At 69.1% G+C, this 57,671-nt stretch carries 46 protein-coding genes and 1 tRNA gene (2 of these 47 running past the window's edge); 26 read left to right on the plus strand and 21 right to left on the minus strand.

Annotation, left to right across the window (positions count from 1 at the left end; all coding sequences use genetic code 11):
- The 6 genes from rhlB to rpoH all read left to right on the plus strand — a co-directional run.
- A protein-coding gene (gene rhlB, locus P6166_RS06995) for an ATP-dependent RNA helicase RhlB (protein ID WP_277763758.1) crosses the window boundary here: on the plus strand, positions 1 to 258 show its 3' portion. The gene continues 1,467 nt to the left of window position 1, outside the view; the window shows 258 of its 1,725 coding nt (coding positions 1,468-1,725); its start codon lies off the left edge, out of view; the stop codon is at positions 256 to 258.
- A gap of 77 nt (positions 259 to 335) precedes the next feature.
- Positions 336 to 1,022, plus strand: coding sequence for a cell division ATP-binding protein FtsE (gene ftsE / locus P6166_RS07000; RefSeq protein ID WP_277763759.1), 687 nt, complete (start codon positions 336 to 338; stop codon positions 1,020 to 1,022).
- Positions 1,019 to 1,963, plus strand: a complete 945-nt coding sequence (ftsX, locus tag P6166_RS07005; RefSeq protein WP_277763760.1) for a permease-like cell division protein FtsX — start codon at positions 1,019 to 1,021, stop codon at positions 1,961 to 1,963. Before ftsE ends, ftsX begins: the two co-directional genes overlap by 4 nt.
- 7 nt (positions 1,964 to 1,970) lie before the next feature.
- A complete protein-coding gene (locus P6166_RS07010; protein WP_277763761.1) occupies positions 1,971 to 2,813 on the plus strand; it encodes a response regulator in 843 nt (280 codons plus the stop codon).
- Positions 2,810 to 3,532 (plus strand): uracil-DNA glycosylase, encoded by a 723-nt coding sequence (gene ung, locus P6166_RS07015; RefSeq protein WP_277763762.1) that lies wholly within the window; start codon positions 2,810 to 2,812, stop codon positions 3,530 to 3,532. Before P6166_RS07010 ends, ung begins: the two co-directional genes overlap by 4 nt.
- Before the next feature lie 259 nt (positions 3,533 to 3,791).
- Positions 3,792 to 4,667: an RNA polymerase sigma factor RpoH gene (gene rpoH / locus P6166_RS07020; protein WP_277763763.1), complete on the plus strand. Its 876-nt coding sequence runs from the start codon at positions 3,792 to 3,794 to the stop codon at positions 4,665 to 4,667.
- Between the two features lie 55 nt (positions 4,668 to 4,722).
- Here the strand turns inward: rpoH and P6166_RS07025 are convergent, their stop codons facing one another.
- Positions 4,723 to 6,024, minus strand: a complete 1,302-nt coding sequence (locus tag P6166_RS07025) for an NAD(P)/FAD-dependent oxidoreductase (RefSeq protein WP_277763764.1) — start codon at positions 6,022 to 6,024, stop codon at positions 4,723 to 4,725.
- Between the two features lie 155 nt (positions 6,025 to 6,179).
- On the opposite strand from P6166_RS07025, the gene P6166_RS07030 reads away from it, so the two are divergent.
- Positions 6,180 to 6,689, plus strand: a complete 510-nt coding sequence (locus P6166_RS07030; protein ID WP_277763765.1) for a hypothetical protein — start codon at positions 6,180 to 6,182, stop codon at positions 6,687 to 6,689.
- Positions 6,686 to 7,456 carry an NYN domain-containing protein gene (locus P6166_RS07035; protein ID WP_345781859.1) on the plus strand — a complete coding sequence of 257 codons (771 nt, stop codon included), beginning with the start codon at positions 6,686 to 6,688 and terminating at the stop codon, positions 7,454 to 7,456. The genes P6166_RS07030 and P6166_RS07035 overlap by 4 nt, the downstream gene beginning before the upstream one ends.
- Here the strand turns inward: P6166_RS07035 and P6166_RS07040 are convergent, their stop codons facing one another.
- Positions 7,457 to 9,658: a primosomal protein N' gene (locus tag P6166_RS07040; protein WP_277763766.1), complete on the minus strand. Its 2,202-nt coding sequence runs from the start codon at positions 9,656 to 9,658 to the stop codon at positions 7,457 to 7,459. It abuts the gene before it with no gap.
- 426 nt (positions 9,659 to 10,084) lie between these two features.
- Between P6166_RS07040 and P6166_RS07045 the strand changes: the two genes are divergently transcribed.
- Positions 10,085 to 11,101 (plus strand): hypothetical protein, encoded by a 1,017-nt coding sequence (locus tag P6166_RS07045; protein WP_277763767.1) that lies wholly within the window; start codon positions 10,085 to 10,087, stop codon positions 11,099 to 11,101.
- A complete protein-coding gene (locus P6166_RS07050) occupies positions 11,091 to 11,663 on the plus strand; it encodes a DUF3106 domain-containing protein (RefSeq protein WP_277763768.1) in 573 nt (190 codons plus the stop codon). The genes P6166_RS07045 and P6166_RS07050 overlap by 11 nt, the downstream gene beginning before the upstream one ends.
- A gap of 10 nt (positions 11,664 to 11,673) precedes the next feature.
- Here the strand turns inward: P6166_RS07050 and P6166_RS07055 are convergent, their stop codons facing one another.
- Positions 11,674 to 12,807 (minus strand): DUF3667 domain-containing protein, encoded by a 1,134-nt coding sequence (locus P6166_RS07055; RefSeq protein WP_277763769.1) that lies wholly within the window; start codon positions 12,805 to 12,807, stop codon positions 11,674 to 11,676.
- Positions 12,808 to 12,923: 116 nt separating this feature from the next.
- Between P6166_RS07055 and P6166_RS07060 the strand changes: the two genes are divergently transcribed.
- Complete coding sequence (locus tag P6166_RS07060) at positions 12,924 to 14,285, plus strand: MATE family efflux transporter (RefSeq protein WP_277763770.1); 1,362 nt, start codon at positions 12,924 to 12,926, stop codon at positions 14,283 to 14,285.
- Between the two features lie 81 nt (positions 14,286 to 14,366).
- A complete protein-coding gene (gene sppA, locus P6166_RS07065) occupies positions 14,367 to 16,268 on the plus strand; it encodes a signal peptide peptidase SppA (protein WP_277763771.1) in 1,902 nt (633 codons plus the stop codon).
- Between the two features lie 85 nt (positions 16,269 to 16,353).
- On the opposite strand, the gene P6166_RS07070 is transcribed toward sppA, so the two are convergent.
- Positions 16,354 to 16,572 carry a hypothetical protein gene (locus P6166_RS07070; RefSeq protein ID WP_277763772.1) on the minus strand — a complete coding sequence of 73 codons (219 nt, stop codon included), beginning with the start codon at positions 16,570 to 16,572 and terminating at the stop codon, positions 16,354 to 16,356.
- Between the two features lie 83 nt (positions 16,573 to 16,655).
- Between P6166_RS07070 and P6166_RS07075 the strand changes: the two genes are divergently transcribed.
- Positions 16,656 to 17,432, plus strand: coding sequence for an SDR family oxidoreductase (locus P6166_RS07075; protein ID WP_277763773.1), 777 nt, complete (start codon positions 16,656 to 16,658; stop codon positions 17,430 to 17,432).
- Here P6166_RS07075 and P6166_RS07080 read toward each other — a convergent pair.
- The 10 genes from P6166_RS07080 to P6166_RS07125 all read right to left on the minus strand — a co-directional run bounded on the left by P6166_RS07080 (position 17,420) and on the right by P6166_RS07125 (position 27,496).
- The gene (locus P6166_RS07080) at positions 17,420 to 18,055 is read right to left on the minus strand and encodes a DUF4124 domain-containing protein (protein WP_277763774.1); all 636 of its coding nucleotides are present in this window, start codon (positions 18,053 to 18,055) and stop codon (positions 17,420 to 17,422) included. The two genes, P6166_RS07075 and P6166_RS07080, sit on opposite strands and share 13 nt — an antisense overlap.
- Positions 18,052 to 18,732 carry a DUF4124 domain-containing protein gene (locus P6166_RS07085; RefSeq protein WP_277763775.1) on the minus strand — a complete coding sequence of 227 codons (681 nt, stop codon included), beginning with the start codon at positions 18,730 to 18,732 and terminating at the stop codon, positions 18,052 to 18,054. The genes P6166_RS07080 and P6166_RS07085 overlap by 4 nt, the downstream gene beginning before the upstream one ends.
- A 5-nt stretch (positions 18,733 to 18,737) precedes the next feature.
- The gene (locus P6166_RS07090; RefSeq protein WP_277763776.1) at positions 18,738 to 19,337 is read right to left on the minus strand and encodes a DUF1579 domain-containing protein; all 600 of its coding nucleotides are present in this window, start codon (positions 19,335 to 19,337) and stop codon (positions 18,738 to 18,740) included.
- Positions 19,338 to 19,770: 433 nt separating this feature from the next.
- Positions 19,771 to 20,331, minus strand: a complete 561-nt coding sequence (locus tag P6166_RS07095; RefSeq protein WP_277763777.1) for a Sua5/YciO/YrdC/YwlC family protein — start codon at positions 20,329 to 20,331, stop codon at positions 19,771 to 19,773.
- A 40-nt stretch (positions 20,332 to 20,371) separates the two neighbouring features.
- Positions 20,372 to 22,855, minus strand: a complete 2,484-nt coding sequence (locus P6166_RS07100; RefSeq protein WP_277763778.1) for a DNA topoisomerase I — start codon at positions 22,853 to 22,855, stop codon at positions 20,372 to 20,374.
- 175 nt (positions 22,856 to 23,030) lie between these two features.
- Entirely contained in the window at positions 23,031 to 23,846 is an 816-nt protein-coding gene (locus P6166_RS07105; protein WP_277763903.1) for an RDD family protein, read from the minus strand.
- Positions 23,847 to 23,880: 34 nt separating this feature from the next.
- The gene (locus P6166_RS07110) at positions 23,881 to 24,594 is read right to left on the minus strand and encodes a pilin (RefSeq protein ID WP_277763779.1); all 714 of its coding nucleotides are present in this window, start codon (positions 24,592 to 24,594) and stop codon (positions 23,881 to 23,883) included.
- A 37-nt stretch (positions 24,595 to 24,631) separates the two neighbouring features.
- Positions 24,632 to 25,105: a DUF494 family protein gene (locus tag P6166_RS07115; RefSeq protein WP_277763780.1), complete on the minus strand. Its 474-nt coding sequence runs from the start codon at positions 25,103 to 25,105 to the stop codon at positions 24,632 to 24,634.
- Positions 25,106 to 25,148: 43 nt separating this feature from the next.
- Positions 25,149 to 26,300 (minus strand): DNA-processing protein DprA, encoded by a 1,152-nt coding sequence (gene dprA / locus P6166_RS07120; RefSeq protein ID WP_277763781.1) that lies wholly within the window; start codon positions 26,298 to 26,300, stop codon positions 25,149 to 25,151.
- A gap of 71 nt (positions 26,301 to 26,371) precedes the next feature.
- Entirely contained in the window at positions 26,372 to 27,496 is a 1,125-nt protein-coding gene (locus tag P6166_RS07125) for a LysM peptidoglycan-binding domain-containing protein (RefSeq protein WP_277763782.1), read from the minus strand.
- Between the two features lie 131 nt (positions 27,497 to 27,627).
- Between P6166_RS07125 and def the strand changes: the two genes are divergently transcribed.
- The 5 genes from def (at position 27,628) to P6166_RS07150 (ending at position 33,659) form a co-directional block, all read left to right on the plus strand.
- Positions 27,628 to 28,140: a peptide deformylase gene (gene def, locus P6166_RS07130; protein ID WP_130317256.1), complete on the plus strand. Its 513-nt coding sequence runs from the start codon at positions 27,628 to 27,630 to the stop codon at positions 28,138 to 28,140.
- 81 nt (positions 28,141 to 28,221) lie between these two features.
- Complete coding sequence (gene fmt / locus P6166_RS07135; RefSeq protein ID WP_277763783.1) at positions 28,222 to 29,148, plus strand: methionyl-tRNA formyltransferase; 927 nt, start codon at positions 28,222 to 28,224, stop codon at positions 29,146 to 29,148.
- Positions 29,145 to 30,455, plus strand: a complete 1,311-nt coding sequence (rsmB, locus tag P6166_RS07140; RefSeq protein ID WP_277763784.1) for a 16S rRNA (cytosine(967)-C(5))-methyltransferase RsmB — start codon at positions 29,145 to 29,147, stop codon at positions 30,453 to 30,455. Before fmt ends, rsmB begins: the two co-directional genes overlap by 4 nt.
- A 24-nt stretch (positions 30,456 to 30,479) precedes the next feature.
- The gene (locus P6166_RS07145; protein ID WP_277763785.1) at positions 30,480 to 32,198 is read left to right on the plus strand and encodes a glycosyltransferase family 39 protein; all 1,719 of its coding nucleotides are present in this window, start codon (positions 30,480 to 30,482) and stop codon (positions 32,196 to 32,198) included.
- 186 nt (positions 32,199 to 32,384) lie between these two features.
- Positions 32,385 to 33,659 (plus strand): O-antigen ligase, encoded by a 1,275-nt coding sequence (locus P6166_RS07150; protein WP_277763786.1) that lies wholly within the window; start codon positions 32,385 to 32,387, stop codon positions 33,657 to 33,659.
- Here P6166_RS07150 and P6166_RS07155 read toward each other — a convergent pair.
- Entirely contained in the window at positions 33,638 to 34,468 is an 831-nt protein-coding gene (locus tag P6166_RS07155; RefSeq protein ID WP_277763787.1) for a glycosyltransferase family 2 protein, read from the minus strand. The genes P6166_RS07150 and P6166_RS07155 overlap by 22 nt on opposite strands.
- A 4-nt stretch (positions 34,469 to 34,472) precedes the next feature.
- On the opposite strand from P6166_RS07155, the gene P6166_RS07160 reads away from it, so the two are divergent.
- A complete protein-coding gene (locus tag P6166_RS07160) occupies positions 34,473 to 35,528 on the plus strand; it encodes a CDP-glycerol glycerophosphotransferase family protein (RefSeq protein WP_277763788.1) in 1,056 nt (351 codons plus the stop codon).
- A gap of 1 nt (position 35,529) precedes the next feature.
- Here P6166_RS07160 and P6166_RS07165 read toward each other — a convergent pair whose 3' ends face one another.
- The 4 genes from P6166_RS07165 to P6166_RS07180 form a co-directional block, all read right to left on the minus strand.
- Entirely contained in the window at positions 35,530 to 37,050 is a 1,521-nt protein-coding gene (locus P6166_RS07165; RefSeq protein ID WP_277763789.1) for a PH domain-containing protein, read from the minus strand.
- Positions 37,047 to 37,472, minus strand: coding sequence for a PH domain-containing protein (locus tag P6166_RS07170; RefSeq protein WP_277763904.1), 426 nt, complete (start codon positions 37,470 to 37,472; stop codon positions 37,047 to 37,049). Before P6166_RS07170 ends, P6166_RS07165 begins: the two co-directional genes overlap by 4 nt.
- 172 nt (positions 37,473 to 37,644) lie before the next feature.
- Entirely contained in the window at positions 37,645 to 38,775 is a 1,131-nt protein-coding gene (gene ribA, locus P6166_RS07175; RefSeq protein WP_277763790.1) for a GTP cyclohydrolase II RibA, read from the minus strand.
- 88 nt (positions 38,776 to 38,863) lie between these two features.
- Positions 38,864 to 39,781 (minus strand): lauroyl acyltransferase, encoded by a 918-nt coding sequence (locus tag P6166_RS07180; RefSeq protein WP_345781860.1) that lies wholly within the window; start codon positions 39,779 to 39,781, stop codon positions 38,864 to 38,866.
- 134 nt (positions 39,782 to 39,915) lie between these two features.
- Here P6166_RS07180 and dtd point away from each other — a divergent pair, with 134 nt between their 5' ends.
- The 6 genes from dtd (at position 39,916) to hxsC (ending at position 46,171) form a co-directional block, all read left to right on the plus strand.
- Positions 39,916 to 40,356 carry a D-aminoacyl-tRNA deacylase gene (gene dtd / locus P6166_RS07185; protein ID WP_277763791.1) on the plus strand — a complete coding sequence of 147 codons (441 nt, stop codon included), beginning with the start codon at positions 39,916 to 39,918 and terminating at the stop codon, positions 40,354 to 40,356.
- Between the two features lie 127 nt (positions 40,357 to 40,483).
- Positions 40,484 to 42,355: an RNA polymerase sigma factor RpoD gene (gene rpoD, locus P6166_RS07190; RefSeq protein ID WP_277763792.1), complete on the plus strand. Its 1,872-nt coding sequence runs from the start codon at positions 40,484 to 40,486 to the stop codon at positions 42,353 to 42,355.
- Between the two features lie 140 nt (positions 42,356 to 42,495).
- A tRNA-Ile gene (locus P6166_RS07195) sits at positions 42,496 to 42,568 on the plus strand.
- Positions 42,569 to 43,200: 632 nt separating this feature from the next.
- Positions 43,201 to 43,503, plus strand: coding sequence for a hypothetical protein (locus P6166_RS07200; RefSeq protein ID WP_130317295.1), 303 nt, complete (start codon positions 43,201 to 43,203; stop codon positions 43,501 to 43,503).
- Positions 43,500 to 44,993 carry a His-Xaa-Ser system radical SAM maturase HxsB gene (gene hxsB / locus P6166_RS07205; RefSeq protein WP_277763793.1) on the plus strand — a complete coding sequence of 498 codons (1,494 nt, stop codon included), beginning with the start codon at positions 43,500 to 43,502 and terminating at the stop codon, positions 44,991 to 44,993. The genes P6166_RS07200 and hxsB overlap by 4 nt, the downstream gene beginning before the upstream one ends.
- The gene (gene hxsC / locus P6166_RS07210; RefSeq protein ID WP_277763794.1) at positions 44,990 to 46,171 is read left to right on the plus strand and encodes a His-Xaa-Ser system radical SAM maturase HxsC; all 1,182 of its coding nucleotides are present in this window, start codon (positions 44,990 to 44,992) and stop codon (positions 46,169 to 46,171) included. Before hxsB ends, hxsC begins: the two co-directional genes overlap by 4 nt.
- A gap of 924 nt (positions 46,172 to 47,095) precedes the next feature.
- Here the strand turns inward: hxsC and P6166_RS07215 are convergent.
- Complete coding sequence (locus P6166_RS07215) at positions 47,096 to 47,836, minus strand: alpha/beta hydrolase (RefSeq protein ID WP_345781861.1); 741 nt, start codon at positions 47,834 to 47,836, stop codon at positions 47,096 to 47,098.
- A 329-nt stretch (positions 47,837 to 48,165) separates the two neighbouring features.
- A complete protein-coding gene (locus P6166_RS07220) occupies positions 48,166 to 49,866 on the minus strand; it encodes a serine hydrolase domain-containing protein (RefSeq protein WP_277763796.1) in 1,701 nt (566 codons plus the stop codon).
- Positions 49,867 to 50,560: 694 nt separating this feature from the next.
- On the opposite strand from P6166_RS07220, the gene P6166_RS07225 reads away from it, so the two are divergent.
- Positions 50,561 to 57,671: the 5' portion of an SdrD B-like domain-containing protein gene (locus P6166_RS07225; RefSeq protein WP_277763797.1), read on the plus strand. The gene runs 2,447 nt beyond the window's last position; 7,111 of the gene's 9,558 nt are visible here — the first part of the coding sequence; it begins with the start codon at positions 50,561 to 50,563; its stop codon lies off the right edge, out of view.

Consider the following 57,671-nt stretch of genomic DNA (forward strand, 5'->3'; position numbering starts at 1 on the left):
GAGGCGCCGCGTCCGCCCAAGCCAGCGGTGGAAGGTGCCGAGGGCCAGGGCGAGCGCGCACCGCGCAAGCGTCGTCGTCGTCGCCACGGCAAGCCGGTCGATCCGGCCGCCACCGAGGCCGCGCGCGCCACGCAGCCGCCGTCGGCACCGCGCAAGCCGATCCAGGTCATGGCCACCAAGTCCGCGCCGGCGGCCAACAACGGCTCGTTCCTGAGCCGCCTGGGCCGCAAGCTGCGTTCGCTGGTATCCGGCGGCTGAGGCCGCCGGCGGACGGACGCCACGGTTGGGGCGATTGCCGGCGATGCAATCGGTGATCGCTCCGGCATAATTGCTGAATGACCGTCCTGCGCTTCGACAACGTCAGCAAGCAATACGCCGGGGGCCACCAGGCCCTGATCGACGTCAGCTTCGAGGTCGGTACCGGTGAGATGCTGTTCGTCACCGGCCACTCGGGTGCTGGCAAGAGCACGCTGCTCAAGTTGATCCACCTGAGCGAGCGGCCCAGCCGCGGCGCGGTGATCTTCGGCGAGCGCAACCTGTTGAAGGTCCGCGGCGGGCGCGTCGCGTTGCATCGCCGCGAGGTCGGGGCCGTGCACCAGGACCACCGCCTGCTGCATGACCGCAGCATCGCCGAGAACGTCGCCCTGCCGCTGATCCTGCGCGGTACCCGCCGCGCGGAGATCGGCAAGCGCGTGCGCTCGGCGCTGGAACGCATCGGCCTGGCCGACCGCGAGAAGGCGCTGCCGGCGCAGCTCTCGGCCGGCGAGCAGCAACGCGTGGGCATCGCCCGCGCCATCGTGTCCGAGCCGCGCCTGCTGGTCGCCGACGAGCCGACCGGCAACCTCGACCCCACCCTGGCCGCGGAGATCATGCAGCTGTTCGCCGAACTGCCCGCGCGCGGTACCAGCGTGCTGGTGGTCAGCCACGACCTGGCCCTGCTCAAGCAGATGCGCAAGCGCGTGCTGGTACTCGACCACGGCCGGCTGGTGGACGACATCTCGCCGCAGGACCTGGCCGAATGAACCACGCCGCCCAGAACGCCGCGCCGTCGCGCCTGTCGGTGTGGTTCGACCACCACCTGCACAGCATCGCCTTCAGCCTGGGCCGCGCGCTGCGCAAGCCGTGGGCCACGCTGCTCACCATCATGGTGATGGCATTGGCCCTGGCGCTGCCGCTGGGCCTGTCGATCGCGCTGGACAACGTGCGCCACCTCGCCGGCAGCGTGCAGCAGACGCGCGACATCAATGTGTTCCTCAAGCACGACGTGGATGCCGCCGCCGCGCAGGCGCTGGCCGAACAGTGGCGCGGCCGCGCCGACGTGGGCGCGGTGAGCCTGCGCACGCCGGAGCAGGGGCTGGCCGAATTGCGCGAGAACGCGCACCTGGACGAAGCGATCGATGCGCTGGGCGACAACCCGCTGCCGACGCTGCTGATCGTCACGCCCGCCGCGGGCAGCGACGACACCGCGCTGGCCACCTCGCTGCAGGCCACCCCGCAGGCCGACCTGGTGCAGCACGATGCGGTGTGGCGCCAGCGCCTGGACAACTGGCTGCATTTCGGTGCGCGGTTGGTGCAGGTGCTGTCGGTCTTGCTGGGCCTCGGCGCGGTGCTGGTGGTCGGCAACACGGTGCGGCTGGATATCCAGGGGCGGCGCGAGGAGATCGGCGTGCTGCAATTGCTGGGGGCCAGCGATGGCTTCATCCGCCGCCCGTTCCTGTACCTGGGCGCTTGGTACGGCCTGGGGGCGGGCATCGTCGCGCTGGGCCTGCTGGCCGTGGCGGGCGTGGCATTGCGCGCGCCGCTGGCCGCGCTGGCCGACAGCTACGGCAGCCAGTTCGCGCTGCATGGCCTGGACCTGCTGCACGGCGGGATGGTGCTGCTGGGCACCGTGCTGCTCGGCTGGCTCGGTGCCTGGCTGGTGACCGGGCACTTCCTGCGTCAGACTCGCCCGACCGAGACCTGAGGGCCGCATGCGCAATCCCGATCTCAAGCATCTGATCAGCGACGCGCCGCGCGTGATGGTGGTCGATGGTTCCAAGCTGGTGCGCAAGCTGATCGCCGACGTGTTGCAGCGCGAGCTGCCTGCGGTTGAGGTGGTGGGCTGCGCCAGCATCGCCGAAGCGCGCGACGCGCTGGCCGCCGGCGCGGTGAACCTGGTCACCACCTCGCTGTCCTTGCCCGATGGCGACGGCCTGGCGCTGGCGCGCAGCGTGCGCGAGGCGGCCGGGCAAGCCTACGTGCCGGTGATCGTGGTGTCCGGCGATGCGCAGCAGCATCTGGTTGAGCGGCGCTTCACCGAGTACGTCACCGACTATTTCGACAAGTCGCTCGGCCACGAAGCGCTGGCGACCTTCATCCGCGGGTATGTGCAGCCCGAGCCCGTGCCCGGCGCGACCGTGTTGTACATCGAGGACAGCCGCGTGGTCGCCGAGGCGACCAAGCGCATGCTGGAACGCCAGCAGCTGAAGGTGCTGCACGTGATCACCGCCGAGGAGGCGTTCTCGCTGCTCACCGCCGAATCGCTGGGCCGCACCGAGCGCCGCATCGATCTCGTGCTGACCGATGTCACGCTGAAGGGCGAGCTCAACGGGCGCGACGTGGTCGAGCGCATCCGCGTGGATTTCGATTACGGCAAGCGTCGTCTGCCGGTGCTGGTGATGACGGGCGACAGCAATCCGTACAACCAGTCCGAACTGCTGCGCGCCGGCGCCAACGACCTGGTGCAAAAGCCCATCGAAGAGCGCCTGCTGGTCACCAAGGTGCTGTTCCAGCTGCGCCTGGCCCGCCTGGACGACCAGGTCGTCATGCTGTGACCGAGGAACCGCGGATCCAGTTGGAGCCTTCCTGGAAGGCGCGGGTAGGAGACTGGCTGCTGCGACCGGAAATGCGCGAGCTTTCCGCGTTCCTGCGCCAGCGCAAGGCCGCCGGCGCGCACATCTTCCCGCCGGGCCCGCAAATCTTCGCCGCGTTCGACGCCACGCCGTTCGAGCAGGTCAAGGTGGTGATCCTCGGGCAGGACCCGTATCACGGCTATGGCCAGGCGCACGGGCTGTGTTTTTCGGTGCAGCCGGGCGTGCCGGTGCCGCCCTCGCTGCTGAACATCTACAAGGAAATCGAGGAAGACCTCGGTATCCCGCGGCCGGACCATGGCTGCCTGCTGCCTTGGGCGCAGCGCGGCGTGCTGCTGCTCAATGCCGTGCTCACCGTCGAGGAAGGCCGGGCCGGCGCCCACCAGGGCAAGGGCTGGGAGGGTTTCACCGACCACGTCGTGGAGGTGCTCAACCGCGAGCGCGAGGGCCTGGTCTTCCTGCTGTGGGGCAGCTACGCCCAGGCCAAGGGCAAGGTCATCGACCCGCGCCGGCACAAGGTGCTCAAGGCGCCGCATCCTTCGCCGCTGTCCGCCCACCGGGGCTTTCTGGGCTGCCGCCACTTCTCCGCCGCCAACGAGTACCTGCGCCGCCGCAGTAGCGGGCCGGTGGACTGGCAACTGCCGCCCCGTTCGGCGCTCTCCACGTCCCTGCCGCCGGGCTGAACTTTTCGCCCAGTGCAAGGGTCTGATCAGGGCGTGCGGGAAGCCCCCGGCACGTCACGTGGGTTGAACGTCCGCCCCGTAGACTGGACAGCGCTTGAAAACGTTCCCTCGACCTCCAGGTGAGGTATGTCATTGATTTTGATGGCATAGAGGTTGGAACAATGGTGGTTTATTCCTAGCCGTTGTTCCGTGGGCGAAACACTGCGGAACTTTCCACCCCTTTAGCAGTCCAATAGTGCGACTGCTAAGATGAGGTCCTATGAGCCAGAACACCTCTACTGCCCTTGTGGCAAACAATCTCCCGATCCCCAGCGCGCTCGGCTCGCTGGACGCCTACATCGGTGCCGTGCACCAGATCCCGGTGCTGTCGGTCGAGGACGAGCAGGCGCTGGCACGCCGCTATCGCGAGGGTGAAGACCTAGACGCGGCGCGCGAGCTGGTGCATTCGCACCTGCGCTTCGTCGTGCACGTGGCCCGCGGCTACAACGGCTACGGCCTGCAGCTGGGCGACCTGATCCAGGAGGGCAACATCGGCCTGATGAAGGCCGTCAAGCGCTTCGACCCGGACATGGGCGTGCGCCTGGTGAGCTTTGCCGTGCACTGGATCCGTGCCGAGATGCACGAGTTCATCCTGAAGAACTGGCGCATCGTGAAGGTCGCCACGACCAAGGCGCAGCGCAAGCTGTTCTTCAACCTGCGCAAGTCCAAGACCCGTCTGGGTTGGCTCAACGCGGCCGAAGTCAGCGCGGTGGCCAAGGACTTGAACGTGTCCGAGCGCGAAGTGATGGAGATGGAGTCGCGCCTGTCGGGTCGCGACATCGGCTTCGATGCGCCCTCCGACGAGGATGACGACCACGCCCCGCCGTCGCCGGCCAGCTATCTGGTCGCCAACGACGAGGATCCGTCGCAGGCCTACGAGCGCCACGACAACGAAGACAACCAGCTGCAGCTGCTGCGCGAGGGCATGGCCAACCTGGACCAGCGTTCGCGCGACATCATCCGCCGCCGCTGGCTGGACGCCGAGTCGAAGGTGACGCTGCAGGAACTGGCCGACGAGTACGGCGTGTCGGCCGAGCGTATCCGCCAGATCGAGGCGAACGCGCTGAAGAAGATGAAGGCGCTGTTCGTCGCCTGATTCGGCGGCGTCACGCGGTCGAGTACGAAAGCCGCCTTCGGGCGGCTTTCGTTTTTCAGTGGCTATCCGGCGGCGGGGTGCGCGCCACGTCGTCGGCGGGCGGCTCTTGCGCCGCGCCGAAGATGATGCGCGCCGCGCGCTGGTAGCTCCAATACGCCATCGCCCAGTTCACCAGCACCACGAAGCGGTTGCGGAAGCCGATCAGGAACCACACGTGGGCGGCGAGCCAAAACCACCACGCCAGCAGCCCCGAGAGCTTGAGCCGGCCGAAATGCACGATCGCGGCCATCCGCCCGATCGTGGCGAGATTGCCGAAGTCGCGGTAGTGGAACGGCGTGGTCGGAGCGCCGCGCAGGCGGGCCTGTATCGAGGCGGCGATGTGCCGGCCCATCTGCTTGGCCGCCGGCGCCACGCCGGGTACCGGCGCGCCATCGGGCCGTTTGGCTGCGGCGAGGTCGCCGCCGACGAAGATTTCCGGATGGCCGGGCACGCTCAGGTCCGCCTCCACCACCACGCGCCCGGCACGGTCGCACGGCGCGCCGAGCAGGGCGCCCAGCGGCGAGGCGGCAACGCCGGCGGCCCACACCACGGTGCGCGCGGGAATCCATTGCGCACCGAGTTGGAAGCCGGCCTCGTCGATATGCGTCACCGGCGTGCCGGTGAGGACTTCCACCCCCAACCGTTCGAGCTGCCGCTGCGCGCGCTCGGTGAGATCGGGCGGGAACGAAGCGAGCACACGCGGGCCGGCCTCCACCAGCCGTACCCGCGCCATGCGCGGGTCGATATGGCGGAACTCGTTCTTCAGCGTGTGCCGCGCGATCTCCGCCAGCGTACCGGCCAGTTCCACGCCGGTGGGCCCGGCGCCGACGATGGCGAAGCTCAGCCACGCCGCGCGCGCCTGTGGGTCGGCTTCGGCCTCGGCGCGCTCGAAAGCCATCAGCAGCTTGCGGCGCAGGTACACGGCATCGTCCAGGGTTTTCAGCCCCGGTGCGTGGCGCGCCCATTGGTCGTGGCCGAAGTACGCATGCGTCGCGCCGCTGGCGAGCAGGAGGTAGTCGTACGCCAGCGACTGGCCATCGCCCAGCTGCACCTGCCGGCGTGCAGGATCCAGCGCCACCACCTCGCCCAGCCGCACTTCCACGTTGCGCTGGTGGCGCAGGATGTGGCGCAGCGGCGCGGCGATGTCCGGTGCCGACAGTCCCGCCGTGGCGACCTGGTAGAGCAGCGGCTGGAACAGGTGGTGGTTGTGGCGATCCACCAGCGTGATGCGCAAGGGTGCATCGGCGAGCGCGCGCGTGGCCCACAGGCCGGCGAAGCCGCCACCGACGACGACCAGATGGGGAGGGCCACCGTTCATCGGATACCGCGAGGAAGAGGTTGCATGGGGGAATGCACTTCGGGGACGGTGCGCACAGCGTACCGCAGCGCCGCGCAGGCGCTGTCATGACGCCGCGGGGCGCCGTGCACGCCAGTTCGGGCATCATGCGCTTCGTGCACATGCCAAGGAACGTCATGAACACCGTCTTCGCCACGCCGCCGCCCTTGCCGGTCCCCCCGCGGCCCGCCGCACCGCCACCGCGGCGCCATCGCTTCGGCATTCCCGGTTGGCTGATTGCGTTGATCGTCGCCGTGCTGCTGCTGTTCGTGCTGGCGGGCGGGTTGATCGCCTGGGGCATCGGCAGCGGTTGGAAGATCTTCGCCGGCCAGGCGCAGCAGGCCTTGCAGGCGCAGCCCGCGGTGCAGGAACACATCGGCACCATCCAGGACATGCACGTGGATCTGGTCGCCACCGGCCATGCCGTGGGCGCGGAAGAGTTCGTGTTCCGCCTGGACGGGGACCGCGGCGACGGCAAGGTGCTGGCGAACTTCGTCTCGGTCGGCGCAGCGCGCGAGATCATCACCGAAGGCGTGCTGACGCTCGACAATGGCGCGCGCTACGAACTGGAAGACCAGTCCGCCACCGACGAAGAAGATGCCTGCCCGCCCGACGACTGTGGCGACGACAGCCTGGAGGACACATGATCGAGACACCGGAAAAACGCATCGCGCTGCTGATCGACGCCGACAACGCACCGGCCTCGAAGATCGAGTTGATCCTGCCGGAAATCGCCCGCTTCGGCGTGGCGAACGTGCGCCGCGCCTACGGCAACTGGAAAAGCCCGCACCTGAAAGGCTGGGAGGCCGTGCTGCATACCCACGCGATCCGCCCGATGCAGCAGTTCGCCTACAGCAGCGGCAAGAACGCCTCGGACATGGCGATGGTCATCGATGCGATGGACCTGCTGTACGCGCGCAACCTCGACGGCTTCGCCATCGTTTCGAGCGATGCCGACTTCACCCCGCTGGTGATGCGCCTGCTCACCGACGGCATGAAGGTCTACGGCTTCGGCGAGAAGAAGACGCCCGAGCCCTTCGTCAATGCGTGCTCCAAGTTCACCTACGTCGAAGCCCTGGGTGCCCCGCTCGCGGCGGACGATGTCTCCTCGGCCGCCGCGCCGAAGGACGGCAAGGCGTTACGCGGCGATACGCGGCTGGTACAGCTACTGCGCGGCGCGGTCGATTCGGCCGCCGACGACGACGGCTGGGCGCACCTGGGTGCGGTGGGCAAGCAGGTGGCGAACCAGGCTTCGTTCGATTCGCGCAACTACGGCTATCGCAAGCTCAGCGACCTGATCCGCGCCACGGACTTGTTCGAGGTGCGGCAGGTGGACCAGGTGATCTACGTGCGCGACAGGCCCAAGGGCAAGCCGACGCCGGCACCCAAGGCGAAGCCCAAAGCGGGCGGCTAGTCAGTACAGGTCCATCGGGTCGACGTCGAGCGACCAGCGCACGCGCCGCGCCAACGGCAGGGCGTGGATCGCCGGCACCATGGCATCGAGCAGATGGTGCAGCGGCACGCGCTGGCCGGCCGACAGCAGCAGCTGGCTGCGCTGGAAACCGGCGCGGCGCGGCATCGGCGCGGGCATCGGGCCGTAGCGGTCGACCGGGTCGTGCGAAGGGTCGAGCCGGCGCACCTGGTCGAGGAATTGCTGCGCCACTTGCGTGTCCTTGGCCTCGGCGCGCAGCAGCGCCAGGTGCGCGAAGGGCGGGAAGCCCGCCGCCTCGCGCTGCTGCAACTCGGCGTGCGCGAAGGCGTGGTAGCCGCCGTTGACCAGGGTCTGCAGCAGCGCGTTGTCCGGATGATGCGTCTGCAGCCACACCTCGCCAGGGCGCTGCGCGCGGCCCGCGCGCCCGGCGACCTGGATCAGCTGCTGGGCGAGCTTCTCGCTGGCGCGGAAGTCGGCCGAGAACAGGCCTTCGTCGATGCCTACCACCACCACCAGGCTCAGCTGCGGCAGGTCGTGGCCCTTGGCCAGGATCTGCGTGCCCACCAGGATGCCCGGCGCCTCGCCCAGCGTGGCCAGCTGGCTCTCCAGCGCATCGCGGCGCTGGGTGGTGCTGCGGTCGATGCGCAGCACGGGAACATCGGGGAACGCCTCCACCAGCCGCGCTTCGAGGCGCTCGGTGCCTACGCCCTGGGGCTGCAGCGCCAGGCTGCCGCAATCCGGGCACGCCAGCGGTACCGGCTGCCGCGCGCCGCAGTGATGGCATTGCAGGCGGCGGCCGGCGCCGTGCACGGTCATCGGGGTGCGGTGCTCCGGCGTGCTGCAGCGCTTGCACGCGGCGGTCCAGCCGCAGTCGTGGCACAGCAGCGCCGGTGCGTAGCCGCGGCGGTTCTTGAACACCAGCACCTGCCCACCGGCCGCCAGCGCCTGGCCGATACCGGCCAGCACCTCCGGCGACAGGCCGTCCTGCATCAAGCGCTTGCGCACGTCGAGGATGCGCACGCCCGGCGGCTTGGCCTCGCCCGCGCGATGCGGCAGGCGCAGCAACTCATAGCGCCCGGCCTGCGCGTTGTGCAGTGACTCCAGCGAGGGCGTCGCGCTGCCCAGCACCACCGGCACGCCCAGCGCCTTGGCCCGCACCAGCGCGAAATCGCGCGCGTGGTAGCGGATGCCGTCCTGCTGCTTGTAGCTGCCGTCGTGTTCCTCATCCACCACGATCAGCCCGGCCTGCGGCAGCGGGGTGAACACCGCCGAGCGCGTGCCCACCACCAGCCGCGCCTCGCCACGCTGCGCCGCCGCCCACACCCGCGCGCGCTCGTTGTCCGACAGCCCGGAATGCAGCGCATGCACCGGCACCCGCAGCCGGGCACGGAAGCGCGCCAGCGTTTGTGGGGTGAGCCCGATTTCCGGCACCAGTACCAGCGCCTGCTTGCCTTGTGCCAGGCAATGGGCGATCGCCTGCAGGTACACCTCGGTCTTGCCGCTGCCGGTGACGCCATCGAGCAGGAAGGGCGCAAAGCCATCCGCCGCGCGCACGGCCTCCACGGCGGCCTGTTGCGCGGGGTTGAGCGAGGGGCCGGCCGCCACGTCGGGCGGGGTCGCGGGCAGCGCCATCGGCACGCGCTGCGCATGGTCGCGCTTGGCCAGCGCGCGGGCGGCGGTGCGCCATTCGTCCATCGCCTCGTCGAGCGCGTCCTCAGTGACCGCGCCGGCGGCCAGCAGCGACGCCAGCCGCGCCGGGCGGGTACCGGCCCGCAGCCGGGGTGCGGCGGTATGGCCGGCCTCGGTCAGGGTCCAGCCCCAGGCATGGGTGTCGGGCAGCGGCTCGCCCCGGCGCAGCGGGCCGGGCAAGGCCGTGGCGACCACCTCGCCGAACGGCGCGTGCGTATAGCGCGCCAGCCAGTGCAGCGATTGCGCCAGCTCGCCGTGCAGCAGCGGCGCGTCATCCAGCCAGGCCGTGGCCTCGCGCAAAGGCGGCTGCGCCTGGGCATCGGCCTCTCCCAGCGCGGCCACCACGCCCACCAGCGCGCGGGAACCGAACGGCACCTGCACCCGGCGGCCGATGTCCGCCGGCGTCGGCGGCAGCGCGCCGGGCGGAAGGTAGTCGAACAGCTGCGGCAACGGCACCGGCAGCGCGACGCGCAGGGTGGGAAGGGGGGACGACATGTCCATTCAGTCTATCCCGATGGACGTCCCAAGGCGTCGGTACTTGCCACTTGTTCCTGTGGTCCGCGACGATAAACAAGACGTAAATAAGCGCGGTGATTGAGGATTTGCCCTTATCCACACAGCTTGTGGATAAAGCTGTGGGTTTCCACCTTGCTCCACGCCGTGAAGGGCGATTCACAGGGCTTGCGGATACCTTGGACAAAAAATCGCCACATTGATATTTTTCTTTTAAATCATGCACTTGATCGTGAAACACGCTTGAAATATGGCTTTTCCGCGTCATCGGCCACGGCGCGCCGCGGCCGCTTTAGTGCTGTGCACAACCCGCCGGCGGCGGGGTGCCGGCGGAACGCAAGCGGCCCTGGCTGTCAAGCGCGCCTAAGCGATGCCCGCTCGCTATCATGCGGCGATGACGGAGTACCCATGAGCGCCAGGTCCGCAGCCGAATCCGCGGCCTCCCCCACCGCCCTGTCCGCTTTCCTGAAGGGCGTGGAGCGCCGGGCCGATACCTTGGCCAGTCTGCAGTGCGGGGACCTCCAGCAGGCCGAGCGCGGCCTGGCCGCTACGTTCCGTGCCTTCCAGTCCCGTGCCGGCGAGTGGCCGATGGCCGTCTGGCCCACGCGCTTCTGGGCCCTGCTCGCCGCCACCCCGGCGCTGCGCGAGCCGGGCCGCGCGCCGCATTGGCCGCAGGGGCTGGAGGGGCTGGCTCCGTTGTCCGCCGACGATCGCCTGGCGCTGCTGCTGCGCATCGTGGTGGGGCTGGACGAAGCCGCCGCGGCCGACGTGCTGGGCGTGGACGAGGACGCCTATCGCCACGCGCTGGCGCGAGCTTGCCCACGCGATGCCGCCGGCCACCCGGATGCGCACGGCTGGCGCCTGCTGGCCGAAGCCGCGCAGCGCCAACTGCGCGAGCTTGCGCCCGAGCGTCTGGGCCGGCTGGCCGACCTGCGCGAACCGCGCCCGCCCGTCGCCGCGCCCGCCCGCGCCCAGCCCGCCGAGCGTACCCGGGTGCCGCGCGCCGGCCGCCTGGGCCGGCTGCGGTCGCAATGGCGCTGGATCGTGGCCGGATGCGTACTGCTCGCCCTGCTGGCCGCGGCTGCGGCGTGGATGCGCGCGCGCCCGGGCGTGCGCCTGCCGCCGGAGCCGGTCAGCCAGGCGCCGGCGGGTGCGCTGCACGTCACCGACGCAGCGCCCGTGCTGGTGGAAGAACTGCCCGCCGAAGACCTGGACCGAGGCGAGCAAGCGCCCGTGCCCGCGCCCGGCGCCGACCCGGCCGATGCCGCGATGCTGGCCGACCCGGACCTGGCGCTCGCCCGTCAGGCCGACTTCTACGCCTGGTTCGCCGCTGGCGGCCCGGTGCCGGCCGACGAATCGCAGCCGCGCCCCACCGCGCCCGACCTGGCCGCCGCCGGCATGGAGACGGTGACCGATGACGAATGACCTGTGCCGTGGCGCCGCGTTGCTGGCGCTCTGCACGCTGGCCTGGGGCGCGTGCGCCCAGGCGCTGCCCGCGCCGTTGGATGAAACCACCGGCGCCTTGCAGCCGCCGGCCGTGAGCGCGCCGCCGGCGTGGCCCACGCTCGATGCCGCCGCGCGCGCGGACGTGCGTGCGCGCTACGCCGCCTGGCGTGCGCTCGGCGATGCGGAGCGCGCGCGCATCCGCCAGGCGCAGGCACGTCTGGCCGCGCTGCCGCCCGACCAGCAGCAGGCGCTGCGCACGCGTTTCGATGCCATGGACGCTATGCACCGCGACGGCTGGCGCCTCGGCGCGCAGATCGGCCGCCACTACGCGGGCCTGCAGCCGATGTTCGGCTACGTGCCGCCGGCGCAGCGCGCGCAGGTGCTCGACCTGCTGCGTGCGTTGGACGACGACCAACTCGGCCAGCTCGCGGTGATCTCCCAGCGCACGGCCCCGCCGGATCGCGCGCGCCTGCGCGACGACCTGCTCGCGCAGGCGCCGGGCGCGCGGGCGGCCTGGCTGCGCAGCCACCTGGCGCGCTGAGGCGCGCCGGTCAGATCCGCGCGATGCTCGCCACCGCCAGCAGCGTGGCGGCGAGGATCACCACGGTGAAGTAGATCCCGCCGATCACGCAGTACTTCACGCCGGTGAGCAGCCAGAACTGTCGGTACACGCGCTGCTGCATGATCAGCAGGTAGACCGGCATCCACAGCACCAGCGCGAATTGCAGCAGGCCGATGATCGCGCCCGTCCACGCGCTCCACGACGCCAGCGCGGTGCCCAGCAGGCTCAGCAGCAGCACCACCAGCAGGTCCAGCAGCAGGAAGGCGTGGCTGTACAGCGCCACCACCAGGTGCTCCAGGTAGCCGCGCCCGGCGAACAGGTAGAACACCTTCAGCAGCAGCGCGAACAGCGGCACGAGCACGAACAGCGTGGAGGGCACCGCGGCGAAGAAGGCGTTGACCGCGCGCTGCGGGTCTTCCTGCAGGCGGGGCACGTTGTCGTTGATGCGCTTGATCTTCTCGTCGACCCAGCGGTTGGCGAAGCCCGGCATCGGGCTCTCGAACGGGGTGGACTGGCCCAGATCCTCGTCGGCATCGCTGGCGGCGAACTGCGCTTCCGGTGCCACGGTCGCCGGCGCGCCCAGCGCCTTGAGCCGGCGCTGCGCCTGCTTGTCGATGTTGGCGATGCCCGCATCGAAGCCCGCGCGCGCGCCGGGGATATGCGCCGGCATCTGCGCGCGGCCTTCCTTCATCGCATCGATCAGCTTGCGGCGCAGCAGCTCCACTTCCTCCGGCGTGGTGGCCTGATCGAAGTTGCCGCGCAGCTGCGCGGTGGCCTGGCTGCGGGCATCGTCCTGCTGGCCGCCGGCGTCGATGTGCACGGCGAGCTTGGCCACGAAGAACGTCAGCAGGCTCAGCACCACGAACAGGCGCAGCGGCGGGATGTAGCGCACGCGCTTGCCTTCCAGGTAGGCGTTGGCCAGGCGCCCGGGCACGAGCAGGTCGCGCAGCGTACGGAAGATGCGCCCGTCCAGGTGCCAGAAAGATTCGAACACTTCCTCCACCGCGTGCGCGAAGCTGCGCACCGGGTTGTGGGCGCTCTGCCCGCAGGCGTGGCAGTAATGGCCCTGGAGCGCCGTCTGGCAGTTCTCACAGGCGGTGGGGACTGCGTGCGGTGCGCTCATCGTGGGGCGGGCCGTCATGGGCGGGCAAGGGAGGCGCGGGTAAGATAGCCGCCCGCACTACCCGGTGCCAGACGCCTGTCCCCCGGCGCGACCGCAGTAGCTGGCTCTCCTGTCCCATGTCCGTCTCCGTCACGCCGCCGCGCTTCCTGGCCGAAGTGCGCGCCACCTTCCTGCTCGCCCTGCCGCTGGTGCTGGGGCACGTGTCCACCGGCCTGATCGGCTTCGTCGACAACGTCATCGCCGGCCACCACCACACCGACACCCTGGCCGCGGTCACCATCGGCACCGCGCTGCTGTGGCTGCCGATGCTGATCCCCATCGGCACGTTGATCTCGCTCACCGCCTCGGTCTCGCAGCTGCACGGCGCCGGCCGCGATGGCGAGATCGGCCCGCTGTTCCGCCAGGCGCTGTGGCTGGCGCTGGGGCTGGGGCTGGTGATGTTCGCTTTCCTGAGCGCGGTACCGCCCCTGCTGCCCACCTTCGGCATTGCCCCGGACATCGTTCCCGGCGCCACCGCCTTCCTGCACGCGGTGCGCTGGGGCGGCCCGGCGCTGACGCTGTTCTTCTGCATGCGCTACCTCAGCGAGGGCATGCACTGGACGCTGCCGACCATGCTGCTCGGCTTCGGCGGCCTGCTGGTGCTGGCCCCGCTGGGCTACGTGCTGACCTACGGCAAGCTCGGTTTTTCCGAACATGGCGCCGAAGGGCTGGGCATCGCCTCGGCGACGATGATGTGGCTGCAGGCCGCAGCCTTCGCGCTCTACCTGTGGCGCGCCAAGCGCTTCGCCCACCTGCAGCTGTTCGCGCACCTGGAAGGCCCGCGCCCGCGCGCCATCGGCGACCTGCTGCGCACCGGCCTGCCGATCGGCATCACGGTGCTGATGGAGGGCGGGCTGTTCATCGTCACCGCGCTGCTGATCGGCCGGCTCGGCGCCACCGAGGCGGCCGCGCACCAGATCGCCATCAACGTCTCCCAGCTGTGCTTCATGATTCCCATGGGCGTGGCCGAGGCGACGACCGTGCGCGTGGGTTACGCGGTCGGCCGGGGCGATGCGCTGGGCCTGCGCCGCGCCGCGTGGGCCGGCTATGCCATCGTGCTGGGCACGCAGACGCTCTCGGCCAGCACGCTGCTGCTGGGCCACGATGCCATCGTGGGCGTCTATACCAACGACGTGGCGGTCGCCGCGCTGGCGTCCACGTTGCTGCTGTTCGCGGCCACCTTCCAGTTCCCGGACGGCATCCAGGTGCTGTCGGCCGGCGCGCTGCGCGGGCTCAAGGACACCCGCGTGCCGATGTTCCTGGCGATGTTCGCCTACTGGGGCCTGGGCATGCCGCTGGGCGCCGGGCTTGGCCTGGGGCTGGGCTGGGGGCCGCAGGGCATGTGGATCGGCCTGATCATCGGCCTGACCGCCGCGGCCGTGCTGATGGGCCTGCGCTTCCGCGCCAGCAGCCGGCGACCGTTGCCTACGTCACCCTGACTTTTTGCGCATGCCCGGCCACGGACCAGCAGGTATGCTGGTCACCGTGGCAAAAGGTGCTTGCCTTCCTCGGAGCTTTCCATGAACCAACCTGTGCGTCGCGGCCCCATCGCCAGCTTCTTTGTCGGGCTGTGGGACGTGATGAACTTCACCCGCCGGTTGATCCTCAACTTGGTGTTCTTCGGCCTGCTGTTCCTGTTCGTGATGATCTTCGTCGCGGTGTCGATGCGCGGCAGCGGGGTCAAGCCGCTGATGGACCGCACCACGCTGGTGATCGCGCCGGAAGGCAAGCTCGTGGAGCAGTTCAGCGCCGATCCGGTCAGCCGCGCGCTGACCCGCGCGGTGGGCGACAAGAGCGCCGAGGAAATCCAGCTGCGCGACCTGGTGCGCGCGATCGACGCCGCCCGCCAGGACAAGCACATCGAGCGCGTGCTGCTGGACCTGGACAAGCTGCAGCCGGCCGGTTTCGCCTCCACCCGCGAAGTCGCCGCCGCGCTGGGCGAATTGCGCGCCTCGGGCAAGCAGGTCGTCGCCTTCGGCGAGAACCTGAGCCAGTGGCAGTACCTGATGGCCGCCCAGGCCAACGAGGTCTACCTGGACCCGATGGGCAGCCTGGTGCTCGAGGGCCTGGGCCGTTACCGGCAGTACTTCCGCACCGGCCTGCAGGACAAGCTGGGCGTGGACGTGCACCTGTTCCGCGTGGGCGAGTACAAGTCCGCCGCCGAGCCTTACATCCTCGACGCCGCCTCGGCCGACGCCAAGGAAGCGGACCTGTTCTGGATGACCGACGTGTGGCAGCGCTACCTGGCCGACATCGCCAGCGCGCGCAAGCTCACCGCGCAGCAGCTGGCCGCCGGCATCGACACGCTGCCCGAAGGCGTGGCGGCCGCCGGGGGCGACCTGGCCAAGTTCGCCCTGCAGCAGAAGCTGGTGGACGGGCTGAAGACGCGCGAGGAAGTGGACCGCCTGCTCACCGAGCGCGGCGTGGCCGACAAGGACGCCGATGCCGGCTTCCGCAACGTCGACCTGGACACCTATCTGGCGCAGTTGGACACGCGCCGCTCGCCGGTGGATTCGCGTCCGCAGGTGGCGGTGGTGGTGGCGGCCGGCGAGATCAGCGCGGGCGACCAGCCGGCCGGCCGCATCGGCGGCGAATCGACCGCGGCGCTGCTGCGCGCCGCGCGCGAGGACGAGGACGTCAAGGCGGTGGTGCTGCGCGTGGATTCGCCCGGCGGCGAGGTGTTCGCCTCCGAGCAGATCCGCCGCGAGGTGGTGGGCCTGCAGGCCGCCGGCAAGCCGGTGGTGGTCTCGATGGGCGACCTGGCTGCCTCCGGCGGTTATTGGATCAGCATGAATGCCGACCGCATCTATGCCGACCCGTCGACCATCAGCGGTTCCATTGGCATCTTCGGGCTGATCCCCAACCTCACCCGCACGCTGGACAAGATCGGCGTGCACACCGACGGCGTGGGCACCACCCGCTTCGCCGGTGCGTTCGACATCTCCAAGCCGATGGACCCGGCGGTGGGCCAGCTGATCCAATCGGTCATCAACAAGGGCTATGCCGATTTCACCGGCAAGGTCGCGCAGGCACGCAAGCAGCCGGTGGAGGCGATCGACAAGATCGCCCGTGGCCGCGTGTGGAGCGGCGCGCAGGCGAAGGAGCGCGGGCTGGTGGACGAGCTGGGCGGAATGAAGGCGGCCATCGCCGATGCCGCCTCGCGCGCCAAGCTGGGCAAGGACAAGTTCCGCGTGCGCTACATCGAGAAGCAGGCCACGCCGTTCGCGCAGTTCGTGAGTGGCTTTGCCGGCAGCCGCGCCGGTGCGTGGGCGCTGGGCGAATCCGGCCTGGGCCGGGCGATGCTGGCGCGCACGCTGCCGGAGGTCGACACGCAGCTGCGTTTCGCCGAGGACGCGGTGCAGCAGGCCAAGGCCGGCGGGCCGCCGGTCAAGGCGCTGGCGTACTGCTTCTGCGGCCTGTAAGCGCGCAGGTGGCATGACGAAAACGCCGGCCTTCGGGCCGGCGTTCTTGTTCGCGGCATTCGCCGCGCGGCACGCGCGCGGGTGCCTACTGCGTCGCCGCGTCGATATCGGCCTCCTGCTGGGCCGCGGCCGCATCGGCCGTGGCCTGCACGCCCTTGGCCTTGTCCAGCGGCGCGTTCACCGCATCGCGCAGCGCGGTGGCCTGCGGCTCGGGTCGTTGTTCGGTCGGCGCCGGTGGCGGGCGCGAGCAGGCGCCGAGCAGGGCGACGGCCAGGCAGGGGACAAGCAGCTTGCGTGGCTTCATGGTCATGGCCTCCCGGGAGCGTGGGGGTATCCTAACCCCGTAGACGGCGCGCATCCGCGCACCACATCGCAGGGGAGACACGCGTGGCAGAGCAACGTTGGCGACTGGATGGGCAGACCGCGCTGATCACCGGCGCCAGCGCCGGCATCGGGCTGGCCATCACCCGCGAACTGCTCGGCCTCGGGGCCGACGTGCTGATGGTGGCGCGCGATGCCGACATGCTCGAGCAGGTGCGCGACGAACTGCAGGACGAGTTTCCCGCGCGCGCGCTGCACGGGCTGTCGGCCGATGTCAGCGACGAGGAGGACCGCCGCGCGGTGCTGGACTGGGTCGAGGACCACGTCGACGGCCTGCACCTGCTCATCAACAACGCCGGCGGCAACGTCACCCGCGCGGCGGTGGACTACACCGAGGACGAGTGGCGAGGCATCTTCGAGACCAACCTCTACTCGGCGTTCGAGCTCTCGCGCTACGCGCATCCGCTGCTGACCCGGCATGCGAACTCGGCGATCGTCAACGTCGGCAGCGTCTCCGGCCTGACCCATGTGCGCAGCGGCGCGCCCTACGGCATGAGCAAGGCGGCCATGCACCAGATGACCCGCAACCTCGCCGCCGAGTGGGCCGAGGATGGCGTGCGCGTCAACGCGGTAGCGCCGTGGTACATCCGCACGCGGCGCACGTCCGGGCCATTGTCCGACCCCGATTACTACGAGCAGGTGCTGGAACGCACGCCCATGCGCCGCATCGGCGAGCCGGAGGAGGTGGCCGCCGCGGTGGCGTTCCTGTGCCTGCCGGCCTCGAGCTACATCACCGGCGAATGCATCGCCGTGGATGGCGGTTTCCTGCGCTACGGGTTCTGATTCGCCGTTGCCGGGGCGGCGCCATCGGCGCAACGGCTGGCGGCGACGAGTTCGCGCACGCGTGCATATTCCTGCTGCAGCAGGGCCGCGTGTTCGGGCGTGGCGAAGCGCCAGTGCGTTTCGGCTTCCTCCACGCGTTGCTGCCAGGCGGTGCACAGCTGGTCATCGGCGACGGGCTCGCAGGTGTCCTTCACCACTTCGCAGGCCTCGCCCGCGCCGGTGCGCGGGTTGCCATCCAGCCCGGTGACCTGCAGCGGCACGCAGTAGCTGGCATTGGACAGGTCCTGGGTGAGGTAGCGGGTGTCGTCGCGACGTTTGCAGGCATAGAGCGCCGGCGGCGCCGGCTTCTCGACCACCGGGGGTGGGGGTGTCGAAGGCGGGGGTTCGGCCTTCGCCTCCGGCGGCGCCTGCGGGATCGGCGGCGGGGCGACCGGCGAGGGCGGCGGCGGCAGGGGCGCGGCCGCGGGGGTTTGCATCGTGCGCTTCTCCTGCCGGGTGCCTTTCGGACACGGCTGGTTCTGCACCGCGAGCTGGCCCTGGGCATCGGTGCAGCGATAGATCACGATCTGCTGCGCGGCGGCCGGCCACGCCAGCGCGAGCAGGCACGCCAGCAGCCATTTCATGTGCCGCCGCAATCCTGTTCCAGGCGCGCGTCGATGCCACGCTGTTCGCGCGTGAGCTGTTCGCGCTCGCTCTGCAGGGCGCTGTTGTAGCGGCGGATGATGTCCCAGCGGCGATCGCTCAGGCGCGAACACACCTCGCGTTGCGGCAGGGCGTGGCACTCGTCGCGGATCTGCACGCTGCCATAGGGCACGATCACCGCGCCGCCCGGGCGAGGCCCTGGCGGTGGTGGGCGGTGGCCGCCGTCGGGCGGGCCGCCCTGCGGCGGGCGCGGGCCCGGTGGCCGTGGGCGCCCGCCGGCGTAGGCGTAGGTCCACGTCGGCACCCAGCGGGGGTTACCGTCTGGCGTATCGCTGGTGTAGCGCTGGCCGTCCTCGGTGATGCATTCGTACATGGGCTGCGGCGCGGGCGTCTGGATGATGCGTATCTCGCGCGGGGCTTGCTGCGAAGGCGCGGCGGCCGCGGGCACGTCGTCCGTGCTGATCCGGCGTGGCGGGGGATCCTGCGGGCGCTGCATGTCGATGACCTGCTGCTGGCCCTTCGTGCACGGCGCGTCCTGCAGCGCGATGGCGCCGTTGCTGCCCACGCAGCGGTAGATGCGCACGTTCGGCGCGGTGTCGGCCGCGCCGGCGGGCGCGGCCAAGCCGACCGAGAGGAACAGGGTCAGCAGGGGCTTCATCGACGTCAGCGCTCCCTCGTGTACTCCACCCGAAGTATGCGTACTTCGCGGCCGTCGTGCTGGTCGAACATTTCCTGCACGAGGTGGTCGGCGTCCACGACCTGCAGGGTCTCGCGCATGGTCGCCTGCTTGCCGGGGTGCATCGGGTCGCTCATGACGTCGCGCAGGGTGTAGGTGCGCGTGGCGGGGTCGTACCGGCCTTCGCCGACCACGATGCCGGTCACCGTGCTGTCCGTCCACGTACCCACGTAGTGGCCGGCGACGTTGTCGTAGCCCATCAGGCCGGTGCCTTCGAACGGTTGGCCTTGGAAGTCGCCCTTGAAGTCGAAGCGGATCTGGCGGCCGCCCAGGATGGGGGTGTGCACCGAGCGGCCGGCGGACAGGGCAGGCGGGGTCTTGTCGTCGATCCACATGCTCTGGCGGGTGGTCCAGGTGCCGGCCAGTTGCTCGGCCAGGCGCTGGTGTTCGGGGCCGAGGCGGGCGGCGCGCTCCCAGGCCTGCATCATGGCCTGCTGCTCAGGCGAAGGGGCCGGGGGCTCGGCGGCGCGGGTGGCTACGGTGAGGCTGGCAAGCAGGACGACGAACGTGGCGCGATGCACTTTCATGGCGGTCCTCCTGGGGGGCCCTGGGTGTGGGCCGGTTTTTTTGGGGATGCTACGCCTTGGTGTGGGGGGTTTTTGGCCTGGCGGCCGGCTTTTTTTTGTGGCTGCCTCGGGGTTGGTTTTTTGGCCTTCGATGTGGATCGGCTCGCGTTGGTCTTGCACGGCCTGCGGGGACGGGGCCCTTTCGGGACACGCCGTGAATCCATCCATGGAGGCTCGTAGGCGACATCCATGTCGCCTACGGTCCCGAAAGGGGCCCCGCCCCCGCAGACCCTTCAGGTCTCCATGATCGGAGGGCAACAGCTGAATCGGTGGATGCGCTCTGCAACGACGGTACGGCTTCAGCCGCGATGCGAAGTGCAAGAAGGAGATGGGGAGAGGGTAGGGTGGGAGGGTTGAGTGCGTCGGCGTCGCGTTGTGGGCGCGCCCCGAGACCTCAGTCCCTCAACACTTCACCCGTCATCGCCACGCGGATCTGGGTCGGCTGGGCCAATCCGCCCGTCTCGCCGTCCAGTACGCCGTCGATCGCCTGCAACAGGGCAGCGTCGAGTTCCTCGCGCTTGCGCGCAGGCGGATGCCCCGCCAGATTCGCGCTCGTCGAAACCAGTGGCGCCTGCCACGCCTGGCACAGGCGCGTCACCAGCGGGTGCGCGCTGATCCGCACGGCCAGGCTGGCGTGGTCGCCCGTCACCCAGGACGGGGCATGCTCGCTGGCGGGCAACACCCAGGTGTGCGGGCCCGGCCAGCTGCCCAGCACGTCGGCCAGGCGGTCGGCCGGCAAGGCGGCCAGGTCCAGCCAGGGACGCAGGGGTTCCAGGCTCGCCGCCACCACGATCACGCCCTTGGAGGCGGGGCGGCGCTTGAGTTCGAGCAGGCGCATCACCGCGCCACGTTGGCGGGGGTCGCAGCCCAGGCCCCATACGGCCTCGGTCGGATAGGCGATGACGCCCCCCTGCTGCAGCGTGGAGACGGCGCCTGCCAGCGAAAGCTCTTCCATCACGTTCCCTCGGCGGGTGGTGGGCAGCGTGGCCGCCCGGTCAACCGGCTTTCTTCACTACCGTCTTCTTGGCCGCCTTCTTGGCAGGGGCCTTCTTCGCCGCAGCCTTCTTCGTCGCCGCCTTCTTGGCGGGCGCCTTCTTGGCCGCCGCTTTCTTCGCCGGGGCCTTGGCCTTGGGCTCGGCCGCCTTCTTGGCGACCTTGCTGGCGGCCTTCTTCGCGCCGAAACCCTTGCGCACCGGCTTGCCGGTCTCTTCCATCAGCTTCTGCGCTTCTTCCAGCGTCAACGAGGCCGGCTCGCGATCCTTCGGGATCTTGCCGTTGAGCTTGCCATCGCTCAGGTACGGGCCGAAACGGCCGTTCAGCACCTGGATGTCGCTGCCGTCGAATTCCTTGATGATGCGGTTGCGCGCGATCTCTTCCTTCTCTTCGATCAGGAAGATGGCCCGCGCCAGGTCGATCGTGTACGGATCGTCTTCCTTCTTCAGCGAGGCATAGGTGCTGCCGCGGCGCGCGAACGGGCCAAAACGCCCGATGCCCACGCTCACCGGCTCGCCCTTGTCCTCGCCCAGCGCGCGCGGCATCAGGAACAGCTGCAGCGCGTCGTCCAGGCTGATGGAGTAGATGCTCTGGCCCGGGCGCAGAGAGGCGAACTTGGGCTTCTCCTCGTCCTCCACCGTGCCGATCTGCACCATCGGGCCGAACCGGCCGATGCGCGCACTCACTTCCTTTCCGCTTTCCGGGTCGGTGCCAAGCACGCGCACGCTGCCCGCGTCGGTCTTGTCCAGCGAGTCCTTCTTGTCCTCGACCAGTTCCTTGAACGGGCCCCAGAACTTCTCCATCAGCGGGATCCACTCCTCCTCGCCGCGCGAGACGGCGTCCAGCTCGTCCTCGAGCTTGGCGGTGAAGTCGTAGTCCACGTACTGGGTGAAATGGCCGGACAGGAACTTGGACACCGCGCGGCCGACGTCGGTCGGGCGGAAGCTGCGGCCTTCCATTTCCACGTACTTGCGGAACAGCAGGGTCTGGATGATCGAGGCATAGGTGGACGGACGGCCGATGCCGTACTCCTCCAGCGCCTTGACCAGCGCCGCTTCGGTGTAGCGCGGGGGCGGCTGGGTGAAGTGCTGCTCGGTGAGCACGCGCTCCAGCGGCACGCTGTCGCCCGGCTTCATCGCCGGCAGCTTGCGGCCTTCGTCGTCGTCCTCGGCGGTCTTGGTGTCCTTGCCTTCCTCGTAGACGGCCAGGAAGCCGGGGACCACCACGGTGGTGCCGCTGGCGCGGAACACGTGGTCGCTGCCGGCGGCCAGGTCCACGCTCACGGTGTTGAGCGTGGCGGGAATCATCTGGCAGGCCACGGCGCGCTTCCAGATCAGCTCGTACAGGCGGCGCTCGTCGTCGGACAGGTAGCGCGACACCTGCGCGGGCGTGCGCAGCGCCGAGGTGGGGCGCACGGCTTCGTGCGCTTCCTGCGCGTTCTTCGACTTGGTGGTGTAGGTGTTCGGCTTGTCCGGCAGCGAGGCGGTGCCGTAGTCGCGCGCGATGACGTCGCGGATCTCGGCCAGGGCATCCTGCGAGAGGTTCACCGAGTCGGTACGCATGTAGCTGATCAGGCCGACGGTGCCCTCGTCGCCGATCGCCACGCCTTCGTACAGTTTCTGCGCCACCTGCATCGTCTTGCGCGTGGTGAAGCCGAGCTTGCGCGAGGCTTCCTGCTGCAGCGTGGAGGTGGTGAACGGCGGGGCCGGGCGGCGCTTGCGCTCCTTGCTCGCCACGTCGGTGACGTGCAGGCGGCCCTGGGCGGCCTGCTGGATGCGCGCGCGCGCGGCTTCGGCGGTGTCGCCGTCGGTGATGGTGAACTGCTCGAACTTCTGGCCGTCCAGCTTGATCAGCCGCGCGTTGAAGCGCTGCGACGGATGCGCGCACTCGGCGTCGATGCTCCAGTATTCGCGCGCGATGAAGGCTTCGATCTCCTCCTCGCGCTCGACGATCATGCGCAGCGCCGGCGACTGCACGCGGCCGGCGGACAGGCCGCGCTGCACCTTGCGCCACAGCACCGGCGACAGGTTGAAGCCCACCAGGTAGTCCAGCGCGCGGCGCGCCTGCTGGGCATCGACCAGGTCGCCGGCGATGGCGCGCGGCTGCTGCATGGCTTCCTTGATGGCGCGCGGGGTGATCTCGGTGAAGACCACGCGCTGCATCGGCTTGTCCTTCAGCAGCCCGCGCTCTTTCAGGATCTCGGCAATGTGCCAGCTGATCGCCTCGCCCTCGCGGTCCGGGTCGGTCGCCAGGAAGATGTCGTCGGCCCCCTTCGCCGCCTTGGCGATCGCCTCCACGTGCTTCTCGTTCTTCTCGATGAGGTCGTAGCGCATCGCGAAGCCGTTGTCCGGGTCGACCGCGCCTTCCTTGGGGACGAGGTCGCGCACATGCCCATACGAGGCCAGGACGGTGAAGTCCTTGCCGAGGTATTTGTTGATCGTCTTGGCCTTGGCGGGCGATTCGACGATGAGCAGGTGCTTGGGCATGGTGGCGATGTCTGGGGCCGGGGAGCCCGGGGGCGGGTAGGGTGGCCTAATTGGCCGGTGGAGGGAAGCACGGGCCGCTTCCCAGACGGCAACGCCCGGGGCTCGGCCCCGGGCGTCCCGATAGTGGAATCACGCCGGGCACGGTCGTGTCAAGCCGGACCGGGCGCCAGGACGCTCAGTGCAGGGCCCCGGCCAGGGCCATCGCGGCGACCGCGGCCAGCGCCAGCAGGAGCAGCAGCAGGATCAGCCCGTAGATGGCCAGGATCACGATCGACACCACGTCCAGGCCGCGGGTTTGCCGCTGCGGCTCGTCAGTGAAGGCCCAACGGTCCACCACCAGGGTGTCGCAGATCAGGTCGTGCAGGGCCTGCTTGCGTTCGGTGAAGGCAGCGATCAGGAAGCCGATGTAAAGGGTGAAGTAGCTCAGGTAATAGGCAAAGCCGCGGCCCACGCTACGACCAAAGTTCAAGCGCTGGCCGTCGGGGCGCACCACCTTGATGCCCACCGCGAGCTTGCCCGGCGAGGCCATCAGCCGCGAGGCGTGGAAGCAGGCGAAATACAGGACGGTGGCGATGAGCACGAACAGTTGCACGCCCAACTGCGCGAAGAACATCCCGAACGGGTGGCCGGCTTCGGTGGCGAAACCGGCGGCGAAGATCATCGGCAGGGTGAACGGCAGCACGACCAGGGCCACGGCCAAGCCGTCGATGATGTTGGCCGCCGTGCGTCGCCAGAAGCCGGCGTAGACGATGTCGGCCGGCCCGACCGGCAGGGGCACCGCTCCGGCGGGGGTCTCCACTGCGGGTAGGTCGGCTTCGGCCAGCCCCAACTCGGCGGCCACGGCGGACAAGGGCAGCCAGCCGGCCAGGCCTTCGCGCCACACCAGCGAGGCCGGCGTGATGTCGGCGGCGGCGTAGCGGGCCAGCAGCGCCTCGGCCTCGACCGGTCCTTGCTGCATCCCGGCAGCATCGGCGTAGAACCACTGCGTCATCGCGTTCAACGTGTCCTTGTTGGCGGCCGCGGCTTCAGCCGCGGCACTCGTGGGGCAGGTACTTGTCGTCGATTTCCGAGCTGCAGTGCCACTGGCCCGACTCGGGGTCCAGGTCCAGCCACAGGGCCTTGCCGTCCAGCTTGGCTTGGCCCGGCACCGAGAACACCGCTTCCACGCCGCAATGGCCGTTGTCGAAGCGACCGATGCGCACGCTGCCGATCTGCAGCTGCGCATAGCTCTCCGGCGTACCGAAGTTGCCTTCGCCGTTCACCGGGCAGCGCTGCTCGGTGGCATGGAACTGCTCGACCTCGGCGCGCAGCGGCGCGACGTCGGCATAGCCGGCGCTGACCTTGGCGCGCAGCACGTACTCCTGGTAGGCCGGCACGGCAATGGCCGCCAGGATGCCGATCACCGCAAGGCTCAGCACGCCCACCACCGCCAGCACGATCGCGACGATCGCGCAGCCGGAAAGCCCCTTGCGCGGCGCGACCGGGGTAGGGGTGGGGGGAGCGGCGGCAGCGCCCGGTGCGGCGGCGCCGAAGGGCAGCGGCGGCGGATGGCCGTCGGCCGGGGCGGGCAGCGCGAGTTCGTCGGCGAAATCACTCAGCGGCCGCCATTGCGCCAGGCCTTCGCGCCACACCAGCGTATCCAGCCCGATGCGGCCGGAGCGATACAGCTCGACCAGGTTCTCGTCCGGCAGCGGGCCGATCCGCTGCCGGTTGCCTTCGGCGTAATACCACTCGCTCATCGCCCGCTTCCCCTGTGCTTCCGTTGCGTGGAAGCGGTCAGTGTACGGGCTCGGGCTCGTCCACGAACATCTGGGTTTCCATCCAGGCGTAGGCCGCTTCGGCGCCCGGCTGGTTGAACAGCACCATCAGGATGACCCACTTGAGGTCGTCCAGATCCAGCTCGTCCTGGTCCAGCGCCATGGCGCGGTCCAGGACCAGTTCGCGCTGGTCGGCATCCAGGATGCCGTGCTGTTCCAGGAACAGCAGGAAGCCGCGGCATTCGATATCGAGCTTGTCCAGCTCCGGGCCGTGATACACGCGCACCGGGCCGTCCACGCGCGGCTGCGCCACGCTGGGACGCTGGTCGGCGAGCGCGTCGAGCCAGTCGAAGGCCTTGCTGATTTCGGAGGGACTGAAGCCGGCCTGGATCAGGCCGTTCTGGAGCGAATCCCGGTCGCGGACGAGGTCGGCGTCCTCGCTGAAGTAGTGTTCGAACAGGTAAAGCAGTACGTCGAGAATGCTCTCTTTCATTGCCCCTCGGCCTGCGTCGCGAGACGCTGTGGAGGTGAAGAAACTAGGGGTAGCGCATGTAGCGGCCGTGACGGACCACCACCCTTCCTTCCAGTTCCATGGCCAGCAGCATGGAGGACAGCGCGGCGGCCGTCAATCCGGTGCGCTGAACCAATGAATCCATAGGGATGGGGTCGTGGCCCAGCGCCTGCCACAAGCGCTGGTAGTCGGGGTTGGCGGGCCGTGGGGGCGGGCCCGTATCGCGTCCGGGGCTCTCAATGGGGGCTGCGGAGAGGCCGCGCAAGGGGGCCAGATGGGCCGCCGCCAGCGGCCCGAGCACGGCCAGCACCTCCTCGGCGGACTCGACCAGCACGGCGCCATCGCGGATCAGCCGGTGGCAGCCGCGCGCCATCGGGTTGTGGATCGACCCGGGCACCGCGAAGACCTCGCGGCCCGCCTCCCCGGCCAGCCGCGCGGTGATTAGCGCGCCGGAGCGATGCGCGGCCTCCACCACCAGCGTGCCAAGCGTCAGCCCGGCGACGATGCGGTTGCGCGCCGGGAACTGGCCGGCGCGCGCGGCCGTGCCGGGCGGATATTCGCTCACCACCGCGCCCGCGCCGGCGATGCGTGCCTGCAAGGCGGCGTGGCGGGTGGGATAGGGCCTGTCGGGCCCGGTGCCCAGCACGGCGACGGTCAGGCCCTGCGCCTGCGCCAGCGCCGCTTCGTGGGCGGCCGCGTCGATGCCCGCCGCCAGCCCGCTCACCACCGCCAGCCCCGCCCGCGCGAGCAAGGCGGCGAACTCGCCGGCGTGGTCGCGCCCGCCCGCGGTGGGCCGGCGGCTCCCCACGATGGCCACGCCGGGATGCGCCAGCAGCGCCGGTTCGCCGTCCACGAACAAGGCCAGCGGCGGCTGGGGCGATTCGCGCAGCAGCGGCGGGTAGCGTGGGTCGTCCCAGCCGATCAGGTGGTGGCCCGGCGCCGCCAGCCAACGCCGCGCTTGTTGCAGGGCGTCGGGCGCGGGCCGTGCCAGTGCGGCGCGCTGGGCCTCGTCGCAGCCCGCCGCGAGCCAGGCCGCGGGACCGGCCGCGCGCGCGGCCGCGGCGCTTCGGTGCACGGCGATCAGGCGCTGGCGCGGCGCGATGGCGCCGCCGGCCAGCACCAGCGCCAGCCAGGCATCGTGTTCTTCCGCGCGAAGGGGCAGGGCATCGTCGATCATCCGCGCAGCGTGGCGCGCATGCGAAAACGGCGCCCTAGGGCGCCGTTTTCAGTGCGGATCGGGAAAGGCCGTTACTGCGCGTCGGGATGACGCACGTTGTAGCCCACCTTCACCGGCTTCACGCCTTCCATCACCAGCGCGTAGCTCACCTTGTCGAAGGTGCGGAACACCATCGCGTGGGCGGCGTATTCCTCCGGCACGCCGACGGTGCTGCTACCGCCGCCGAAGCCGTCGTCGGCGCGCGAGATGAGCGAGTGCTCGACGCGGTCGTTGACGCGGCGGCTGTTGCGCCACAGCGAGAAGACGGTGCCGTTGTCGATACCCTCGCGCGCGCCGCCGGAGATGGCGATCACGTCGCGCGGGCCGGCCGCGGTGAACGCGTCGGCGACGGCGAGCACGCGCAGTTCGGTCTCGGCGGCCTGCGGGGCCGGCGGATGCGGGATGAACTGCAGGTCGTACGGACGGGCTTCCAGCGGCATCAGGCGGTCGCCGGGCCGCACTTCGCGGCCGCTGTCCTGCAGCAGCAGCGAGGTGGCCTGGCCGGGGGCCGAGGCCAGGCGGGTCACGGTGCCGACGTTGACCTGCGCCATCTCGTAGCCGAGGAACTCGCGGCGGGTGCTCGGGGCGACGTAGGTCTTCCACAGGCTGCCGGAGCCGGCGAGGGTATCGCCGTTGGGCTGCAGGTCTTCGTTGTGGCGCGGCAGCGCGTAGCTCAGCGTCGGGCGGAACACCGCGTACTGCTGGCCGACCTGGGCGTTGTCCAGCTTCACCACGTAGGCCACCTGGCCGGCGCTGGCACGCAGGCGGCTGTCCTCCAGGCTCACCACGTAGGGCAGGCTCTTGAACTCGTCGGTGATGCGCAGGTTCTTCAGGAACGGCTCGATGTCCGCCAGCGGAATGGCGTTGATCGGCGCTTCCTGGCGCGGGCCCGGCTTGACGCCGACGCGGTCCAGGTAGGCCAGGCTCAGCACGTCGCCCGGGTAGATCAGGTGCGGGTTGTGCACCTGCGGGTTGGCCTGCCAGATCTCCGGCCACAGCCACGGCTTTTTCAGGAACTTGCCCGCGATATCCCACAGCGTGTCGCCCTTCTTGACGACATAGGTATCCGGGTGGTCGCCGGCCATTTCCACGGCAGCGGCGTAGGTCGCGACGGTCAGCATCGCCACGGCGACGACCGTACGAATTCGGTTGAACATGATTGCGCTCTGCCTGATTCCCCAACAGGTTCGCGCACTATAGTTCAGATACCGGGGCGAAGCGCAAGCGTTGGCGCTAGAATTGGGACGTCTTGCCGGATTGTTCCGGCGTCCCCACCTCGGGTATCGCCATGGCCCTACTCCCCATTCTTGAATTTCCCGACCCCCGGCTGCGCACCAAGGCCGCCCTGGTCGACGCCGCCGAGGTGACCACGCCCGGCTTCCAGACCCTGCTCGACGACATGTTCCAGACCATGTACGACGCGCCGGGCATCGGCCTGGCCGCCAGCCAGGTGGATGTCCACAAGCGCTTCATGGTCATCGACATCAGCGAGGAGAAGAATGCCCCGATGGTGTTCATCAACCCGCAGATCACCGCGCAGGACGGGGGCCAGGTCTACCAGGAGGGCTGCCTGTCCGTGCCGGGCATCTTCGCCGACGTGACCCGCGCCGACACCATCACCGTGCGCTTCCTGGACCGCCAGGGCCAGCCGCAGGAACTGACCACCGGCGGCCTGCTGGCGGTGTGCATCCAGCACGAGATGGACCACCTGGAAGGCAAGCTGTTCATCGACTACCTCTCGCCGCTCAAGCGCGAGATGGTGCGCAAGAAGCTGGCCAAGCAGCGCAAGCACGTCGCCTGACGCGCACCGGGGGGACGGGCACTCGCGCACCGGCCTCCCGGCCGGCCCTCGCGCCCCCGCCCCACGGAGCCCCCGCCGTCCATGAGAATCGTCTTTGCCGGTACGCCGGAATTCGCCGTGCCGTCGCTGCGCGCGGCCGCCCGCCACAATGAAGTGGAGGCGGTCTATACCCAGCCCGACCGCCCCGCCGGCCGTGGCCGCGGCCTGACCCCTTCGCCGGTCAAGCTCGAAGCCGTCTCGCGCGGCATCCCGGTCTACCAGCCCGACACCCTGCGCACGCCCGAGGCCCAGGCGCAGCTGGCCGCGCTGCAGCCGGACATCCTGATCGTGGTCGCCTACGGGCTGATCCTGCCCAAGAAGGTGCTGGCCATCCCGACCTACGGTTGCTGGAACGTGCATGCCTCGCTGCTGCCGCGCTGGCGCGGCGCCGCGCCGATCCAGCGCGCCATCGAGGCCGGCGATACCGAGAGCGGCGTGTGCCTGATGCAAATGGAGGCCGGCCTGGACACCGGGCCGGTGCTGCTGTCCCAGCACACCCCGATCGGTCCGCAAGACACCGGCGGCCAACTGCACGACCGCCTGGCCGAACTCGGCGCGCAGGTACTGGCCGATGGCCTGGGCCTGCTGCGCGTGGGCCTGAGCCCGGTGGCGCAGCCGCAGCCGGCCGTAGGGGTGACCTACGCGCACAAGCTCGACAAGGCCGAGGCGCGGCTGGACTGGGCGCAGCCGGCCGCCGCGCTGGCGCGCAAGGTGCGCGCCTTCGTGCCGTGGCCGGTCGCCGAGGCGATGCTGGCGGGCGAGCGCCTGCGCATCCATGGCGCGGTAGCCGTCGATGAAACCCACGACCGCCCGCCCGGCAGCCTGCTGCGCGCTTCGCGCGGGGGGCTGGACGTGGCCTGCGGCGAGGGCGTGCTGCGCCTGCGCGTGGTGCAGCGCGAAGGCGGCAAGCCGGTGACCGCCGCCGACTACCTCAACGCACGCCGCGACCTGGCCGGCTTCGCTCGATGAGCGGCGCACCCGCCCCGGCCGGCGTCGCCCCGCGCGTCGCCGCCGCGCGCATCCTGGCCGCGGTGATCGGCCAGGGGCGCTCGCTCAAGGCCGAATTCGCCGCCGTGTTGCCGGGCCTGGGCGAACCGCGCGACCGCGCGCTGGTCGAGGCGATCTGCTTTGCCGCGCTGCGCCGCCGCCCGGCCTACGAGGCGGCGCTGGCGCAATGGCTGGAGCGCCCGCCGGGCCGCCGAGACGCCGACCTCAAGGGCCTGCTGCTGGCCGGCCTGGCCCAGCTGGACGCGCTCGCGCTGCCGGCGCACGCCGCGCTCTCGGCCACCGTCGATGCCTGCCGCGCGCTGGGCCGGCCGCGCCAGGCGGGCATGGTCAATGCGGTGCTGCGCCGCGCCCAGCGCGAAGGCCTGCCGGCCGTGGCGGCCGACGCTGGCTGGCCGCAGTGGCTGCGCGAGGAAGTACGCCGGGACTGGGGCGCGCAGGCCGATGCGATCTTCCAGGCCAGCGCCGAACCGGCGCCGATGTGGCTGCGGGTGAACCGCCGCCAGTCCACGCGCGAGGCCTACCTGGACCTGCTCGCCGAAGCCGGCATCGCCGCCCACGCCGGTGACGGCCTGGCCGACGGCGTGCGCCTGGGCGAGCCGATGCCGGTGGCGCAGTTGCCCGGCTTCACCACCGGCGCCGTCTCCGTGCAGGATGGCTCCGCCCAGCAGGTCGCCGACCTGTTCGACCTGGCGCCCGGCCTGCGCGTGCTCGATGCCTGCGCCGCGCCCGGCGGCAAGGCCGCGCACCTGCTCGAACGCGAGCCGGGCCTGCGGCTCACCGCGCTGGACATCGACCCGCGCCGCCTGCGCCGCGTGGCCGAGACTTTGGCGCGCACCGGGGTGGCCGAAGGCGCGCAGGTCATCGCCGCCGATGCCGCCCAGCCCGATGGCTGGTGGGACGGCGCGGCGTTCGACGCCGTGCTGCTCGATGCCCCGTGCTCGGCCACCGGCATCGTGCGCCGCCAGCCCGACGTGCTGCTGCATCGCCGCGCCGAGGACGTGGACGCGTTGCTCGGCGTGCAGGCGCGGCTGCTGGACGCCGCATGGCGCGTGCTGCGTCCGGGCGGGTATCTGCTCTACACCACGTGCTCGCTGCTGCGCAGGGAGAACGAACAGCAGATCGCGCGCTTCATCGCGCGCACCGACGGCGTGGCGGTGCAGCCGCTGGATGCGACGTTCGGCCACGCCGCCGGTGCCGGCCGCCAGCGCCTGCCCGGCGAGCAGGCGCGCGATGGCTTCTACTACGCGAAATTGCTGAAGACATCCTGATCTGCGCCGCTATCATGGCGCCCCATGAAAAGGACGAATTCCAGGGAGTTCTGGCTGCTGGCCATCACCGCGCTGCTGGTGATCGGCGCGGGCCTGGGGATGCGGGATCCATGGCCCTCGGACGAGCCGCGTTTTGCGCTGGTCGCCAAGCAGATGGTGGAGAGCGGCAACTGGCTCTTCCCGCATCGCGGCATCGAGTTGTACTCGGACAAGCCGCCGATGCTGATGTGGCTGCAGGCCACCTTCTACACCGTGCTGCGCGACTGGCGCGTGGCGTTCCTGCTGCCTTCGCTGCTGGCCGCGCTGGGCACGCTGGCCTGCGTCTACGACCTGGGCCGCCGGCTGTGGACGCGCCGCGTCGGCCTGTACGCGGCGTGGGCACTGCTGTTCACCCTGCACTTCACCTTCCAGGCCAAGAAGGCGCAGATCGACCCGTTGGTGGTGTGCTTCATCACCCTGGCCAATTACGGCCTGCTGCGCCACCTGCTGCTGGGCCCGCACTGGCGCTGGTGGGCGGCGGGCTGGTGCTTCGCCGGCATCGGCGTGATCACCAAGGGCGTGGGCGTGCTGGCGCTGCTGATGCTGCTGCCCGCCGCCCTCGCCGCGGCGGCGGGCTGGCCGCGCGTGCGGCTGCACGTGCGCGATCCGCGCTTCTGGTGGGGGCCGCTGGCTTTCCTGTTGCCGATCGCGGCCTGGCTGGTGCCGGTGGTGGTCACCGCGCTGGCGTCGGGCGAGCCGGAATATCGCATCTACCTCAACGACATCCTGTTCCGGCAGACCGCCAAGCGCTACGCGCAGTCCTGGGACCACCCGCAGCCGTTCTGGTACCACTTCGCCACCATGGCGACGATGTGGATCCCGGTGATCCTCGCGTTGCCGTGGGCGATCCCGGCGTGGTGGCGGCGCCTGCGCCGGCGCGACGCACGCTACCTGCTGCCGCTGGCGTGGTGGCTGCTGGTGGTGGTGTTCTTCTCCATCCCCAGCGGCAAGCGCGACGTCTACATCCTGCCGGCGCTGCCGATGTTCTGCCTGGCGCTGGCCCCGCTGCTGCCGGGGCTGCTGCGTCAGCGCGGGCCGCAGCGGCTGCTGTGGACGTTTACCGCCGTGTTGTCGCTCGTCTGCCTGGCCGGTGGTTTGTCGATGCTGTGGGGCGAGCCGGCGTTCGAGCGCCGGCTGCTCGAGCAGCGCGGCGCCGACGGGGCGGTCGCCGCCGCCCTGGCCTGGGTGCTGCTCGCCTGCGGCGGCTGGGGCGTGGCGATGCTGGCGTGGTTGCGGGTGCGCGGCGCGGTGTTCGCGCTGCTCTCGTTGTTCGGCGTGGTGTGGGTCATCTATGGCCTCATCGGCTATCCCCTGCTCAACGATTCCAGCTCCGCGCGCGGCGTGATGCGCGAGACCGGGCGCCGCATCGGCCCGCAGGCCGAACTCGGGCTGGTGGCGTGGAAGGAGCAGAACCTGCTGATGGCCGACCGGCCGGCGGTAACGTTCGGCTTCAAGGTGCTGTGGGACGAACAGCTGCGCCGCGCCGTGGCCTGGCAGGCCGCGCAGCCCGCAACGCGCTGGCTGCTGGTGCAGGAGCCGGCGATGCAGGCCTGTATCGACCGCGCACGCGCGCAGGTGGTCGGGGTGGCGAACCGGCGGCGTTGGTGGCTGGTGCCCGCGGCGGCCGTGGTGGGTCCTTGCATCCCCTCGGCGGAGGAACTGGCGCGTGAACGCCGCGAGCAGGGCAATGTCGATGTGGAGTGATGCAGTCCGGTGCCACCCGCCGGTAGTGTTTGCCCGGAAAATCGTTTTCATGGGCCGTGCCTCAACGCCGCTTAGGCCGCGGGATGTGAAGCAACGCCCGTTTCCCTTCACACGCCGCCGCGACTTAGCTGCCGTTCGTAATTGCCTGACGATGATGGCCGCCTCTCCGATCCTGCCCGGGCTGCAATGACGATTCTTCATCCCACGCCACCGGAACTGCCTGCGCTGGCCGACGCCAGTCATGCGCGGCGCCTGGGCGGCGTGGCGGAGTTCGGCATCTTCGCCCTTGCCGCGTTCGTGGTGGCCATGCCCAGCGGCCTGCTGCCGTTCGGGTTGTGCCTGCTGGGCACCAGCGTGCTGGGGGCGCGCGCGTTGCGCCAAAGCGTGCCCGGCATGGGCGTGAACCTGCGCGCGCTGTGCCTGCTGATGGTGGCGGTGCTGCTGATGTCGCTGTGGTCGGTGCTGCTGTTCGAGCATGGGCTCAAGGACGTGGACAACCGCTCGCGCTTCGTCGTGCTGCCGTGGGCGGCGCTGTGGGTGTACGCGATGCAGCCGCGCATGCTGTGGCTGTGGCGCGGCGCGATCACCGGCATCTTCGCCGCGCTGGCGCTGGCGGTGGTGCAGGTGGCGCGGGGCGACCCGCGCGCCGAGGGCTGGACCAACGCCATCGTGCTGGCCGACATCGTGCTGATGCTGATGGTGCTGGCGGTGTTCTGCCGCCCCCTCGGGCGCTGGGTGTGGGTGGTGCCGGCGCTGGTGGCCGGCTGCGTGACCATCGTGCTCACCGGCAGCCGCGGCGTGTGGCCGGCGCTGATGTGCCTGCTGGTGCTCGTGGCGATGGGCGCTCGCTGGCGCGACGGGCGCACCCGCCTGTTGATCCTGGCCGGCGTGGCCGCCATCGGCGCGACGATCGTGCTCACCGTGCCGGCGCTCACCCACCAGATGCGCATCGGCGAGCTGCAGCGCGACATGCAGCGCTACGAAGTGGGCGATGTCGATTCTTCCGCCGGCGCACGCCTGGAACGCCTGCACGTGGCCTACGACACTTTCCTCGACCACCCGCTGACCGGCGTGGGCGTGGGGCATTTCGACGAGGCGATGAAGCGCCTGCCCGTCTGCGCCACCGACCAGTGGGTGGAGCGCTGCCACCTCGGCCACGCGCATAACGACCTGGCCGAATGGGCCGCCACGCAGGGTGTGCTGGGCATCGCGCTGCTGCTGGCGGTGTACGGCGTGCCGCTGTGGCTGCTGGTGCGGCTGCACCGCCGCAGCGGGCAGGCACGTTTCCGCGGCCCGGCCGCGGCCGGGATCGTCGTGGTGCTCAGCTACGTGCTGTGCGGCATGACCCAGTCGATGTTCGCCCACCAGGTCACGGCCAGCTTCTACGTCTCGGTCGTCGGCGCGCTGATCGGCCTGGCCGCGCGCGAGGCCGCGCAGGTTCAGTCGGCGCGACGCGGCTGAGGCTCGGGGCGCGGCGGGTCGGCCACCGGCTGGCCGTGTTGCAGCAGCCACAGCATGATCGACTTCTGCCGCACGTAGTTGGCGCGCACGTAGGCATAGACCAGCCCGCGCCAGCCATCCAGGAAGCCGGCACGCAGCACGTAGCCGCGCCAGAAGCGCCAGGCCGGCGCCAGCACCAGCTTCGACCACGAGGCGCGCTTGCCGCGCGCGTATTCGTGTTCGGCCATCATCCGGGCATAGCGCTGGGTCTTGGCCAGCTGCTGTTCGAGCGAGCGGTACGGGTAATGGATGAGGTCGCCGCGCAGCGTGGCGACCGGCCCGTCGACGCTGGCCGCCTCGTGGATCTCGCGCTGGCCGCGCCAGCCGCCGCGGCGCCGGTCGAACAGCCGCAGCACGCGGTCCGGATAGGCGTTGCCATGGCGCAGGAAGCGGCCGAAGTAGTCCGACAGGCGATTGAAGCGGTAACCCGCCTGGCCTGCGAAGCCGCCGTCGCGCGCGGCGAGGATGGACGCGCGCAAGGCATCGCTCACGCGCTCGTCCGCGTCCAGGCACAGCACCCAGTCGTGCGCTGCCTGCGTCACCGCGAAATCCTTCTGGCTGCGGAAACCGTCGAAGGCGCGTTGCAGCACCCGCGCGCCCGCCGCCGCGGCCAAGGCCGCCGTGGCATCGGTGGATTGCGAGTCCACCACGAGTATCTCGTCGCAGAAGGCGAGCGAGGCCAGGCAGTCGCTTATGCGGTCGGCCTCGTTGAACGCGATAATGCAGGCCGAGAGGCGAGGCCGTTCGGACGGAGCGGTCGATGAGGACATAGAGATGGCCGAGTACCTGCTGTTCGCGACGGAGCGTTACGCCCTGCCTATTCTGGCGCCTCTGGCGCGGGCGTTACAGGCCAGCGGGCAGTCCGTCCACGCCTGGTTCGAGGACGGCGCGCGCGGGGCGAGGCTGGACGGCGTGCCGTCGGCGGACCTGCGCGCGGCCCTGGCGCTGCGCCCGCGCGCGGTGTTCAGCGCCGCCAACTGGGTGCCCGGGTTCCTGTCCGGGGCGAAGGTGCAGCTGTTCCATGGCTTCAACGTAGAGAAACGCGAGGACAACCGCGGCCACTTTCGCGTGCGCGGTCTGTTCGACCTCTACTGCACGCAGGGCCCGGCGACCACCGCGCCTTTCCGCGAATTGGCCGAGCGCGAGGGTCACTTTGCCGTGGCCGAGACCGGCTGGCCCAAGCTCGACCCGCTGTTCCGCGACGACGATGGCGAGAGCGCCCGGCTGCGCGCCCGGGCGGCGGGACGGCCGACGATCCTGTTCGGCTCCACCTTCACCGAGCGCCTCAGCGCCGCGCCCGTGCTGCACGATGCCATTGCCGCCGACATCGCGCGCGGCGAGCACTACTGGCTGCTGACCCTGCATCCGAAATGCCCGCCCGAATTGTTCGCCCGCTACCGCGCGCTGGCCGGCGCCAACGCGCACTTCGTCGAGCCCGAGCAGGTGATGGCCGCCCAGCGCGCGGCCGACGTGCTGGTGTCCGATACCTCGTCGATCGTTTCGGAGTTCGTGGTGCAGCACAAGCCGGTGGTGACGCTGCGCAACCGCGCGCCGAAGCCGCACATGATCGATTTCGACGACCCGGCGCAGCTCCCGCGCATGCTCGCGCGCGCGCTGGCGCCGGAGCCGGCGTTGCGCGAGGCGATCGTGCGCTACGCCGATGCGATCCACCCGTACCGCGATGGTCTGTCCTCCGAGCGGGTGATCGCCGCCACCGAAGATTTCATCGACGGGGAGATGGGGCGGCTGCGTCGCAAGCCGCTCGGTGCGCTGTGGCGTGGGCTGCAGATCCGCAAGGACCTGGGCTACTGGGGTCCCGCGCAGCGCTGAGTCACCAGCGCAGGCGGCGCTTCGCCAGCCGCGCGCCGAGCTGCGCGTAGAGCGCTTCGGCTTGCGCCAACGGCACCAGGCGCAGGCGCAACGGCGGGCCGGAGGCGTGCGCGCCGGCGGTATCCAGCCAGAGCGAGGCCGTGCCGCACAGGCGGTCCAGCGGCGAGCGCGACAGCCGCAGCGCCTGCAGCTTGTCGAGCTCGGCCATGCGCCACCAACGGTCCCACCAGCCGCCGCGCACGACCACGCGCTCGCCATCCACCGACCAGCCCATGCGGGCCACCTGCCGGTACGCGGCGAACAACGCCCACGGCCACCACGCCAGCAGCCACCACGCCCACAGGCCGACATGCCAGGACGCCATCGCCGCGACCGGCAGCAGCCACAGCGCCGGCAGCGCCAGCCGCCAGCCATTGGCACGCGGCACCGGGGTCCACTGCGCGGGCGGCCAGGCCGCGTGCGGCAGCAGCTCGGCGATGAGCGCATCGCAGGCCTGCGGGGTGGCGATCGGCGCGACGTCGCGGAACGCGCGGCCGTGGTCGTCATGTTGCTGCGAGGCGGCGGTATCCACCTGCAGGCGGCGCCGGCGCAGGCAGCGGTGCAGGAAGCCCTCGCGCAGCGTCCAGGCCTGGATGCGCCGCCGCGTGGTGCTGGTGCGGATGCGGGTGAGCAGCCCGCGCTCGACGGTAAGCCGGCGCTCGATCTCGCTGAGCGTGAAGCCGTGGTACTGCACCAGCGCCAGCAGCACGGACAGCGCGCGCATCGCCAACAGCAGCAGGACGAGCAGCAACAACGCCGCGATCGCCGTGGCCGCCAGCCCGGGATGCAATGCGTGGACGTAGCGGTAGGCCACCTCGCCGTTGTCGGTGATGAAGCGGGTGACCGCGCGCTCCGGGAACGCCTGGTACAGCACGCCGAAAGAGGCGGCGACCACCACCATGCCGCGGTTGGAGACCAGCCCGAGGCGGATGACCTCGGGCACCGGCAGGCGCAGCAGCGTGCGCGCCGGCGGCTCGGCCGCGACGGCGGCGGCCTCTGCCGAGGCGAGGCCATCGGCTGCGGTGCGCGTGCCGTGGCGGACGCGCTGCTCCAGCGCCAGCGCGCGGTCCAGCCGCAGCACGCGCATCTGCGCCTCGGGCCGCGCACCGCCGGCCGATTCCAGCCGCACCTCGGCCACGCCGAACATGCGGTGCAGCACATTCTGGTGCAGCACCACGTTGTGGATGCGCGCATAAGGGATATCGCGCCAGCTGCGTTCGAGCAGGCCGCTGCGGATGTGGATCGCGTCCGGGCCGAGGCGGTAGCGGTAGGTCAGGTATTGCAGCACCGAGATCCCGACCAGCACGCCGATCGCCACGAGGCTGGCCAGGTTCGCGTAACCGTCCACGCGATCGCCGCGCTGGCCGAAGAACACCAGCAGCACCAGCGGGATGAAGAACTGCCGCGCCTGCTGCAACAGCACGAACAGCCACGAGAGGGGATGCAGCCGCTGTTCGCCGGCGTCGAGGTCGGGCGTGCTCACAGCGCGTCGTCGTCCTGGTCGAGTTGGCGCGACAGGCGCTCGCGCAGGCGTTCGGCGTCGGCGGCGGCCAGGCCGGCGATGGACACCGCGCCAAAGCGGCTGCCGGCCGTGTGTACCACCAGCGTGGACAGCCCGAGCATGCGCTCCAGCGGCCCGCGGCGCAGGTCCAGGTGCTGCACGCGGCTGGCCGGCACGCGGGTTTCGGACTGCCACAGCCCGCCGCGGCGCACCGCCAAGCCTTGCGCGTCGAGCAGCCAGCGCACGCGGCGGCGGCGGCGATAGGCCAGAGCGGCGAGCAGCACCGCGACCACCGCCACGACGCCGGCGCTCGCCGGCCACGGCAACGGTGAGCCTTCTCCAATCCGCAAGATCAGCCCGCCCCCGACGAGCAGGCATGGAATCAACAGGGACAGGCCGGCCATCGCACCGGCCAGCACGGCGCCGCGCAGCGGCAGCGGCTGCCAATCGAGGGGGAAGGGATGAGGAAAACCGGGGTCGGACGACGACGGCGAAGGGTCGGACACGGGCAAGGCGCCTGGTGGGATCGCGCCCAGCATAGCCGTGGCGCCACCGGCGCCGGAACCGCCCCGCGTTTTACTGCGAGGCGAGGATCAGCGCGTCCACGTCCAGCGCATGGCCGGCGCGCGCGGCCTTGGTGCGCAAGTACTGCTCGTTTTCGTGGGTGATTTCACCGGTCACCGGGATGCGCTCGACCACCTCGATGCCCGCCGCGCGCAAGCGCTCGACCTTGCTCGGGTTGTTGGTGAGCAGCTGGATGCGCTCGATGCCCAGGCCGCGCAGCATCGCTACCGCGCTGCCGTAGCGGCGCTCGTCCGGGCCGAAGCCGAGCTGGGCGTCGGCGTCGATGGTGTCCAGGCCGGCGTGCTGGTAGCCGTAGGCGCGCATCTTGGCCGCGATGCCGGTACCCCGGCCTTCCTGGTCCAGGTACAGCAATACGCCGCCGCCGAGCGCCTTGAGCTTGTCCAGGCCGCGGCGCAGCTGGTCGCCGCAATCGCACTTGAGCGAGCCGAACAGGTCGCCCGTGAGGCAGGAGGAATGCACGCGCACCGGCACCGGCTTGGAGAGGTCCGGCTGGCCGACCACGATGGCGACCTGGTCGCGCTGGGCCACGCCGCCGCGGAACACCACGAACTCGCTCATGCCGACCTCGCGCAGCGGCACGGGCGTGCGGGTGACCAGCTCGTACGGACGCGCGGCGGCGCGCGCGCAGCCTTCGAACAGGTCCGACAGTTGCAGCCACTGGCAGGCGGCGAAGGCGGCTTCCTCGGCCGGCGTCAGGGCCACCGCGATCATCGCCGGCAGCAGCAGGCCGAGCCGGGCGATCTCCACCGCGCCGGCATCCAGTGCGTCGCCGGCGTCATGCTGCGCGGGTACCTGCGCCTGGCGCAGGTAGGCCAGGGAGGCCAGCGCGTCGTAGGACACGCCGGCCAGCGGCACCCGTGCGCCATGCGGCGCGTCCAGGCCCAGCACCTGCGCGCGGGTCGGGGTGAGGAGCAGGTAGTGCCGGCCGCCCGCGGCCTGCGCGAAGGCGGCGTAGGAATGCGCGGTGCTGCTGTCCAGCGCCATCACCGCGCGGGGCTGCCCATCGCCATCGCGCAACACCACCGGCCGGCCGGCGCGCAGCTCGGAAGCCGCGCGCTCGCAGCGGATGGCGGCGGGATCGCCGAAGGGATCGGGGCGGGGGGCGGAGGTCGGGATGTCCATGAAGTTCCCTGATGGGGGCGGGCAGGGGCCGTTCAATGTGGAAAAGGGCACTGCAACAACTTGTCGCAGGATTGGTGGCAATCGCGTGTCAGTGCGGATGGCGCGCGGTCGCGTAGGGGTTGGGTTCGCCGCTACCGGGCGGGCGCAGCGTGTAGCGCTTGTAGGTCCACTGGTACTGCGTGGGGTCGCGGCGGGCGATGCGCTCCAGGCCGGCGTTGAGCGCGGTGGCGGCGACGACCGGGTCCGGGTCGGCCAGCGCCGGCTCGGCCGGTTCGATATGCAGCGCGAAGTCCAGGTCCTCGCTCAGCCGCTCCACCCAGCCGTACAGCACGACGGCGCCGGTGCGCTCGGCCAGGCGGTTGACCAGGGTCATGGTCAGCGCCGGGTGGCCGAAGAACGGGGCGAAGACGCCATCGCCCATCTTGGGCTGCTGGTCTGGCAGGATGCCGACCGCGCCGCCGTCCTTGAGCGTCTTGAACAACTGGCGCACGGCCGGGCCCTCTGCGCGCACCTGGCGCACGTTGTCCTTGCCGCGCGCGCGCTGCAGGAAGCCATCGACCACCGGCGAATCCGGCGGGCGGTAGACAATGGCGATGGGGCCGCGCTCGGCCAGCCACTGGTTGAGCAGTTCCCAGTTGCCGAAGTGCGGCGCGGCGACGATGACGCCGCGGCCGGAGGCCAGCGCCGCGTCGTAGAGGTCCTGGCCGTGGCGCTCGCGCAGGCGGGCGAGGTTCTCGGCCGGCGGGCGGGTCCAGGTGCGCAGCATCTCGAAGGTCTGCCGGGCGGTGGAGCGGAGGATGCGCGGATGCAGCGCGGCACGCTCGGCGGCTGTCAGTTCGGGATAGGCGAGCTCGAGGTTGCGGCGCACGACGCGGCTTTCGCGCGCGTCCACGTGCCGCCACACCCAGGCAATGGCGTCGGCGAGGGCCTTGAGGCAGGGCCACGGCAGGCGGCCCAGCAGGGCGGCGGCCCGGTACAGCCACCCGGCGCGGAGATCGGCATTCATCCGGTGAATTCTAAACGGGCGGGGCGGGGTGGTCTTGGCGGGGTGAGACGGGTGGCGTGGGCGGCCGGCGCGCGCGTGACAATGCGCCCCCGCCTGCACGATGCTCGCTGGCCTCCCTCACCTTGAAGAACGCCATGCTCGCCCTGATCCAGCGTGTCACCCAGGCCCAGGTCGATGTGGCGGGCGAAGTGGTCGGTCGGATCGGGCCGGGGCTGCTGGCCCTGGTCGGCATGGAGCCGGGCGACACGGACGCGATGATCCGGCGGATGGCCGAGCGTCTGCTCGGCTACCGGGTCTTCGCCGACGAGGCCGGCCGGATGAACCGCTCGCTCACCGATACCGCAGGCGGCCTGCTGCTGGTCAGCCAGTTCACCCTGGCGGCCGACACCGCCTCGGGCATGCGTCCCAGCTTCACCACCGCGGCACCGCCTGCGGAGGCTGAACGCGGGTTCAATCAATTGGTGGCGATCTGCCGCGAAAAACACGTAGCAGGGGTGGAAACGGGGCGTTTCGGCGCCCATATGGTGGTCAGCCTGGTCAATGACGGCCCGGTCACGTTCTTACTCAGACCCTGACGGCGACACGAGGTCGCGCGGTCTGCCCTGGCCCAGTGTCTCCCCGCCTCATCCGGCAGACGGGAGCGGTCGCTGGTATAATGCTAGGTTCTCTCTCATTCCTTCCCAGCCGGTGGCGCGAGCACTCATGGCCAACGAACGTCCTGCCCAGCAATCCGACATCAAGCAACTGATCAGCAAGGGCCTGGAACAGGGCTATCTGACGTACGCCGAGGTTAACGACCATCTCCCGGACGACCTGGTCGACCCGGAGCAGATCGAAGACATCATCGGCATGATCAACGGCATGGGCATCGACGTCCATGAAGTGGCACCGGATGCCGAGACCCTGCTGCTCAACGACGGCAACACCGGCAACCGCGAGGTGGACGACACCGCCGCCGAGGAAGCCGCCGCCGCCCTGACCGCCCTGGATACCGAGGGTGGCCGCACCACCGACCCGGTGCGCATGTACATGCGCGAGATGGGCACGGTGGAGTTGCTGACCCGCGAGGGCGAAATCGCCATCGCCAAGCGTATCGAGGAAGGCCTGGGCCAGGTCCAGGCTGCGCTGGGCACGTTCCCGGCCTCGGTGGAGCTGCTGCTGTCCGATTATGAAGCGCACAAGGAAGGCAAGAAGCGCCTGGCCGAAGTGATCGTCGGCTTCAACGACCTGATCGAGGAGGCCGACGCGGCCGCCGCCGAACTGGAAGCGGCCGGCGGCGACGCCGATGCCGAGGCCTCGGAGGACGACGACGAGGATGAGGACGCCGTGGAAGGTGCCGACGAGGACACCGGCCCGGTCGGCCCGGACCCGGTCGAAGTCGCCACGCGCATGGAGAACCTGGCCAACGAACTGGCCAAGTTCAAGAAGGCGTATGCCAAGCATGGCGCCGAGCACAAGCTGGTGACCAAGGCGCGCGAGGACATCGCCGCGATCTTCGTCACCCTGAAGCTGCCGCTGCCGCTGACCGACGTGCTGGTGCGCCAGCTGCGCGAGGTGCAGAACCACATCAAGGACCATGAGCGCCGCGTGCTGCACCTGTCGACCAACGTCGCCAAGATGCCGCGCAAGGACTTCATCCGTTCCTGGGAAGGCAACCAGACCAACCTGGAGTGGGTGGAAGACGCGCTCAAGCGCAAGCAGAAGTGGTCTTCGGCCCTGCGCGACGTGAAGGACCAGATCATTGCCGAGCAGCAGGCCACCATCGACCTGGAGAAGGCCAACTACCTGACCCTGGCCGAGATCAAGGAAATCAGCCGCGCCATGGCCTATGGCGAGGCCAAGGCCCGCAAGGCGAAGAAGGAGATGGTCGAGGCGAACCTGCGCCTGGTGATCTCCATCGCCAAGAAGTACACCAACCGCGGCCTGCAGTTCCTGGACCTGATCCAGGAGGGCAACATCGGCCTGATGAAGGCGGTGGACAAGTTCGAATACCGCCGCGGCTACAAGTTCTCGACGTATGCGACCTGGTGGATCCGCCAGGCGATCACCCGTTCGATCGCCGACCAGGCGCGCACCATCCGTATTCCGGTGCACATGATCGAGACGATCAACAAGTTGAACCGCATTTCCCGCCAGATGCTCCAGCAGTTCGGCCGCGAGGCCACGCCGGAGGAGCTGGCCAAGGAAATGGACATGCCCGAGGACAAGATCCGCAAGGTGATGAAGATCGCCAAGGAGCCGATCTCGATGGAGACCCCGATCGGCGACGACGAGGACTCGCACCTGGGCGATTTCATCGAGGACACCAATGTGGAGTCCCCGATCGACAACACTACCAACATCAACCTGTCCGAGACGGTGCGTGACGTGCTGGCCGGGTTGACCCCGAGGGAAGCGAAGGTGCTGCGCATGCGCTTCGGCATCGACATGAACACCGACCACACCCTGGAAGAGGTGGGCAAGCAGTTCGACGTGACCCGCGAGCGCATCCGCCAGATCGAGGCGAAGGCGCTGCGCAAGCTGCGCCACCCGAGCCGGTCGGAACAGCTGCGGAGCTTCCTGGATATTGATTGATCCGGGTGCTTGAAAGCCGGGTTGTAGAGATTGGGAGCCCCGCGAAAGCGGGGCTTCTTTTTTGGGTGGCAACCGGCTGCCTAACGTGTGGCGGGACGTTAAACTTGGCGGGCTGCGGTGCAATGCCGCGGGTGCGATGCGGGCCTATAGCTCAACGGTTAGAGCAGGGGACTCATAATCCCTTGGTTCCAGGTTCGAATCCTGGTGGGCCCATATATTGAACGTCTTATGTAGCGCTACGACTGTTCTTGTAAGCGTAAGTTGTCCGCGGCAATGGAGTTTGCCCTGCTAGCGAAAGTCCGTTGGCGGGCAGATGGCTTTCTCGGCGGCTGTGAAACGCCCGGTTCTGACCGGTAGGGGACATTTGAGCGGCCCGGCGCGGGGAGGATGCTAATGTCAGCTTTCGGCCCTGAGCGGATACTCGCATCCACTCCCTGACCTGAGCTGTCAAGTGAGGAATGCGTTGCAGATCGATGTGCTCAATCCGATCTTCATTCTGCTTGGAGGCAAGCCGCTTGTGCCGGGTTTACTGACGCGACGTATCCGAAGATGCCTTCTCTTGCGGCGTCATCTCATCTCAAGGACAGGGAGGCGAAGCCGGCATCGCACCCAAATCAGTGGTACACCCGCCTGCATCGATAGGGGGGACGGGGAGCCAACCCTGATGGGTTCCCTGTTAGCCGAGAAGGGGGTGAGTCATAACGCTCTACATTTCTTGGCCGCTTCTCGGCCATGCGAGAGAGCGTAGCCTCGGATTGGGTCGATTGGACCCATAATGCGACAGTCTTGTCAGACGCTGGTGGTGCGCGCATTATCTGGCCGTCTGTGGCCGGGGGGCGCAGGGAATGGATGCCATTGAGCTAAATTTTGAACGGGAGCTGTTCTCCGCAGACGTGCTGGCGCGCACCGCGCACCGGTATAGCCGCGATTACTTCGTTGATCTAAGTGCCGCTGGCGCCAATTTGGTTGTCCGTTTGCAGCCAAAAGCTGGCGTGGTATTGGATCCGATGCTGTCCGCTCGGTTCCATAATGATGCCTTGGATGACCGGCTCCGCGCTCAAGTAAGCTCGCAGACTTCAGATCTGCACGCCGCCCTGATCCACGCTGCCCTCAGCGAAGCTTGGCCGCATGGGCGCCGCCGGGAATGAAATTCCAACCTCGCGAAACCTTTGCGCAAGCGGACACCCGCTATCAGCTGCTGCCGATGCGTTTCCGGCGTCTGCCCTGGGACGACCAGCGCGTGTTTGTCAGTTCGCTGGCCGGCGACTGGTTGCTGATGCCACGAAAAATGTTGGACGAAGTTGTCGAAGGCCGGCTGGATCCGCAGTCGAGTCTGGCGGCGGATCTAGAAGCACGCCACCTGATAACCCGGGATGCCAGCATCACCCCACTGACGCCCCTATTGGGCCAGCTGCGTACACGCAAAGCGTACTTGCAGGGTGGGCCCGCATTACATTTGTTCGTGATTTCGCTACGGTGCCACCATACCTGCAGCTACTGTCAGGTCTCACGCCGGAACGCGGGACAGACCGCCTTCGACATGTCCGACCGTGTCGCAGACCTGTCGGTCGAGCGTCTGTTTGAATGGCCGAATCGCCGGCTGACGATCGAATTCCAAGGGGGCGAGCCGCTACTCCATTTCGAACGCGTGCGATCCATAACCGAGCGAATTCTAGCCCGCAATGCTAGCGAAGGCCGCGACCTTCGATTCGTGGTTACGTCGACGCTGCACGACCTGACTGATGAACAATTGGCCTTCTTCGCCGAGCACAGCTTCCAACTGTCCACCTCCTTAGATGGTCCGGAGTGGCTACACAACGCCAATCGGCCTCGTCCAGAACGCGACAGCTATCGCCGCACGATCGAGGGCATTGACCGGGCCAGGCGTGTCCTGGGCTCGGAAAGCGTGTCGGCGCTCACCACGCTGACGCAGCGTAGTCTGTCGGCGCCGCGGGAGATCATCGACGAATATCGGAAGCAGGGCTTCCACTCGATCTTTCTTCGTCCTCTGAGCCCCTACGGCTTCGCACGTCGCACAGCGCCGCGGATCGGCTACACAATTGCTGACTTCCAAGCGTTCTATCGTCAAGCATTTGAGCATCTGATCACCACCAACAAGGACGGCTATCCGCTCAAGGAAGTCTATGCTGGGTTGGTCTTGTCGCAATTGCTTACGCCGTTTAGCCATGGCTACGTCGACCTGCGCTCCCCGACGGGCAGCGGCTTGGGGGCGGTGGTGTACGACTACGACGGCCAGGTCTATCCCTCCGATGAGGCACGCATGCTTGCGGCTATGGGGGACCACACATTCGTGCTGGGACGGGTGGACCAAACCGTCCAAGACTGGCTGACCGCCCCTGCAATGCAGCGCCTACTCGATAGCGGGGTGGCCGAAGCGCTTCCCGGCTGCAGCGATTGTGCGTTCGTTCCTGTGTGTGGCGCCGATCCTGTTGATCATTACGCACGCCAAGGCGACCTGGTCGGCCATAGGCCCACCTCAGACTTCTGTGCTAAACAGATTGGATTCTTCGATTTGATGCTGCAACGGCTAGAGTTCGCGGATGCAAATGAGCGCCGGATTCTGGAAAGTTGGGCACTGCCCGACGCGCTGGGGGCTTCTTTGGCGGATGCGGCATGAGTCTGGCGCTCAGCTCAAAAGCGACGCTTGATGGATGGCCGAACGAGGTCGCGCAGTACAAGGTAGTCGATCTCGGCGACTTTGCGGCCGGCCATACGCCGTTCGAGCGGTCAGTGCTCGATCTGCGCGGGCTGCCCATCGCAGACCACGCGCAGCTGACGTCATTGCCGTGGCGCGGGTTTCTGGTAGACGGCCCCGAGCAAGGTCCAGCAGGACGGCGCTGGATCCAACTGCATGGGGCGCCAGAAACCGCCAAGGCGGGGGATGTCATAGAGACCCAGCCCCTGATAGGCAAGATCGCCGTCCGTTATCGCCGAGGGGCTAACGGCAACGTGCTGTTTGCGACCGAACGATGTGACAACTATTGCCTCATGTGTTCACAGCCCCCTCGCCAAGTCGCTGACGAATGGCGGCTAGGGAAGTTGCTTGAGCTCGTTGAGCTGATCGATCGGAATGAACCTTCTTTGGCGATCAGCGGCGGTGAACCCACGTTGCTGGGTGACGGCCTGGTGGACCTGATCGCGAAGTGTGCCGAACAGCTACCCGAGACGGGGGTGCATGTCCTTTCCAATGGCCGCGCTTTCCGGGACGCCGTGTACGCCGCTCGCTTCACCGGACTCAGCACCCGCCTGAGCTGGGGCATTCCTCTATACGGTGACCACTTCGCCTTGCACGACTATGTAGTGCAGCGGGCAGGTGCTTTCGCGGAGACACTGCGCGGCCTGTACGCATTAGCACGGGCAGAACAGCGCATCGAGATCCGCGTCGTCCTGGTTAAGCCCACCGTCCAGCGTCTGGAGGAGTTGGCGAGATTTATCTACCGCAACCTGTCCTTCGTCGACCACGTTGCCCTTATGGGTATCGAGCCGATCGGCTTCGCCAAGGCCAATCACGAATCGCTGTGGATAGATCCTGTCGATATGGCAGAGGCGCTGGCTGGCGTCGTAAGCCACCTTGGCCGCAGAGGGATCCCGGTGTCTCTGTACAACCTGCCGCTGTGCACGCTCCCAGCCGAACTTCGGCCTTTCGCCAAGCGCAGCATCTCTGACTGGAAGCAGGACTACGAACCCGAATGCGAAGGGTGCGTTATGAAGGACAAATGTAGCGGCTTCTTTTCCTGGGTAACCGAGGAGTGGAGAAGTCGGTCGATTCAGCCGATTCTGGAGAATTCGCTATGAGCAAGATGCTCACGATTGCGACCGCTGTGCTTGGAGGTCTGAAGCCGGGCGACCCAGGCCAAGTTAGCCTCCAGGTCGATATAGCGGCGCGTGCGCAGGACGATGCGAAGTACCTGGTGACACTGCCGGTGCCGTTGAATGTCGGCATACACAACATGTATGCGGGTCACCGCTCCCATAGTTCCCACAGCTCGCACAGCAGTCATAGTTCGCACAGCTCCCATTACTCCGGAAGTGGCGGGTCGTATACGCCCTATGTTCCCGCCCCGACGCCGAGTCCTGCCCCATCGGTAGCACCCCTACGCGAGAGTTCCTCATACCCACGCGCTGGCTCAGTACCGACGCAGAACCTCGCTTCGCCGAGCTCCACGTCAGCGCGAGCGAGCCAGGACCAGCTCAAGCTCATGATTATGCGGGTCCAAGCTGCGCTATACGCTCAAGGCTACGATCCGGGTGCAATCGATGGGGTGTTGAGTTCTCAGACGAAGATCGCGTTGGAGATTTTCCAAAGTCGGCACGGACTAAGGGTGACAGGGACCATGTCTACCGAGACACTTAATGCGCTTGGCGTTGTGCTGAGTCCGTGAGCTAGCAGTAGCTGGCTTGGCTGGCTGCGAAGTTGTGCCGATCGTGTAGGTCGAAGCGATCGGAAGCCCCCTGCCCAGTGGAATCTGTAGGTACGGTCAGTCGACCCTGGACAACGGTGGATTCCAGGTGGACAACTTATGCTTCCATTACCTGGACAACTTATGGTTTCAAGAACAAACGACTGAAATCCTCCGGAAATAGAGCGCTGTTGGCCTCTTTGTGTCTGCTCACGTCCAAACTAATCCGCCAGAATCCAGACTTCTTTGGCGCTAGCCCGCGGTGCCGATACCCGTTTCACGACTGGAGCGACATATCAGGCCAAGGCGTCCCCACCCACTAATTCCCGATGTCGCGTATGACACCCCTTCCCCTGAGCCAATCTTCCGCGAGCCGTGGCCATTTGGTTATCGCGAACGGGGATGGTCGAAGGCCGAACGCATGTCCACCCTCAGGATAGATGTGCATTTCCGCAGGCACACCCGCCTTTCGAAGCGCCATGTAGTAGACCAGCGATTGGTTGACGCCATCGGTGTGGTCGTCCTGGGCCTGCAACAAGAATGTCGGCGAAGTGTCCTCAGAGACCGGAATCAAAGGATTCAGCGCGTCATCGTTGCTCGCCAATCGGCCCGGGTAGATCGCTAGCGCAAAATCTGGCCGCGCACTCTGGTTGTCGGCCTCATCTACCGGGGTGTAGAGCCGCTGCTTGAATTTGGTACTGGTCTCGGCAACCAGGTAGCCACCTGCTGAGAATCCTATGACGCCCACTTTCCGCGGATCGATCGACCATTCCACGGCGTGCGAGCGAACCAACCTGATCGCCCGCTGCGCATCTTGGAGTGCCAACGTGGACTCGGCGTACAGGTCTGGATAGCAGCCACACTGCCAGTCGTAGGGCAGGCTGGGAACACGGTACTTCACCAGGACACAGGTAAGGCCCAGGCCGTTCAACCAGTCGCATACCTCGGTGCCCTCGAGGTCGATGGCGAGCACTTGAAAGCCTCCGCCCGGAAACACGACCACCGCGCCACCGTTACCTTTCTCCTTCGGAGCGTAGACCGTCAGCGTAGGTTCGCTCACGTTCGTGACGGCTAGCCACGGCCTTCCCGCAATCTTCGGGTCCGATCTGGATACCTGGGTCTCAGGTCCCGGGAGCGCTTGGGCACTGGGAACCTTGTGAGGCCAGAGCGGCAATTGGGTATGCCCGCCCGCGGGCTGCCATGCCGCCTGCGAAGACGCATTCGCACTCACCGCCATAAGAATCGACAAAATCGCGCTTCTCTTCATCATGCGCATCCTGGAAGTTGATGGCGACGCTATCAAACAGGCTCGCAGAACGCGACGAGGCTGAAGCAGGCGGCTTGCCAGGCCGGGTCGGAATCTGGTTTGTCAGCCAAGCCAACCCCCCTTTATTCCTTCCGAAAGCTCAACCCCAAATAAGTCATCACCTCGCTCCCCTTATCCACGCCGAATGACACCGCATCGCCTGTCATGCTCGGCCCGAGCCCGCCTGTTCGCGCCTCATCTGCCGTGACCGGCACGATCGGATAGTTGAACGTGCCGGTGTTGTAGCGCACCCGCAGCACCGGCAAGCCATCGTCCTGCAGTCCCACCTCGGCCCCGGCGATCTTTTCGAACCCCGGCATCGTGTAGCCGAACAGCTGGTAGCGGCCCAGCCGCTGCTTCCACTCGTCCCCGAGCGCTTCATCCGGGATGCGATAACCCAACTGCCGCTCATGCGCCCCTCGGCGCCAGAACAGCACGTGATACGGCCCAATATCGCGGAAGTAGTAGAGATCGCCGTTCGCCTCGCCGGCGCCCTGCACGGCGAACACGCCCGGCGATGTCTCGGTCGCCGCGTAGGTTTCCGTGTCGTGCCGAATGGACAGGCCCGCCGCGGTTTCCTCCACCTTGGCGTAGCTGTTCTTCTGCGCGTAGTAACCCACATGCCGCGAGCGCGGCGTATCGGAAGATGCGGGGAGTGGCGCGGGCTCAGGGACGATATCCTTCACCGAAAGACCGTGGCGCTCCAGCCAGCGGAATGCGAACTCCTCGCAGACCGCATCGCTCCCCACGGTATTGGCCAGGATGACCACGGCCGTGTTTTGTTCCGGAATCAACAGCACTGCGGCATTGGAGTAGAACGTGCTGCCGGCGTGGTAGGCGGCGAAGCGGTCGTCGTGACGGAACAGGAACCAGCCCAGCCCCTTCTTGTTGGTATCGATCGGGATATCGGTCTGCAAGGTAAACATCGACCGGATCATGGCTTCCGTGGCCACCGGGGAGGGCGTGCCGTGATACGCAGCCATCAAGGTGGCCGCGTAGGTGGCCAGGTCTTCCGCCGTGGAATAGATGCCGCCGGAAGCGATGTCACGCAGTTCGAACACCGCCGCCTCGGTGCCGTCGGGTCCGTAGGCCTTGCTCCGGCCGGCCGCATGCGGGTCGTCGGCGAATCCGGTGTTCTTCATGCCCAGCGGCGCAAAGATCCGCTGCTTCAGATAATCCGGGTAATCGGTTCCGCTAGCCTTCGCCAACGCGTGCCCCAACAGGTTGTAGCCGGCGTTGGAATACAGGCCTACCGTGCCCGGCGCGTGCGCCAGCGCGGTTCGGTTGAGCAGGGTCACCACGTCGGTGTAGCGCGCTTGATCGCTCTGCATGTCGAGGAACACATCCGTCGGCACGCCCGCGCTGTGGGTGATCAAGCGCCTGAGCGTGACCTGGTCACGGTCTTCGCCATGCGTGCGGATGCGGAACTCGGGCAGATAGCGGGATAAAGGCTGGTTGATATCGACCAGGCCTTGCGCTTGCAACTGCATGGTCGCCAACGCGGTGAATGTCTTGGTCACCGAGCCGATACCGACCTGGGTGCCAGGCGTCATGGCGATGCCGGCCTGCTTGTCCGCATAACCGAACCCCTGCTTCCACACCACCTTGCCGTCCACCACCAACGCAGCCGACAGGCCGACCACGCCGCTCTCCTGTTGGCGTTGGGCCAGCCATCGGTTGAGTTCCGCGATCTCAGCGGACGTCCGCGGCTCGGCGCCCCCCGCCAGCCCGGGCAGGGTCGACAACAGCGCGACCAGGAACACGGCGATGTTCTTTGCTCTCATGGCGTTGCTTGAACTCCCTCGATGGGATGTGACGCGCGATGGAAAGTCCGGTTGAGGCCTGCCTTTGACTCCGAAGCGCGAACGTAGCCATCTCGCGCGGCCAGCTCAAGGCCAGAAGTCACGTGATCCCCAATGCGACAAAGCGGCAGCGCGCAGGGTGGGCACGCCGACTGCTCGCACCCTCGAGCCATCGCGGGTACCGCGCCCCAGGGCAGAGCCAGCGCATCGAGCCAGCGCCACGGCAAGTCGTTACGACCCTTCAGGACGCCACGCCGCCAAAGTCAGCGCAAATTGCATTCTCCAGTCGCGAAGTGCCGCCGCTCGACATCGCAATTCGTATCTCGATGGGCGTGCGCGCCGGCACGCCTCGGCTTCCACCGCCAACGTTTTGACACGCCCTCGAAACCCCAGCCACACCAGCCTCTCGCGGGGCCGAGCCCTGTGTGTAACTGGCGGCTCCGCCGTTACAGCCGAGAAACTGACGGGTACGTCACACCTTGTGTCGGAAAAAAGTCCTTGACGCTTTGTGACGTCGTCCGCAATATGCGCCCCGCCTGCCGGTTGGCCACGCACCGCGTGCTGTATCTGCGCTAGCGGCCCCGACAGCGCCTTCGAACCAGTCGACCGCTGGGTCCTGCCCGTTCGGGCAAGGCCGTAGGGCGCGGCTGTGCCGTGAAAACAGGGGACAATCGGAATGGCTCTACTGCAACGCGACAGCCTTGCGGCTGCAACGCGCGCGCGCGTGCGCACCTCGGATTCGGCTCGGCTGTCGCGCGCGCTCGCGCGCCCACGGTGGGTCCCCTGGCTGCTGGCCGCGCTGTTGCTGCCTGGCGGTGCGCTGGCCGCGAACCTGCAGATCACCAACCTCTCCGATACCGACTACGACCCGACGCCGGCCGGCAGCAACGTCGTCTACAGCGTCACCGTCGAGAACAGCGACGCGGACACCGTCACCGATGCGGTGGTGCTGTTCGACCTGCCCGCCGGCGCGCAGGCGATCGGCCCGCTGCAGTCGTACTGCACCGTGGCCGCCGGCAACGCGCAGCGCCTGGAATGCCGCGTCGGCACGCTCGTGGGCACGGCCGGTACGGGTACGCCGGTGTCGTTCTCGCTGCCGATCTCCACCGTCGGGCTGTCGCCCGGCACGATCCAGATCCGCGGTGCGATCGGCTCGGAGGGCGCGATCCCGAGCGCCACCACGCCGCTGGCGTCGTTGACCGATGCCGACCCGTTCTTCGCCAACGACACCAATGTCGCCAACAACCGCCGCGTGGAATCGACCACGCTGGAATCGGCCGGCGACCTGAGCCTGACCAAGAGCGCCACACCGGACCCGGTCATCGGCGGCGGCGAGGTGACCTACACCATCACCGTGCAGAACGCCGGACCCAGCGCGTCGGCGAACATCCGCGTGATCGACGACCTGCCCGCCGCGGTCACCTATGTGGCCAACAGCTTCAGCGGCAGCGGCTGGTCCCTGGCCACCGGCACGATGACCGCCACCCGCACCGCGGCGCTGGCGCCGGGCGCGACCAGTACGTTCACCTTCCGCGGCCGCGTCAATGCCGGCAGCGGCAACATCGTCAACAGCGCGCGCGTGGAGGCCGGCGGCACGCCGGATCCGCAGCCCAACAACAACGTCGCCAGCGTGACCACCGCGGTCACGCCCGGCGCGGACCTGGCGCTGAGCAAGAGCGTGACCCCGGCGCCGGCGATCTCCGGCCAGCCGGTCACCTTCCACCTGCAGGTGCGCAACCAGGGCCCGAGCCCGGCCGAGAACCCCACCGTCACCGACAACCTGCCGGCAGGTTTCGTGGTGACCGGCGGCACGGCGCCGGCGGGCTGGACGTGCACCGACAGCAACGGCGATACCACCCGCTCGTGCGTGCTCAACGGCGCGCTGGCGGTGGGTGCGGTCGCCGACCTGACCATCACCAGCGTGGTGCCGGCGTCCGGCACCCACAGCAGTGGCGATGTCACCAACACCGCCACGGTGTCGGCGGACACGCCCGATGCGGTGCCGGCCAACAACACTGCCAGCGCCACCTTCACCGTGCTGGCCGATGGCTCGGACCTGTCGCTGCAGAAGACCAAGACCCCGGCGCTGGTGCCGGTGTGGAGCGGCGTCGGCAGCGACCTGGACAGCCGCATGACCAGCCACATCACCGTGCGCAACCTGGGGCCGCGCGCGGCTACGGGGCAGGTGCAGGTGGTCGATACGCTGGCCAACGGCGAAGAACTCCTGCTGCCGGACGGGTCCGTCGCGCAGCCCGGCGTGCCCTACGCCACCGGCGCGTGGACATGCACCGTCGATAACGGCTACGCGGCGGGCACGCCGCAACGCGTCACCTGCGACCTGGGCGCCAGCGCACTGCCGTTGGCCGTCGGCGCGCAGGCGCCGGAGTTGCAACTGCTCACGCGCGCGCGCACTTCCTCGGCCAGCCTGCTCAACAACGCCTGCACCGGCGGTTCGGGCGGCTCGATCGAGCCGCTGACCGATGGCGGCATCGACCGCGACCCGGAAACCGGCAACGACTGCTCCGGCGCCGGCACGCGCACCACCGACGAGCGCGCGGACCTGTCGATCACCAAGCAGACCAACGGCCCGGGCGATGCGGACAACGTGCTGGCGGCCAACCAGGAATCGCTGACCTACACGCTGACCGTCACCAACAACGGTCCGGACGCGACCACCGGCGTGGTGGTCAACGACACCGTGCCCGGTTACGTCGCCGGGCGCACGCGGATCGCCGTGATCGCAGCGCCCGCGGACTGGTCCTGCTCGCTCTCCAACGCGTCGGTCGTGTGCCGTTCGGGCACCACCGCGCTGGCCAGCGGTAGCAGCGCGCAGATCGTCATCGAGGTGCTGCGCGCCCTGTTCGACAGCTACGCGCAGGGCAGCGTCAACTGCGGCGGCACGACCGTCACCGGCGCCTTCTGCAACACCGCCGGCGTCGGCATCGATGCCTCGGTGCCGGGCTCGGTGGGCGAACTGGTGGGCAACAACAACCAGGCCTCGGACTGGATCCGCATCGCGCGCGTGGCCAACGTGGTCACCACGGCCAAGACGATCGCCTCCGGTACCCCGGGCCGCGCGGGCGTCAACACCACCTATTCGATGTCCTACCTCAACGACGGCCCGTCCACGGTGCCCGGCGTGATCTTCCGCGACGTCTTCACGATCCCGGCGAACGATTCGGGCTTCGTGATGATCTCCGCGCGGCGCACCGGCGCCGGCACGCAGACCTGCGCGGTGAGCGCGGGCGCGGGCGTGACCGTGACCGCCACCGCGGGCGGCAACTCCTACGCCAACCCGACCGGCGCGCCGGCACAGGTGAGCGTGGTCTGCCCGGCGCTGCCGACCTTCGCCAACCAGCAGACCGAAACCCTGCAGGTGGTGATCCGCCCGAACGTCAACGCGACCAACACGGGCCGCCAGTTCGACAACGTGGCCGACTTCGTCGTGGACATCGACGGCGACGGCAATGCCGACGCCACCGCCGGCACCGATGCGCAGGGCAACACCTACGACTTCAACACCGACACGAGCGATGACAGCAAGAGCGCCTCGCTGCCGTTCGAGGCCGGCGAAGTCGACCTGATCACCAACAAGGTGGATACCGGCTTCACCAACGGCGTGGACCCGCTGGGCTACGACGCGCTCAACCCGGCCAGCAACCTCATCACCTATCGCGTGACGATCCGCAACAACGGGCCGTCGGTGGCCACCAACGTGCGCCTGCGCGACACGCTCACGCCGCCCGGGGGCCGCACGGTGACCTTCATCGGCGCCTCGACCTCGCCGACCGGCACGTTCTCCGCGTCGGCCTGCAGCGTGGTGTCGGGCAGCAACCCCACGGTGGGCGCGGCACAGACGCTGGACTGCCTGATGCCCGGCATCGGCTTCAGCCCGGACGTGGAAGGCGTGGTCGCCGCCGGGCAGACCAGCACGCTCTACCTGCGCTACAGCTACGACACCGCACCCGGCGCATCCGGCGACACGGTGCTCAATGTCGCGCTCGCCAGCTCGGCCGAGACCGACACCAACCAGGCCAACAACCAGGCCACGCAGGAAACCACCATCCGCGCCTCGGCCGACCTGGGCGTCACCAAGCGCGTGCTCACCACGCAGCCGGACATGGACCCGGACGTGGCGCTGCCCGCCAACGCGACCAGCGTGGCACTGCGCCAGCCCTATTACTACGTCATCGACGGCATCAACAACGGTCCGGGCGCGAGCCTGTCGCGCGACCGCAGCGGCACCAGCCCGCTCAACGGCACCGGCACGGTGGTGACGGACACGCTGCCGGCCAACCTGGTCGTCACCGGCCCCGCCAACTGGCAGAAGTCGGGCACGGTGCCGCCGGGCGGCGGTGGCGAGGTGCCCAACGGCACCGGCACCTGCACCGTGGCTTCCAACGTGCTGACCTGCCGCCTGGGCGACGTGACCGCCGCCGGCAAGCTGCGCATCGTGGTGCCCGTGCGCTGGAACACCTGGCCCGGCGCGAGCGCGATCAACAACACCGCCACGATCGCCACCGAGCAAATCGACCGCAACAGCACCAACAACAGCTCCACCGTGCCGATCCTGGTCACGCGCTCCTCGCTGACGGGCCGCGTGTTCGAAGACCGCGACCGCAGCGGCAGCAACGGTGGCGTGCGCCAGGAGAACGAGCCGGGCATCGCGGGTTACGTCATCAGCCTGAGCGGCACCGACGCGTTCGGCAACGCGGTCAACCTGACGACCACCACCACCACCGACGGCACCTACCGGTTCGATAACCTCTCGCCGGCCGATGCCAACGGCTACACCATCACCCAGGGCCAGCTGGGCAACTACCGCAATGGCCCGGTCGACCCGCCGGTCGCCGGCGCCGATGCGCCCTCGCTGGGCGGTACGTACGATCCGGGCACCACCACGTCGCGCTACACCGCGGTCCCGGTCGGGGCCAGCGACAGCGCGGTGCGCTACGACTTCCCCGAAGTGCGCCAGCCCACGTTGTCGGGCTACGTCTACGTGGACAGCAACTTCAACGATCGCCGCGATGCGGGAACCGACCGCGCGATCGCCGGCGCCACCGTCGAGCTGCTGAACCATGCCACCGGCGTGGTGCTGCGCTCCACCACTACCGCCGCCGATGGCAGCTACCAGTTCGCCGACCTCGACCCGCTCATCGTCTACGCAGTGCGCGAACCGCTGCCGGCGGGCGGCTATCGCAACCGCGCCACGGCGGTGAACGCCGGACAGATCGGCGGCGCGGCCTGCGCCAGCGGCTGCACGCCCGGCACCGGCGTGGGAGGCGATGCCGCCACCACCGACCGGATCAGCGCCATCGACCTGGGCGCGGGCCTGGACGGCACGGCGTTCAACTTCGGCGAAGACGCGATCGCCTCCATCGCCGGCGCGGTGTACGTGGACCGCAACGGCAACGGCGATTTCGACGCGGGCGACGCCGGCGGCGCCCACGCGCGCCCGAATGGCGGCCTGGACAACGTGACCATCACCCTGACCGGCGCCGGCAACGACGGCGTGTTCGGCAATGCCGACGACCCGGCCCCGGTGACCGTGCAGACCGACGCCACCGGCGCGTACCGCTTCGAGAACCTCATCGTCGGCCAGCATTACCGCGTCACCGAGACGCAGCCGGCCGGCTATGGCAACGCCACCGAGAACGCCGGCGGCGTGATCGACATCGCCGCGCTGGCCCAGGCGGGTGCGACCGGCCAGGACTTCGGCGAGAAGCTGGGCTCGCTGGCGGGCAGCGTGTTCGAGGATTTCTCGACCAACGCCGCCACCAACAACAACGGCCAGTTCGATAGCGGCGAGCGCGCGATCGCCAACGCCACGCTGACCCTGACCGGCATCGACCTGTTCGGCAACCCTGTCAACCTCACCACGCAGACCGATGCGGCGGGCCACTACCGCTTCACCGACCTGCTGCCGCCGCAGGCGGGCAGCGGCTACCGCGTGGTGGAAACCCAGCCGGCCGGCTACATCGACGGCAAGCACGTGGCGGGCAACGCCACCACGGCCGGCGATGCCAGCGTGGCCAATGAATTCAGCGGCATCGCGATCGGCGCCGGCCAGGACGCCACGGGCTACCTGTTCGGCGAGTTGGCCAACGTCATCGTCAGCGGCAGCGTTTACCTCGACCGCAATGACGACGGCGACCGCAACACCGGCGACGCCGGCCTCAACGGGGTGACGCTGACCATCGTCGGCGCCGGCCCGGATGGGGTGTTCGGCACGGCCGACGACACCAGCGCGCAGGTCACCACCGATGCCAACGGCGATTACAGCTACGGCGGTGCGGTGTCCGGCCAGGACTACCGCATCGAGCAGACCCAGCCGACCGGCCTGGCCAACGGCCGCGAGCATCCCGGCAACGTCATTACGCTGACCAACCTGCCGCTGGCCGGCGCCACCGGCAACGACTTCGGCGAGCTGGCTGCGGCGCTGTCCGGCGCGGTGTTCCTGGATGCCAACCACAACGGCGTGCGCGACGCCGGTGAAGCCGGCATCGCCGGCGTGGCCGTGCAGCTGCCGGCCGGCACCGTCAACGCGCTGGGCCAGCCGGTCGTCGCCGCGACCACCGACGCCAACGGTGCCTACCACTTCGACGACCTGCTGGCGGGCACGTATACCGTCACCGAGCAGCTGGCGCAGCCGGTGGTCAACGGCGTCACCACGGTGAACGGCCTGACGCTGGCCGGCACGATCGACGGTACGCCGGCGGGCGTGGCGACCGGCGTGGCGACGCTGCCGAGCGCGATCAGCGCGATCGCGCTGCCGGCGGGCAAGGCGTCGATCCACAACGACTTCGCCGAAATCCTGCCGGTGTCCGTGGCGGGCACGGTGTTCTTCGATGCCAACAACGATGGCGCGCAGTCCGGCGCCGCGGAGACCGGCATCGCCGGCGTGCGCATCGAACTGCACGGCACCGACGATGCCGGCGCCAGCGTCAACCGCGATGTGCAGACCGACGCCCAGGGCCACTTCGCCTTCGAAGGCCTGCGCCCGGGCACCTATGCGCTGGTCGAGCCTTCGCAGCCCACCGGCACCAGCAACGGCATCACCACGCCGGGCCAGGTGGCGGGCGTGGCGACCGGTACGGCCACGCCGGTGGCCACGGTTCCCAGCCGCATCGACGGCATTGCGCTGCCGCAGCCGGGCAACGCCTCGGTGAGCAACCTGTTCGGCGAGATTCCGCTCAACAGCGGCATTCGCGGCCGCGTGTGGCTGGACGCCAACGACGACGGCGTGATCGGCGCTGGCGAGGCGGGCATCGCCAACGTGAGTGTGCAGCTGCGCGGGACCGACCTGCAGGGCCAGCCGGTGTCGCGCGATGTCGTCACCGATGCCGACGGCCGCTATGCCTTCGACGAACTGCCGCCGGGCACCTACACGGTGACCGAGCCGCAGCAGCCGGCCAACACGCAGAACGGACGCACGCTGGCCGGCACTGCCGGCGGCACCGCCACCGCCGTGGGCGTGACGCCTTCGGCGATCGCGGCGATCGTGCTGGGCGTCAACCAGACCGCGCAGGACAACAACTTCGGCGAGCTGCCGGCGGCGAGCATTGCCGGCCGCGTGTACGCGGACAACAACGACAACGGCCGCATCGACAGTGGCGAGGCCGGCATCGCCGGCGTGCGCGTGGTGCTGCATGGCACCGACGACCTCGGCCAGGCGGTGGACGCCGCCGCCACCACCGACGCCAACGGCGCCTACCGCTTCGACGGGCTGCGCCCGGGCACCTACACGGTGACCGAGCCGGACCAGCCGCCGCACACGCTCAACGGCA

The sequence above is a fragment of the Stenotrophomonas sp. HITSZ_GD genome, from assembly GCF_029543105.1.
Lineage (GTDB): Bacteria > Pseudomonadota > Gammaproteobacteria > Xanthomonadales > Xanthomonadaceae > Stenotrophomonas_A.

Bases quoted from the DNA above. Each gene is read 5' to 3' on its own strand.
- ftsE (WP_277763759.1), top strand. From the start codon at position 336: ATGACCGTCCTGCGCTTCGACAACGTCAGCAAGCAATACGCCGGGGGC.
- ftsX (WP_277763760.1), top strand. From the start codon at position 1,019: ATGAACCACGCCGCCCAGAACGCCGCGCCGTCGCGCCTGTCGGTGTGG.
- P6166_RS07010 (WP_277763761.1), top strand. From the start codon at position 1,971: ATGCGCAATCCCGATCTCAAGCATCTGATCAGCGACGCGCCGCGCGTG.
- rpoH (WP_277763763.1), top strand. From the start codon at position 3,792: ATGAGCCAGAACACCTCTACTGCCCTTGTGGCAAACAATCTCCCGATC.
- P6166_RS07025 (WP_277763764.1), bottom strand. From the start codon at position 6,024: ATGAACGGTGGCCCTCCCCATCTGGTCGTCGTCGGTGGCGGCTTCGCC.
- P6166_RS07030 (WP_277763765.1), top strand. From the start codon at position 6,180: ATGAACACCGTCTTCGCCACGCCGCCGCCCTTGCCGGTCCCCCCGCGG.
- P6166_RS07035 (WP_345781859.1), top strand. From the start codon at position 6,686: ATGATCGAGACACCGGAAAAACGCATCGCGCTGCTGATCGACGCCGAC.
- P6166_RS07040 (WP_277763766.1), bottom strand. From the start codon at position 9,658: ATGTCGTCCCCCCTTCCCACCCTGCGCGTCGCGCTGCCGGTGCCGTTG.
- P6166_RS07045 (WP_277763767.1), top strand. From the start codon at position 10,085: ATGAGCGCCAGGTCCGCAGCCGAATCCGCGGCCTCCCCCACCGCCCTG.
- P6166_RS07050 (WP_277763768.1), top strand. From the start codon at position 11,091: ATGACGAATGACCTGTGCCGTGGCGCCGCGTTGCTGGCGCTCTGCACG.
- P6166_RS07055 (WP_277763769.1), bottom strand. From the start codon at position 12,807: ATGAGCGCACCGCACGCAGTCCCCACCGCCTGTGAGAACTGCCAGACG.
- P6166_RS07060 (WP_277763770.1), top strand. From the start codon at position 12,924: ATGTCCGTCTCCGTCACGCCGCCGCGCTTCCTGGCCGAAGTGCGCGCC.
- sppA (WP_277763771.1), top strand. From the start codon at position 14,367: ATGAACCAACCTGTGCGTCGCGGCCCCATCGCCAGCTTCTTTGTCGGG.
- P6166_RS07070 (WP_277763772.1), bottom strand. From the start codon at position 16,572: ATGAAGCCACGCAAGCTGCTTGTCCCCTGCCTGGCCGTCGCCCTGCTC.
- P6166_RS07080 (WP_277763774.1), bottom strand. From the start codon at position 18,055: ATGAAATGGCTGCTGGCGTGCCTGCTCGCGCTGGCGTGGCCGGCCGCC.
- P6166_RS07085 (WP_277763775.1), bottom strand. From the start codon at position 18,732: ATGAAGCCCCTGCTGACCCTGTTCCTCTCGGTCGGCTTGGCCGCGCCC.
- P6166_RS07090 (WP_277763776.1), bottom strand. From the start codon at position 19,337: ATGAAAGTGCATCGCGCCACGTTCGTCGTCCTGCTTGCCAGCCTCACC.
- P6166_RS07095 (WP_277763777.1), bottom strand. From the start codon at position 20,331: ATGGAAGAGCTTTCGCTGGCAGGCGCCGTCTCCACGCTGCAGCAGGGG.
- P6166_RS07100 (WP_277763778.1), bottom strand. From the start codon at position 22,855: ATGCCCAAGCACCTGCTCATCGTCGAATCGCCCGCCAAGGCCAAGACG.
- P6166_RS07105 (WP_277763903.1), bottom strand. From the start codon at position 23,846: ATGACGCAGTGGTTCTACGCCGATGCTGCCGGGATGCAGCAAGGACCG.
- P6166_RS07110 (WP_277763779.1), bottom strand. From the start codon at position 24,594: ATGAGCGAGTGGTATTACGCCGAAGGCAACCGGCAGCGGATCGGCCCG.
- P6166_RS07115 (WP_277763780.1), bottom strand. From the start codon at position 25,105: ATGAAAGAGAGCATTCTCGACGTACTGCTTTACCTGTTCGAACACTAC.
- dprA (WP_277763781.1), bottom strand. From the start codon at position 26,300: ATGATCGACGATGCCCTGCCCCTTCGCGCGGAAGAACACGATGCCTGG.
- P6166_RS07125 (WP_277763782.1), bottom strand. From the start codon at position 27,496: ATGTTCAACCGAATTCGTACGGTCGTCGCCGTGGCGATGCTGACCGTC.
- def (WP_130317256.1), top strand. From the start codon at position 27,628: ATGGCCCTACTCCCCATTCTTGAATTTCCCGACCCCCGGCTGCGCACC.
- fmt (WP_277763783.1), top strand. From the start codon at position 28,222: ATGAGAATCGTCTTTGCCGGTACGCCGGAATTCGCCGTGCCGTCGCTG.
- rsmB (WP_277763784.1), top strand. From the start codon at position 29,145: ATGAGCGGCGCACCCGCCCCGGCCGGCGTCGCCCCGCGCGTCGCCGCC.
- P6166_RS07145 (WP_277763785.1), top strand. From the start codon at position 30,480: ATGAAAAGGACGAATTCCAGGGAGTTCTGGCTGCTGGCCATCACCGCG.
- P6166_RS07150 (WP_277763786.1), top strand. From the start codon at position 32,385: ATGACGATTCTTCATCCCACGCCACCGGAACTGCCTGCGCTGGCCGAC.
- P6166_RS07155 (WP_277763787.1), bottom strand. From the start codon at position 34,468: ATGTCCTCATCGACCGCTCCGTCCGAACGGCCTCGCCTCTCGGCCTGC.
- P6166_RS07160 (WP_277763788.1), top strand. From the start codon at position 34,473: ATGGCCGAGTACCTGCTGTTCGCGACGGAGCGTTACGCCCTGCCTATT.
- P6166_RS07170 (WP_277763904.1), bottom strand. From the start codon at position 37,472: ATGGCCGGCCTGTCCCTGTTGATTCCATGCCTGCTCGTCGGGGGCGGG.
- ribA (WP_277763790.1), bottom strand. From the start codon at position 38,775: ATGGACATCCCGACCTCCGCCCCCCGCCCCGATCCCTTCGGCGATCCC.
- P6166_RS07180 (WP_345781860.1), bottom strand. From the start codon at position 39,781: ATGAATGCCGATCTCCGCGCCGGGTGGCTGTACCGGGCCGCCGCCCTG.
- dtd (WP_277763791.1), top strand. From the start codon at position 39,916: ATGCTCGCCCTGATCCAGCGTGTCACCCAGGCCCAGGTCGATGTGGCG.
- rpoD (WP_277763792.1), top strand. From the start codon at position 40,484: ATGGCCAACGAACGTCCTGCCCAGCAATCCGACATCAAGCAACTGATC.
- P6166_RS07200 (WP_130317295.1), top strand. From the start codon at position 43,201: ATGGATGCCATTGAGCTAAATTTTGAACGGGAGCTGTTCTCCGCAGAC.
- hxsB (WP_277763793.1), top strand. From the start codon at position 43,500: ATGAAATTCCAACCTCGCGAAACCTTTGCGCAAGCGGACACCCGCTAT.
- hxsC (WP_277763794.1), top strand. From the start codon at position 44,990: ATGAGTCTGGCGCTCAGCTCAAAAGCGACGCTTGATGGATGGCCGAAC.
- P6166_RS07220 (WP_277763796.1), bottom strand. From the start codon at position 49,866: ATGAGAGCAAAGAACATCGCCGTGTTCCTGGTCGCGCTGTTGTCGACC.